Annotated in this window: 50 protein-coding genes and 4 pseudogenes; 16 read left to right on the top strand and 38 right to left on the bottom strand. The window is 64.4% G+C overall.

Features of this window, described 5'->3' with window-relative positions:
- Positions 1-255: 255 nt before the first annotated feature.
- Entirely contained in the window at positions 256-756 is a 501-nt protein-coding gene (locus tag AYJ54_RS19910) for a DUF6622 family protein (RefSeq protein WP_063701391.1), read from the bottom strand.
- 218 nt (positions 757-974) lie between these two features.
- Between AYJ54_RS19910 and AYJ54_RS19905 the strand changes: the two genes are divergently transcribed.
- Positions 975-2,126, top strand: a complete 1,152-nt coding sequence (locus AYJ54_RS19905; protein ID WP_136623813.1) for a hypothetical protein — start codon at positions 975-977, stop codon at positions 2,124-2,126.
- A gap of 64 nt (positions 2,127-2,190) precedes the next feature.
- On the opposite strand, the gene AYJ54_RS19900 is transcribed toward AYJ54_RS19905, so the two are convergent.
- The 6 genes and pseudogenes from AYJ54_RS19900 to AYJ54_RS19880 all read right to left on the bottom strand — a co-directional run bounded on the left by AYJ54_RS19900 (position 2,191) and on the right by AYJ54_RS19880 (position 9,339).
- Positions 2,191-3,003 carry an ABC transporter permease gene (locus tag AYJ54_RS19900; RefSeq protein ID WP_063701483.1) on the bottom strand — a complete coding sequence of 271 codons (813 nt, stop codon included), beginning with the start codon at positions 3,001-3,003 and terminating at the stop codon, positions 2,191-2,193.
- Positions 3,004-3,007: 4 nt separating this feature from the next.
- On the bottom strand, positions 3,008-3,922 hold the full coding sequence (locus AYJ54_RS19895; protein ID WP_063701385.1) for an ABC transporter permease: 915 nt from the start codon (positions 3,920-3,922) through the stop codon (positions 3,008-3,010).
- Positions 3,919-4,206 (bottom strand): annotated as a pseudogene (locus tag AYJ54_RS52515) (TOBE domain-containing protein); the annotation flags it as partial. The gene AYJ54_RS19895 and the pseudogene AYJ54_RS52515, both read right to left, overlap by 4 nt.
- A 1-nt stretch (position 4,207) precedes the next feature.
- The coding region (locus AYJ54_RS19890; protein WP_245329080.1) for an ABC transporter ATP-binding protein at positions 4,208-5,085 on the bottom strand (878 nt) is incomplete at its 3' end.
- Positions 5,086-5,159: 74 nt separating this feature from the next.
- Entirely contained in the window at positions 5,160-6,620 is a 1,461-nt protein-coding gene (locus tag AYJ54_RS19885) for a glycerol-3-phosphate dehydrogenase (RefSeq protein WP_063701378.1), read from the bottom strand.
- A 40-nt stretch (positions 6,621-6,660) separates the two neighbouring features.
- Positions 6,661-9,339: a sensor domain-containing protein gene (locus tag AYJ54_RS19880; protein WP_063701375.1), complete on the bottom strand. Its 2,679-nt coding sequence runs from the start codon at positions 9,337-9,339 to the stop codon at positions 6,661-6,663.
- 211 nt (positions 9,340-9,550) lie between these two features.
- Between AYJ54_RS19880 and AYJ54_RS19875 the strand changes: the two genes are divergently transcribed.
- Positions 9,551-10,654 carry an NAD(P)/FAD-dependent oxidoreductase gene (locus tag AYJ54_RS19875; protein ID WP_063701372.1) on the top strand — a complete coding sequence of 368 codons (1,104 nt, stop codon included), beginning with the start codon at positions 9,551-9,553 and terminating at the stop codon, positions 10,652-10,654.
- A 110-nt stretch (positions 10,655-10,764) separates the two neighbouring features.
- On the opposite strand, the gene AYJ54_RS19870 is transcribed toward AYJ54_RS19875, so the two are convergent.
- Positions 10,765-10,950 (bottom strand): YdcH family protein, encoded by a 186-nt coding sequence (locus AYJ54_RS19870; protein ID WP_063701369.1) that lies wholly within the window; start codon positions 10,948-10,950, stop codon positions 10,765-10,767.
- 332 nt (positions 10,951-11,282) lie between these two features.
- On the opposite strand from AYJ54_RS19870, the gene AYJ54_RS19865 reads away from it, so the two are divergent.
- The 3 genes from AYJ54_RS19865 (at position 11,283) to AYJ54_RS19855 (ending at position 12,126) form a co-directional block, all read left to right on the top strand.
- Entirely contained in the window at positions 11,283-11,489 is a 207-nt protein-coding gene (locus AYJ54_RS19865; RefSeq protein ID WP_063701366.1) for a YdcH family protein, read from the top strand.
- Between the two features lie 144 nt (positions 11,490-11,633).
- Positions 11,634-11,852 carry a hypothetical protein gene (locus AYJ54_RS19860; RefSeq protein ID WP_063701363.1) on the top strand — a complete coding sequence of 73 codons (219 nt, stop codon included), beginning with the start codon at positions 11,634-11,636 and terminating at the stop codon, positions 11,850-11,852.
- 22 nt (positions 11,853-11,874) lie between these two features.
- On the top strand, positions 11,875-12,126 hold the full coding sequence (locus tag AYJ54_RS19855; protein ID WP_063701360.1) for a hypothetical protein: 252 nt from the start codon (positions 11,875-11,877) through the stop codon (positions 12,124-12,126).
- A 1-nt stretch (position 12,127) separates the two neighbouring features.
- On the opposite strand, the gene AYJ54_RS19850 is transcribed toward AYJ54_RS19855, so the two are convergent.
- A complete protein-coding gene (locus AYJ54_RS19850; protein WP_063701357.1) occupies positions 12,128-12,829 on the bottom strand; it encodes a GGDEF domain-containing protein in 702 nt (233 codons plus the stop codon).
- A gap of 142 nt (positions 12,830-12,971) precedes the next feature.
- Here AYJ54_RS19850 and purE point away from each other — a divergent pair, with 142 nt between their 5' ends.
- Entirely contained in the window at positions 12,972-13,460 is a 489-nt protein-coding gene (gene purE / locus AYJ54_RS19845; protein ID WP_063701353.1) for a 5-(carboxyamino)imidazole ribonucleotide mutase, read from the top strand.
- Complete coding sequence (locus AYJ54_RS19840) at positions 13,457-14,563, top strand: 5-(carboxyamino)imidazole ribonucleotide synthase (protein WP_063701350.1); 1,107 nt, start codon at positions 13,457-13,459, stop codon at positions 14,561-14,563. The genes purE and AYJ54_RS19840 overlap by 4 nt, the downstream gene beginning before the upstream one ends.
- Before the next feature lie 37 nt (positions 14,564-14,600).
- On the opposite strand, the gene aqpZ is transcribed toward AYJ54_RS19840, so the two are convergent.
- On the bottom strand, positions 14,601-15,323 hold the full coding sequence (gene aqpZ, locus AYJ54_RS19835) for an aquaporin Z (RefSeq protein WP_063701347.1): 723 nt from the start codon (positions 15,321-15,323) through the stop codon (positions 14,601-14,603).
- A 265-nt stretch (positions 15,324-15,588) separates the two neighbouring features.
- On the opposite strand from aqpZ, the gene rpsU reads away from it, so the two are divergent.
- A complete protein-coding gene (rpsU, locus tag AYJ54_RS19830; protein WP_027545547.1) occupies positions 15,589-15,885 on the top strand; it encodes a 30S ribosomal protein S21 in 297 nt (98 codons plus the stop codon).
- Between the two features lie 125 nt (positions 15,886-16,010).
- On the top strand, positions 16,011-16,658 hold the full coding sequence (locus tag AYJ54_RS19825; protein WP_063701344.1) for a tetratricopeptide repeat protein: 648 nt from the start codon (positions 16,011-16,013) through the stop codon (positions 16,656-16,658).
- Positions 16,659-16,682: 24 nt separating this feature from the next.
- Here AYJ54_RS19825 and AYJ54_RS19820 read toward each other — a convergent pair whose 3' ends face one another.
- The 12 genes and pseudogenes from AYJ54_RS19820 to AYJ54_RS19765 all read right to left on the bottom strand — a co-directional run bounded on the left by AYJ54_RS19820 (position 16,683) and on the right by AYJ54_RS19765 (position 27,720).
- On the bottom strand, positions 16,683-17,636 hold the full coding sequence (locus AYJ54_RS19820) for a hypothetical protein (RefSeq protein ID WP_063701341.1): 954 nt from the start codon (positions 17,634-17,636) through the stop codon (positions 16,683-16,685).
- A 91-nt stretch (positions 17,637-17,727) separates the two neighbouring features.
- Positions 17,728-18,011, bottom strand: a pseudogene (locus tag AYJ54_RS19815) (cupin domain-containing protein).
- A gap of 10 nt (positions 18,012-18,021) precedes the next feature.
- The gene (locus AYJ54_RS19810; RefSeq protein ID WP_063701338.1) at positions 18,022-19,119 is read right to left on the bottom strand and encodes a calcium:cation antiporter; all 1,098 of its coding nucleotides are present in this window, start codon (positions 19,117-19,119) and stop codon (positions 18,022-18,024) included.
- Positions 19,120-19,276: 157 nt separating this feature from the next.
- Positions 19,277-20,719, bottom strand: a complete 1,443-nt coding sequence (locus tag AYJ54_RS19805) for a sodium:proton antiporter (protein ID WP_063701334.1) — start codon at positions 20,717-20,719, stop codon at positions 19,277-19,279.
- The gene (locus AYJ54_RS19800) at positions 20,709-21,506 is read right to left on the bottom strand and encodes an alpha/beta hydrolase (RefSeq protein ID WP_063701332.1); all 798 of its coding nucleotides are present in this window, start codon (positions 21,504-21,506) and stop codon (positions 20,709-20,711) included. The genes AYJ54_RS19805 and AYJ54_RS19800 overlap by 11 nt, the downstream gene beginning before the upstream one ends.
- Positions 21,507-21,780: 274 nt before the next feature.
- A complete protein-coding gene (locus AYJ54_RS19795) occupies positions 21,781-23,178 on the bottom strand; it encodes an NAD(P)(+) transhydrogenase (Re/Si-specific) subunit beta (RefSeq protein ID WP_063701330.1) in 1,398 nt (465 codons plus the stop codon).
- Between the two features lie 39 nt (positions 23,179-23,217).
- Positions 23,218-23,535, bottom strand: a complete 318-nt coding sequence (locus AYJ54_RS19790) for a proton-translocating transhydrogenase family protein (RefSeq protein ID WP_063701327.1) — start codon at positions 23,533-23,535, stop codon at positions 23,218-23,220.
- Between the two features lie 10 nt (positions 23,536-23,545).
- Positions 23,546-24,673 (bottom strand): Re/Si-specific NAD(P)(+) transhydrogenase subunit alpha, encoded by a 1,128-nt coding sequence (locus tag AYJ54_RS19785; RefSeq protein ID WP_063701324.1) that lies wholly within the window; start codon positions 24,671-24,673, stop codon positions 23,546-23,548.
- 142 nt (positions 24,674-24,815) lie between these two features.
- Positions 24,816-24,968 carry an aa3-type cytochrome c oxidase subunit IV gene (locus tag AYJ54_RS19780; protein ID WP_008136857.1) on the bottom strand — a complete coding sequence of 51 codons (153 nt, stop codon included), beginning with the start codon at positions 24,966-24,968 and terminating at the stop codon, positions 24,816-24,818.
- Between the two features lie 96 nt (positions 24,969-25,064).
- Positions 25,065-25,460 carry a type II toxin-antitoxin system death-on-curing family toxin gene (locus AYJ54_RS19775; RefSeq protein WP_082905750.1) on the bottom strand — a complete coding sequence of 132 codons (396 nt, stop codon included), beginning with the start codon at positions 25,458-25,460 and terminating at the stop codon, positions 25,065-25,067.
- 13 nt (positions 25,461-25,473) lie between these two features.
- Positions 25,474-25,698, bottom strand: a complete 225-nt coding sequence (locus AYJ54_RS19770) for an AbrB/MazE/SpoVT family DNA-binding domain-containing protein (RefSeq protein ID WP_063701321.1) — start codon at positions 25,696-25,698, stop codon at positions 25,474-25,476.
- 111 nt (positions 25,699-25,809) lie between these two features.
- Positions 25,810-27,720, bottom strand: a complete 1,911-nt coding sequence (locus tag AYJ54_RS19765; RefSeq protein WP_063701318.1) for a M3 family oligoendopeptidase — start codon at positions 27,718-27,720, stop codon at positions 25,810-25,812.
- Positions 27,721-27,844: 124 nt separating this feature from the next.
- Here AYJ54_RS19765 and AYJ54_RS19760 point away from each other — a divergent pair, with 124 nt between their 5' ends.
- The 3 genes from AYJ54_RS19760 (at position 27,845) to mepK (ending at position 33,826) form a co-directional block, all read left to right on the top strand.
- Positions 27,845-29,353 (top strand): sigma-54-dependent transcriptional regulator, encoded by a 1,509-nt coding sequence (locus AYJ54_RS19760; protein WP_063701315.1) that lies wholly within the window; start codon positions 27,845-27,847, stop codon positions 29,351-29,353.
- Positions 29,354-29,701: 348 nt separating this feature from the next.
- Positions 29,702-31,933 carry a L,D-transpeptidase family protein gene (locus AYJ54_RS19755; RefSeq protein ID WP_063701312.1) on the top strand — a complete coding sequence of 744 codons (2,232 nt, stop codon included), beginning with the start codon at positions 29,702-29,704 and terminating at the stop codon, positions 31,931-31,933.
- A gap of 273 nt (positions 31,934-32,206) precedes the next feature.
- The gene (mepK, locus tag AYJ54_RS19750) at positions 32,207-33,826 is read left to right on the top strand and encodes a peptidoglycan L,D-endopeptidase MepK (protein ID WP_063701310.1); all 1,620 of its coding nucleotides are present in this window, start codon (positions 32,207-32,209) and stop codon (positions 33,824-33,826) included.
- A 59-nt stretch (positions 33,827-33,885) separates the two neighbouring features.
- Here the strand turns inward: mepK and AYJ54_RS19745 are convergent, their stop codons facing one another.
- The 3 genes from AYJ54_RS19745 to AYJ54_RS19735 form a co-directional block, all read right to left on the bottom strand.
- Complete coding sequence (locus AYJ54_RS19745) at positions 33,886-34,305, bottom strand: DUF1801 domain-containing protein (protein WP_063701480.1); 420 nt, start codon at positions 34,303-34,305, stop codon at positions 33,886-33,888.
- Between the two features lie 65 nt (positions 34,306-34,370).
- Entirely contained in the window at positions 34,371-34,643 is a 273-nt protein-coding gene (locus tag AYJ54_RS19740) for a DUF2312 domain-containing protein (protein WP_063701307.1), read from the bottom strand.
- Between the two features lie 218 nt (positions 34,644-34,861).
- Complete coding sequence (locus AYJ54_RS19735) at positions 34,862-35,164, bottom strand: DUF1244 domain-containing protein (protein ID WP_063701305.1); 303 nt, start codon at positions 35,162-35,164, stop codon at positions 34,862-34,864.
- A gap of 170 nt (positions 35,165-35,334) precedes the next feature.
- Between AYJ54_RS19735 and AYJ54_RS19730 the strand changes: the two genes are divergently transcribed.
- Together AYJ54_RS19730 and pyk are read left to right on the top strand one after the other, a co-directional pair.
- Entirely contained in the window at positions 35,335-35,931 is a 597-nt protein-coding gene (locus AYJ54_RS19730) for a DUF1036 domain-containing protein (RefSeq protein WP_063701302.1), read from the top strand.
- Positions 35,928-37,364 (top strand): pyruvate kinase, encoded by a 1,437-nt coding sequence (gene pyk / locus AYJ54_RS19725; protein ID WP_063701299.1) that lies wholly within the window; start codon positions 35,928-35,930, stop codon positions 37,362-37,364. The genes AYJ54_RS19730 and pyk overlap by 4 nt, the downstream gene beginning before the upstream one ends.
- Before the next feature lie 296 nt (positions 37,365-37,660).
- On the opposite strand, the gene AYJ54_RS19720 is transcribed toward pyk, so the two are convergent.
- On the bottom strand, positions 37,661-38,341 hold the full coding sequence (locus tag AYJ54_RS19720; protein ID WP_063701296.1) for a TetR/AcrR family transcriptional regulator: 681 nt from the start codon (positions 38,339-38,341) through the stop codon (positions 37,661-37,663).
- A gap of 248 nt (positions 38,342-38,589) precedes the next feature.
- On the opposite strand from AYJ54_RS19720, the gene AYJ54_RS19715 reads away from it, so the two are divergent.
- Positions 38,590-39,573: a phosphatase PAP2 family protein gene (locus AYJ54_RS19715; protein WP_063701294.1), complete on the top strand. Its 984-nt coding sequence runs from the start codon at positions 38,590-38,592 to the stop codon at positions 39,571-39,573.
- Positions 39,574-39,689: 116 nt separating this feature from the next.
- On the opposite strand, the gene AYJ54_RS19710 is transcribed toward AYJ54_RS19715, so the two are convergent.
- A complete protein-coding gene (locus tag AYJ54_RS19710; RefSeq protein WP_063701291.1) occupies positions 39,690-39,854 on the bottom strand; it encodes a Flp family type IVb pilin in 165 nt (54 codons plus the stop codon).
- Between the two features lie 299 nt (positions 39,855-40,153).
- Between AYJ54_RS19710 and AYJ54_RS19705 the strand changes: the two genes are divergently transcribed.
- Positions 40,154-41,644: a hypothetical protein gene (locus tag AYJ54_RS19705; RefSeq protein WP_063701288.1), complete on the top strand. Its 1,491-nt coding sequence runs from the start codon at positions 40,154-40,156 to the stop codon at positions 41,642-41,644.
- A gap of 15 nt (positions 41,645-41,659) precedes the next feature.
- On the opposite strand, the pseudogene AYJ54_RS19700 reads toward AYJ54_RS19705, so the two are convergent.
- From AYJ54_RS19700 to AYJ54_RS52510, 11 genes and pseudogenes are all read right to left on the bottom strand, one after another.
- Positions 41,660-42,879 (bottom strand): annotated as a pseudogene (locus AYJ54_RS19700) (ABC transporter substrate-binding protein).
- Positions 42,880-43,062: 183 nt separating this feature from the next.
- A complete protein-coding gene (gene ftsH / locus AYJ54_RS19695; RefSeq protein WP_063701477.1) occupies positions 43,063-44,985 on the bottom strand; it encodes an ATP-dependent zinc metalloprotease FtsH in 1,923 nt (640 codons plus the stop codon).
- A 241-nt stretch (positions 44,986-45,226) separates the two neighbouring features.
- On the bottom strand, positions 45,227-46,327 hold the full coding sequence (gene tilS / locus AYJ54_RS19690) for a tRNA lysidine(34) synthetase TilS (protein ID WP_063701285.1): 1,101 nt from the start codon (positions 46,325-46,327) through the stop codon (positions 45,227-45,229).
- Positions 46,328-46,525: 198 nt separating this feature from the next.
- Positions 46,526-47,551, bottom strand: a complete 1,026-nt coding sequence (ybgF, locus tag AYJ54_RS19685) for a tol-pal system protein YbgF (protein WP_063701282.1) — start codon at positions 47,549-47,551, stop codon at positions 46,526-46,528.
- Positions 47,552-47,736: 185 nt separating this feature from the next.
- A complete protein-coding gene (gene pal / locus AYJ54_RS19680) occupies positions 47,737-48,225 on the bottom strand; it encodes a peptidoglycan-associated lipoprotein Pal (RefSeq protein ID WP_027553218.1) in 489 nt (162 codons plus the stop codon).
- Between the two features lie 255 nt (positions 48,226-48,480).
- Positions 48,481-49,242 carry an N-acyl amino acid synthase FeeM domain-containing protein gene (locus AYJ54_RS19675; RefSeq protein ID WP_063701279.1) on the bottom strand — a complete coding sequence of 254 codons (762 nt, stop codon included), beginning with the start codon at positions 49,240-49,242 and terminating at the stop codon, positions 48,481-48,483.
- Between the two features lie 158 nt (positions 49,243-49,400).
- Positions 49,401-51,737, bottom strand: a complete 2,337-nt coding sequence (locus AYJ54_RS19670) for a putative bifunctional diguanylate cyclase/phosphodiesterase (protein ID WP_063701277.1) — start codon at positions 51,735-51,737, stop codon at positions 49,401-49,403.
- 241 nt (positions 51,738-51,978) lie between these two features.
- Entirely contained in the window at positions 51,979-53,358 is a 1,380-nt protein-coding gene (tolB, locus tag AYJ54_RS19665) for a Tol-Pal system beta propeller repeat protein TolB (RefSeq protein WP_082905749.1), read from the bottom strand.
- Positions 53,359-53,379: 21 nt separating this feature from the next.
- A complete protein-coding gene (locus AYJ54_RS19660) occupies positions 53,380-54,336 on the bottom strand; it encodes a cell envelope integrity TolA family protein (protein WP_063701469.1) in 957 nt (318 codons plus the stop codon).
- Positions 54,337-54,346: 10 nt separating this feature from the next.
- Positions 54,347-54,799 (bottom strand): protein TolR, encoded by a 453-nt coding sequence (tolR, locus tag AYJ54_RS19655; protein WP_063701275.1) that lies wholly within the window; start codon positions 54,797-54,799, stop codon positions 54,347-54,349.
- Between the two features lie 43 nt (positions 54,800-54,842).
- Positions 54,843-54,919: pseudogene (locus tag AYJ54_RS52510) on the bottom strand (protein TolQ); the annotation flags it as partial.

The raw sequence follows: 54,919 nt of genomic DNA, 5'->3' as shown, positions 1-54,919 counted from the left end.
TGCGGTGAAGTCGTAGAGCGCAATGATCAAGTCAGTCGGTTGCCTGGGCTCACCTCTCCCCAGCGGGGAGAGGTCGGATTGCGCCTGGCGATGCGGAGCATCGTCCAGTGCAATCCGGGTGAGGGGCCGCAGCGTTCAGTGAGACCGTAACCCCTCACCCGGATCGCATCTTTCGATGCGATCCGACCTCTCCCTACGGGAGAGGTGATCTGCGCCCCTGGCGCTCGTACCGATTCGACCAAGATTGATCCTGCTTTAGGTATCGGCCGCGCGCTTCCTGCGATAGGCAACCGGAAGCGTGATCGTCGAGCCGATGAAATAGCCCGCGGTCGCGCCCGAGACGGCGCGGCCGACGATGATCGCGAGCGCACGGTCGCTCGCATCGATCGCCGAGATCACACTGACGGCATATTGCAAGCCGAACACGATGAGGTTGCGGATCAGGGGGAACGCGCTGCCCGGCCGGATGATCTCGCCGCTCTTGTGATCCACCTCGAACGGGCGCGGCGTCAGGATGCCGAGCGGCATCAGCGCCAGCGCCGCCGCAACCCACGCGACGAGCGGCCACGCGCTATCCTGATGGCCGAAGCCGATCCGCGAAACGCCCCAGACGATGAACACGACCGGCACGATCAATGCGCGCCAGATCGGAGTTTTGCGCGGTCGCATCGCCTGGATGGCCTGCCACATCAGAAAGGCGAGCAGCGCGAACACCCAGACCGGTGTATGGATCAGTATCTGATAGGCGAAGGTCATGATCGCTCCGATTCTCCTTGCAGCCTTCGCGCTGCCGCACCGCTAGTCCGACAAATTTGACGGCCACGACAAGCTAATCGTCAGCATACGATCGACGGGCGCTCGATCTGTCATTGCAACCAAAGAGAGAATATATGATATTCCTCCCTATATCGCTCTATTCATTGACACTCACTTGCGTATTAGTTGCAGCGACAAGCTAAGCTGACGAGAGTCGAATGCTCGATCGAAAACTATTATTGCTGGTCTTCCTCGTCTCACAAAGCACCGGGGCAAGCGGCCAATCGTCCAGTTCGCCTGCGCCAGCAACTACATCAATCTTGATACCAATAGTTGCTGCACTGATCGGATCAGCATTTGCGATAGCGGGAATCCTTCTAAAAGAACTCTTCATTTTTCGGGCTAACGCACAGCTTGCTAGAGCTGAGACTCAAAAGGATATTGTACGAAGCTACATGGCTCCCCTCACTTCAGGGTGCGAGAAACTCATCTGGAGATTCAAGGAACTATTTATCGACAATCGCCATCAATGGCTTATGTCGAATACTTTGCCGATCTCGTACAATGAGCACAAGCGTGTTAGTACGCTATACCGGATAGCTACGCTCCTAGGATGGATCCGCGCCATAAATCTGGAACTGAATAGTCTCGAACAAGGCACATCTCGATTTACGGGACCTCTGGCGAGGGCAATCGGCAGTTTTCAGAGCGCTCTCGCCGATGGGCCGCATACCGAACTACGACGTCTGGAGCAACTCTGCGCCTCTTGGAATATCGACATTAAGGAGCTGTCCTTAGTGCAGAAACAGTCGCTCGCAGTCGACTTGGAGGTTGAATACTACAAGGTCGCCGGTTCACGTCTAAAAGAAGATCCAGACTATCTATTGGATCTGAGTGATTCAAAGAAGCTAGAGTGTTGCACCGCGCTCGCAAACTTTCTTACCGGAAAGTTACGCATCAAGTCGCTCAGTCCTGACTTTATCAAGGAGCGCGTTCAATCTGCCTTAGAAAGTTTAGCCTATGAAGAATCGCTCATCTACAGGGAATGGCAAGAAGCCATTGGAGACGCAATGCTCGTCTCTGAGCAAGGTTCGATCCGAAAATTTCGCATTATCGGCTACGCCGATTTTACCAAGTTGTTGCGCACTAGATCGCCCTGGATAAGCGCATTCAGAACCAGCATTGATGACATCAATTTCGCAGTGATCGATAAGCGCGACGTTCGAAGACAACAGTTAGGAAGACTTGCCAGGGCAGTTGCCGATATGTTGGGCGCAATCGCGGAAACGGATGACAAAGACCTAGTGAACCACGAGGCCCTTACCGTCGCGAAACAACTGCAAGAAGCTTCAGATTTGCATTGCACATAACAGCTAATATGGAATTTTAGCTCTCCAACCCATCCTAGAAGGGAACCGAATTTGTATTGGTCGCTCACAGCGGCGCTGCGCTCTCGCCCTGCGAGCTCGACAGTTTCGAGGCGAGCGAGGCGATCACGATGACCACCGCGATCAGCGCGATCACGAGCGTGCAGATCGCGTTGATCTCGGGCTTCACCCCGAGCCGCACCTCCGAATAGATCCGGATCGGCAGCGTTGCCGAGCCGGGGCCGGTGGTGAAGCTCGCGATCACGAGATCGTCGAGCGACAGCGTGAAAGCCAGCATCCAGCCCGCGACGATCGCGGGCGCGATCAACGGCAGGGTGACGGCCACGAACGCGCGCACCGGATCGCAGCCGAGGTCCATCGCAGCCTCCTCGAGCGAGCGGTCGAGCGAGCCGAGGCGGGACTGCACCACCACCGCGACGAAGCACATCGTCAGCGTGGTGTGGGCGATCGTCACCGTCCAGAAGCCGCGCTCGGCGTTCAGCGCCACGAACAGCAGCAAGAGCGACAATCCCGTGATCACCTCCGGCATCACCAATGGCGCATAGAGCATGCCGGAGAACAGCGTGCGGCCGCGAAAGCGCTCGCCACGCGACAGCGCGACGGCCGCGAGCGTTCCGAGCAGCGTGGCGATGGTTGCGGAACAGACCGCGACCCTGAGGCTCATCCAGGCAGCCTCGATCATGGCACGGTCGTTGAACAACTCGCGGTACCAGCGCAGCGACCAGCCGCCCCACACCGTCACCAGCCGCGAGGCGTTGAAGGAGTAGATCACGAGCATGAGGATCGGCAGGTAGAGGAAGGCCAACCCCAGCGCGAGCGAGGCGATGTTGCATCGGGAAAGGCGAGCGTGCCTGCGCATGATCTCAGCGCCCCTGTTCCAGTTGCCGGCGCTGCAGCCGCTCATAGAGCAAGAGCGGTGCCAACAGCACGACCAGGAGCACGATGGCCGCGGCGGAGGCGACCGGCCAATCCTTGTTGGTGAAGAATTCGAGCCACAGCGTCTGGCCGATCATCAGCGAGTTGGAGCCGGCTAGAAGGTCCGGAATGACGAATTCGCCGACGATCGGGATGAAGCACAAGAGGACGCCGGCGCCGACGCCGGGCAGCGACAGCGGAAAGGTGACGAGCCAGAATACCTTTAGCGGCGGGGCGCCGAGATCGGCGGCGGCCTCCTCCAGAGCCGGCTCCATTTTCGCGAGCGTCGCATAGAGCGGCAGGATCATGAACGGCAGATAGGAATAGACGATGCCGAGATACATCGCGCTGTCGGTGGAGAGCCACACCACGGGCTGGCTGACCAGATGCAGCGCCAGCAGGATCTGATTGAGCAGGCCGTCATGCTGCAGGATGTTGATCCAGGCGTAGATGCGAATCAGGAACGAGGTCCAGAACGGCACGATCACCAGCACCATCGCCACCGCCTGCCAGCGCCGCGGCAGCCGCGCCATGCCGTAGGCGATGGGGTAGCCGATCACGAGCAGGATGGCGGTCGCCGTGACGGCTACGGTGAGGCTGCGCACATAGGCGAAGACGTAGAGCTCGTCGGAGACCAGCAGCTTGAAATTGTCGATCGCCAGCGCGGCGAACGCGGCCTTGATCGCCGTCCACCCGGCGGCCAGGTCGAACACAGGTTCGTAAGGCGGCTGCGCAATCGCCGTCTGCGACAGGCTGATCTTCAGCACGAAGCCGAACGGCACCAGGAAGAACAGCACCATCCAGACATAGGGCGCGATCGCGGCGAACCTCGCCGGTCGCGTGAAGATGCGGCGCGCGCTCATCGTTCCAGCACCATGCAGTCGTCTGGCGTGAACCAGGCGACGACCTGCTGATTCAGGCTGTAGGCGTCGACATCGAGGCGCGCGGAGTTGGTCACTGAGGACTGCACCATGCCGCCGGCGTCGAGCTTCACCTTGTAGGTGGTGGAGCCGCCGAGATAGCAGATGTCCGCGATCACGCCGTCCAGCTGATTGATCGCCGATCCCTCGCCCACCGGGGCGCGGCGCGACAGCTTGACCTTCTCGGGGCGGATTGCGACCGACATTTTGGTCCCCGCGACCGGCTCNTCGCGCGGCTCGCCCGCCACCAGCGTGCCCGCCCCGTTGGTGGCAATGACCAGGCGATGGCCGTCGCGCAGTTTGAACTCGCCGTCGAACAAATTGATGTCGCCGACGAACTCCGCGATCCAGCGCGAGCGCGGCGCCTCGTAGAGTTCGCGCGGAGTTGCGACCTGATCGAGCCGGCCGGCATTCATCACCCCGATCCGGCTCGCCATCGTCATCGCCTCCTCTTGGTCGTGGGTGACGATGATGAAGGTCACGCCGAGCCGGCGCTGGAGATCCATCAGCTCCACTTGCGTGCTCTCGCGCAGCTTCTTGTCGAGCGCGGCGAGCGGCTCATCGAGCAACAGAAGCTGCGGTCGCCGCGCCAGCGCGCGCGCCAGCGCCACGCGCTGGCGCTGGCCGCCGGAAAGCTGGTCGGGCTTGCGCTTCTCCAGCCCTCCGAGCTTCACCAGCGCCACCATCTCCGCCACGCGGGTGGCGATGTCGGCACGCGCCAGGCCGGCGCGCTTCAGGCCGAAGGCGATGTTATCGTGCACGGACAGATGCGGAAACAGCGCGTAGCTCTGGAACATCATGTTGACCGGGCGCTCATGCGGCAGCGCCTGCGCGATGTCCTTGTCGCCGAGCAGGATGCGTCCCTCGTCCGGCGCCTCGAACCCGGCGAGCATGCGCAGCAGCGTGGTCTTGCCGCAGCCGCTGGGGCCAAGAAGCGCAAAGAACTCGCCGGCCTTGATGTCGAGCGACACGCCATCCACGGCCCGGAACGTGCCAAACGTCTTGGCGATGCCCTCGATGCGCAGCAGCGGCTGACCGGCCGCCGGACGCACGTCTCCCCCGGCGGCATGCGCCACGACTTCCGTTCCAGGCAATTCTTCCGCCATGTTCCCTGCCAACCCGATGCCGCCGCACGCTAGCGGCGGATCGGCCTTTGCTCAACCGGTTCGAACCGGGTCATTCACGTCGCGTTGGCCATGAAGGCTGCGAGCGCGTCCCGGTCCGCCGCGGGCATGGTCAGGCCGAGCTTGGAACGGCGCCACAGGACGTCTTCGGGGAAGCGCGCCCATTCGTGGTCCATCAGATAACGCACCTCCGTGCCGGTCAGCTCGGTGCCGAAGGCTGGACCAAGCTCGGAGCGGGTCTTCGCCTCGCCGAGCACCGCCGGCAATCGCGTGCCATAGGCCGCGACCAGCCGCCGCGCCTCTGGCTCCGAGAGAAACCGCCAGCGGTCGCGCGCGATGTCGACCTCGGTATCGAAGCGATGCCAGGCAAAGTCTCCGCCCGGTAGGGCCGCGCCGGCCGTCCAGCGCGGCGACATTGGATAGAATGGCGTCAGCTTCGTCACCGCCCGCTCCGCGCGCAGGCGCGAGGTGGTGACGTCGCCGCCGAACATCGTGATCAGCGGCGCCTTGCGACGGCGCGCGTGGAACAGCATCGCCCCATCCCGCCCGCGCACTGAGGCCAGCGTCAGGTTGACGCCGGAGATCGTCCGTACCACGTCGGTCGGCGCGACGCGCTCGCGGAAATAGCGGCTGGCCGCCTCGCACAGATAGGTGACGTCGGCACCACCCATCGCCACGATGGCCGGATCGCCCGTGAAGGCGTGCGTGGTCGTGCCGATCAGCGTGAACTCGCGCTCGAAGGGGCTCACGAAGATCAGCCGCCCGTCGCTGTTCTGGAAGACATAGACGTTATCGCATTCGAACAGCCGCGGCACGATGATCTGGCTCATCTGCATTGCCGCCATCGGCGGCGTCGGCTGGCGCAGCACGGTCTCCGCGACTATCGACGTCCAGCCGCCGGTGGCATTGGCCAGCGCGCGGGCGGTGATCACCCGGCGATGGCCGCGATCGATCACCGCGAGCCGCCAGATATCGGTCCTGTCAGCGCGCACGCAACGAGCCCCGGTCCGAATCGCGGCGCCGCGCTCCGCTGCATCCAGCGCCGTGAGCACGACCAGCCTGGAATCATCGACCACGCAGTCGGAATAGTCGAAGGCGGTGCCGAACAGACGCTTGAGCGCGTTGCCAACGGGATGGTGGGTGATGTCGAGTGTCGTCGATGGCGGCAGGCCACTGCGATCGGCGAGGCGGTCATAAAGAAACAAACCGGCGCGCAGCAGCCATGGCGGGCGCTCGTCGGAATGCGCGGGGATCACGAAGCGCATCGGCCGGACCAGATGCGGCGCAATGGACAGCCAGGTCCTGCGCTCGGCCAGCGCCCGGCGCACGCGCCGGAAGCCGCGACGTTCCAGCACCGACAGATCGCCATGGATCAGCCGTGGCGTCGCCGACGACGCGGCGCCACCCAGGTCGCCCTGTTCGAACAGGATGACGCGCAGGCCGCGGCCGGCAGCATCGCGCGCGATGCTGACACCGTTCAGGCCGCCGCCGATGATCGCGAGGTCGTAATCCGCCATGAAGCCGTCGAGAGGGAGCGAAGCAAGCGTCCGCCCACCACTAGCCGGTCTTGAGCGCAAGCTCCATTGTCTCGGCGCGGCCGACGAGGCCGGCATACTGCCCGATCGGCAGCGGCTTGCCGAGCAGATAGCCCTGCACGCCGTCGCATCCCTCTCGGGCGAGGAAGGCGAGCTGGTCGAGCGTCTCGACGCCTTCGGCGATGATCGACATTTCGAGGCCGTGGCCGAGATCGATCACGGCGCGGACGATCGCCGCCGATTGCGGGTTGCGGCCGAGATTGATGACGAAGGCGCGGTCGATCTTGATCTTGTCGAACGGGAACGCCTGGAGATAGCTCAGCGAGGAGTAGCCGCTGCCGAAATCGTCCATGGAGATGCGCACGCCGAGCGCCTTCAGCCGGCGAAGCAGTGCCAAGCCGCGATCAAAGTCCTCGATCAGCACGCCCTCGGTGATTTCGAGCTCCAGCCGTCCGGGCGCAAGGCCCGTCTCGAGCAGGATCGAATGGACGAGCCCGACCACGTCGCCGTGCATGAACTGCGCCGGCGACAGGTTGACCGCGACCTGGAGCGGCTTCGGCCATGACGCCGCCTCGCGGCAGGCCTCGCGCAGGATCCATTCCCCCATCTCGACGATCAGGCCGCTCTCCTCGGCGATCGGGATGAATTCGGCCGGCGAGACCTGGCCGCGCACCGGATGCTGCCATCGCGCCAACGCCTCGAACCCGATGATCTCGCTCTCGGCGACACTGTGTCCCGCGATGCCCTGCGGCTGGAAGGCGAGCGACAGTTCGCCGTTCTTGATCGCCTTCGACAGGTCCTGGTGCAGCACGCGGCGGTCGCGGATCTGCTGGTCCATCTCGGGCTGGTAGAGGCTGATCGAGCCGCGCGACTTCTGCTTGGCGCGGAACAGCGCCGCGCCGGCATTGGCGAGCAGCGAGGCGCCGTCCGCGCCGTTGTGCGGGAAGATGGACATGCCGGTGGTGACGCCGGCGCGGACCGCACGGCCGTCGATCTGGAATTCCTGGGCGAGGGCGTCGCCGAGCTGCTGCGCTAGCGCAAGGCCGGCGTCCGGCTGCTTGCCGTCGATGATCAGGCCGAACTCGTCGCCGGACAGGCGCGCCACCACGCCGCCGCGCGCGGCGTCCTGGAGCCGCTGGGCCACCTCGATCAGGAGCTTGTCGCCCAGCGCATGGCCGAAGACGTCGTTGACCTCCTTCAACCCGTCGAGGTCGACGCAGAGCACGGCGAACTCTTCGCTGGTGCCCTCGCAGGCCTCGATCATCTGGGTCAACGCCTGAAGGAAGGCGGCGCGGTTCGGCAGGTCGGTGAGGCCGTCGTGATATGCCATGTGCGCCATCCGCGACTCGGTCTGGCGGCGGTCGGTGACGTCTTCGTGGGTCTTGATCAGGTATTGCGGTTCGCCGGCATCATTGAGCACGGTGGCGCGGCGGGTGAGGAACAGCCGCAGGCCGTCCTTGGTGGAGATCGGGTGCTCCTCGGTGATCATCCCCCGCTTCTTGATCGCAGCCTCGTCGCGCGCGATGATCAGCTTCGCCTCTTTGGCGTTGAAGATGTCAGAGGCGGTCAGGCCCGTGGCTTCCTCGCGCTTGCGGTTGAGGATCGTCTCCGCGCTGCGATTGGCGAGCAGGTAGCGGCCGTCCTTGACCTGCTCGACGATCAGCGCCACCGGAATGTTGTCGACCACGAGCTCGAGGAATTTCTTGGTGCTCTCCAGCTCCTGCGACAACGAGCGCCGGTCGGTGATGTCCTCGAACACCACCAGCAGGAATTCCGGCTGGTTGCTCTCGTTGCGGACCACGATCCGGATCGACGCAACCATGCGTCGCGCGGATCCGTGCTCGACCTCGAACTGGTTGCGGTACTGCCGGTCGGCCGCCTCGAGCGCTGCCCGGTCGGTCGCCTCGATGGTGGCGGCCGAGGCAGGCGCGAACAGCTCCCGCGCGTTCTTGCCGACGACGTAATCCCGCGAGAAGCCCCAGAACCGCTCATAGGCGCTGTTCGCGAAGATGTAGCGGCCGTCCTCGATGTTCTTTGCGGCGACGCAGGCCGGCACGTTGTCCAGCACCGATTCCAGGAACTGCTTGGTGGAGGCGAGCTGCCGCGACAGCCTGCGCTGCTCGCTGACGTCGAGATGAGTGGCCACCGAGCCGCCGTTCGGCAGCACGAAATATTTGACAAGGATGGCGCCCCCGTCCGGCAGCTCGGTGATCAGGCCGTTAGGGCTTGCCGCCTTCTCGTAGAACTCGTCGTCGGAGACGCCGAGGACCCCGCGGTCACGCCGGAGCCTGAGGATATCGTGGCCGGTCATGTCGGCCCAGAGATCAGACCGCGACAGCCCGTAGAGCTCGAGGTAGCGGTCGTTGCAGAAGATGATGCGCCGCTGCGCATCCGTCATCACCACGCCCTGGTTGAGATTGTTCATGGCGGAAGAGACGAAGGCGTTGCGCCGCAACTGCGTCCGCTTGGCCCGGCGCAGCGCGGAGTGAATCCACAGCGCAATCGCGGCCAGGAACGAGCAGACGACAATGCCCCCGATCAGGGCTTCCCAGATCACGTTGGGATCAAGCCTGCCGATATAGCCCGGCGGGGCGAACTGGTCCGACAGCGCAAAGGCGCGCGCAGGGGCAGCCGCCAGACACACAACAGCCTGCACAGGAATCAGAATCGTGCTGCCCGCGTGCCAGTTCTTCTCAGCCATCAGCCACCCGCGATTTCAACTGCGGATTGTCTGGCTTCACGGGTTTGGATCGGGTAAACGCCTGTAAGCGCGGCAGAAAAATGTGACGTGAAACACGGCAATTGCCCTGACATGATAAATGCTTCCTTAATGGAAGGCGGCCCTGAGGCACGTTTTCCAGGCAAACAAGTCCCCGCGCCCTCGGCACCTCCAGCAGAAACTCCGCACAATCATGGATAAGGTCGACTGCGTCGTGATCGGAGCGGGCGTCATCGGGCTCGCGGTCGCCCGGCGGCTCGCGCAGGCCGGGCGCGAGGTGATCGTGCTGGAGGAGGCTGAGGCCATCGGCACCGTCACATCCTCGCGCAACAGCGAGGTGATCCACGCCGGGATCTACTATCGCGCCGGGAGCTGGATGGCGCGCATGTGCGTCAGCGGCAAGCATGCGCTCTACCAATACTGCGCCGAGCGCGGCATCCCGCACAAGAACTGCGGCAAGCTGATCGTCGCGACCACTCCGAAGGAAACCGACAAGCTGCAATCGATCAAGGCGCATGCCGAGGCCAATGGCGTGCTCGACATGCAGTTGCTCTCGGGTGGGGCCGCGCGCGCGCTGGAGCCGGCGCTCGCCTGCGACGCTGCGCTGCTCTCGCCTTCGACGGGCATCATCGACAGCCACGCCTACATGCTCTCGCTGCTCGGCGAGGCCGAGGCGGCCGGCGCGGCCTTTGCGTTTCACACCCCGCTCATCCGCGCCAAGGCATCGGGCGGCATCATCGAGGTCGACGCCGGCGGCGAGGCGCCGATGACGCTGCAGTGCGACCTCCTGGTCAACGCCGCCGGGCTCTCGGCGACGACCGTGGCGCGCCACATCGACGGCATGCCGCTGGACCGGATTCCGCCGGCTTACCTCGCCAAGGGAAACTACTTCAGTTGCAGCGCAAGGGCGCCGTTCTCGCACCTGATCTATCCGGTGCCCGAGCCCGGCGGGCTCGGCGTACATCTGACGCTGGACATGGCAGGGCAGGCGCGGTTCGGTCCGGACGTCGAATGGATCGAGATGCTCGACTATGCCGTCGATCCATCGCGCGCAGAGCGCTTTTATCCGGCCATCCGCAAATATTGGCCGACGCTGCCTGATGGCGCGTTGATGCCGAGCTATTCAGGCATCCGCCCGAAGATCGTGCCGCCGGCAGTCGCCACGCAGGACTTCCTGATGCAGGGCCCGCGCGACCATGGCGTCGAGGGCCTGATCAATCTGTTCGGCATCGAATCGCCGGGCCTGACATCATCGCTCGCGATCGCGGACCACGTCGCCGAGCTCGCAGGACTCTAGATCCCGCACAACGATGATTGCGCGGTGCGACCCAAATGAAGGGATGTGCGCAATAGCACTCACCCCTTCATGAAAGGGTACGATCAACTCTACGCTGTATTTGGGGGTTACTAGTGGAGCGTGTCGTCCGAGTTATGCTTCAACCGCTCGATTTGGTCCTTGACCATCAGCTTCCGGCGCTTCAACTCAACAATTTGCAGGTCGTCTGTTGAAAGGTGCACGAGTGCTTCGTGCAATTCGTTTTCGAGAAGTTTGTGCTTCCGCTCCAATTCAACCAGATGTGCCTGAATTGTCATTCGAAACCTCCTCGGTAGGGTTGAACCTCAGGATTCGATCCGGACGGCGAAGTGTACATCAGCGATTCGTTCTGTCGACGATTATCCGTCGTCGCAGCGTCATTTTTGAAAATTCATATGTAATGAAGCGTGAGTAAGGAACCGCTCGAGAAAAACCCGTGATATCAATGTGCTCGCTCGGCACCGCGACGACTCGCTGAAATATCTTGCGAGAGAACGGTGAGCGACGATCGGAGATCGCTTGCGATCATGCCGCGCAAGGACGATAATTTCCACAGGGCGTCCACAGCCTTTGTTTTAGAGCTCATCGGGTTTTTCGGCCACCGCAGATCATGACCAAGGAAGACGCGCGCGAACTCGAAGCCGAGCTCGCCCGGTTGCAGCAGGAACACCGAGATCTCGACGCGGCGATCGATGCACTGCATCAGTCGCCTGCCCCCGACCTATTGCGCCTGCAACGCCTGAAGAAGCGCAAGCTGTTGTTGCGCGACCGTATCGCATTCATCGAAGACCAGATCACGCCCGACATCATCGCCTGATCGCGACAAGTTGGCCGTAGCGGCCGACCTTGGGACTTCGCGTGTCGGTCCTGTCTCCGAACATTGGACGGCATCCGATTGCGCTTGACTCGCCAAGAACAAAAGAAGAACATTTACGAGCCAACCGCCCCCAGGAAAACGCCCATGTCAGCAACCGTGCCCTTCGACAACAGTCACTATGAACAAGCCTGCGATCAGGCGATCGCGATGTGCGACGGCAATCTGCGCAGCACCATCAAGGCGCTGATCATGGCCAACGAATATCTGGAGGCGGAGCTCGAGGAATTGCAGGCGGCGATCACGGCCGGCTGCATCCCGGAGACCTCGCGCAACAAGATGCGGAGCAAAAGCAGCGCCGCCTGACCTCCCTACCCGGAGCAACGCCATGTCGGATGTCACCTACTACGTTGCAATGCCCTTCCTGATCGATGCCGACGGATCGCCGGTCGCAGGCACCGCGGAGGAATGCCAGAACTCGGCCGCCGCCCTGCGGCGCGCCGAGATCCTGGCGCGCGGCGCCGGCCACATCGGCGCGGTCGCGTTCAGCCGCAGCGGCGATCCCATGACCGGCGAGTTTGGTGACGCCAAGCTGCTTCGCAAATTCGGCAGCGTGCCGGAAGACCTTGGCGCGCTTTAGATCAGCCACCGACCTGCCTGATCCGCGGCTCATGCCGCCGGTGCGCCTTGCGCACATACATCGCAGCGTCGGCCTCTTCCAGCGCGCGGCCTGCATCGGACTGCGGACCGAGCAGCGCCACACCGGCGGAAGCGCCCGCGTTCGCGTGCTGGCCGCGAAAGACGAAGGACAATTCGTCGATCGCCTGCTCGAAGGCAGCAGCCTTCGCCTTGGCATCGGTCTCGCTGAGATTCCACAACAGCAGCGCAAATTCGTCGCCGCCGAGCCGGCCGACCACGTCCGACGCGCGCACCTGCCGCGTCAGCGTGCCGGCGATCGCCTTGAGGACCTCGTCGCCGGCGGCATGGCCGAAGGTGTCGTTGATCGGCTTCAGCCGATCGACATCGAGCACGATCAATGCACCGCTGGCGCGGTAGCGCTTCATGTAGGCAATGGCGCGCTGGAGCTCGCGCTCGAAACCGCGCCGGTTGGGAATGCCGAGCAGGAAATCGGTGTCGGCCGCCGCCTCGAGTTCCGCCACCCGCCCCAGCGCCTCCTTGAGCTTGGCCCGCAAGCTGCGGATGGTTGCCTTGGCGCCGACGTCGGCCGCCGCACGGCGTCGCGCCCGTCCGGCCGAACGCTTGGGCGGGGTCCTGGATCGGCTCCCGCTGGTCTTTCGGGCCATTTTGGCCTTCGCAGCGGTCGCCCTTTTTCGTTTCTTCATGGGCATCCTGCTCAATGAAGGCTTGCGGGGATTCACCAAGACAGGATAGTGCATTCCCTTCTCCTTGCCACCGCCTTGCGAGCCGCCGGCCGGAACCGATAATCTGGCCTATGTTTCTGTATTCCCGAGCACAATTGACGTCATGACCGCGCCGATCGCCATCATCATGGGAAGCCAGTCGGACTGGGACACCATGCGGCATGCCGCCGATACGCTGGCAGCACTTGGCGTTGCCTGCGAAAGCCACATCGTCTCGGCGCACCGGACGCCGGATCGACTGTTCGCCTTCGCCAAGGGCGCCAAGGCGGCAGGCTTCAAGGTCATCATCGCCGGCGCCGGTGGCGCGGCCCATCTGCCCGGCATGGCGGCGGCGCTGACGGAACTCCCCGTCTTCGGCGTCCCCGTCGAATCCAAGACGCTCAAGGGCATCGATTCGCTCTATTCGATCGTCCAGATGCCGGCGGGCATCCCGGTCGGCACCCTGGCCATCGGCAAGGCGGGCGCAATCAACGCGGCGCTGCTCGCGGCAGCCGTGCTGGCATTGTCCGATCCGGCGCTGTCCGATCGCCTAGCCGCCTGGCGCAAGGCGCAGACCGAGGCGGTTGCCGAGCGCCCGGAGGACAAGGCGTGACTGACACCAATCGGGTGAAGCTGAAGCCCGGCGACACCATCGGAATCCTCGGCGGCGGACAACTCGGCCGGATGCTGGCCATGGCCGCGGCGCGGCTCGGCCTGCGCTGCCAGGTGTTCTCGCCCGATCCGGATTCGCCGGCCTTCGACGTCGTGCTGAACGCGACCTGCGCCGAATATGCCGATGTCGAGGCGCTGGAGCTGTTCGCCAACGACGTCGACGTGATCACCTACGAATTCGAGAACGTGCCGGCCGCAGCCGCGATGGTGCTGGACGCGCGCCGCCCCGTGCTGCCCAATCGAAAGATCCTCGAGACCACCCAGGACCGGCTCGCCGAGAAGGATTTTGTGGCCCGACTCGGGATCGGCACCGCCGTCTATGCCGACGTCACCTCGGTCACCTCCTTGCGGGAGGCGATCTTCAGGATCGGACTTCCGGCGGTGCTGAAGACCCGCCGCTTCGGCTATGACGGCAAGGGCCAGGCCATCATCCGCGAGGGCGACGACATCGCCAAGGTATGGACGAGCCTCGGCACCAAGCAGGCGATCCTCGAAGCCTTCGTGCCGTTCGAACGAGAGATCTCCGTGATCGCCGCGCGCTCGGCTGCGGGCCAGGTCGAATGCTTCGACGTCACCGAGAACGAGCACCGCGATCACATCCTGAAACTGTCCCGCGCGCCGGCGCCGATTCCGGATTCGCTCGCGGATGAGGCGCGCAGCGTCGCGAGCAGGATCGCGAGCGCACTCGACTATGTCGGCGTGCTGGCGGTCGAGATGTTCGTGCTCGCCAACGGCACCGGACCGAAGGTGCTGGTCAACGAGATCGCCCCGCGCGTGCACAATTCCGGGCACTGGACGCTCGACGGCGCGTCTGTCTCCCAGTTCGAGCAGCATATCCGTGCGATTGCCGGCTGGCCGCTCGGCAAGCCCGTGCGTCACGGCGAGGTCGTCACCATGACCAACCTGATCGGCGACGAGATCAACAGCTACGAGGAGTGGCTGACCGTCCAGGGTGCCACCATCCACATCTACGGCAAGGGCGCGCCGCGCCCCGGCCGCAAGATGGGCCACGTCACCGAAGTCAGGCCGCCGAAAGGCAAGTGACGGGACCGCGGCGACTGCCTGCGATCCCGCTTGCCGATCACGCCGTCTTCACGCCTGCGACGACGCCTGTGGGCTCCTCGCTGAGCCAGCGATAGATCACCCCGCCCAGTGCGCCGCCGATCAGTGGTGCGACCCAGAACATCCAAAGCTGTGCCAGCGCCCAGCCCCCGACGAACAGCGCAGGGCCCGTGCTGCGCGCCGGGTTCACCGACGTGTTGGTGACGGGAATGCTGACAAGATGGATCATCACCAGCGTAAGCCCGATCGCGAGCGGCGCGAAGCCCGCGGGCGCGCGGCCATGGGTGGCCCCCATGATGATGAACAGGAACATCATGGTCATCACCACCTCGGTAATGAAGCACACGACCATGCCGTACTGGCCGGGCGAATGCGCACCATAGCCGTTCGATGCAAAGCCCTTGGTGACGTCGAAGCCTGGAGCGCCGCTTGCGATGACATAGAGCAGTGTGGCCGCGACGATCGCGCCGACGACCTGCGCGACGATATACGGCAGGATCTGCCCCGTCGGGAACCGGCCACCCGCGGCAAGGCCGACCGTGACGGCCGGATTGAGATGGCAACCCGAAATGTGGCCGATCGCGTAGGCCATGGTGACCACGCTCAGGCCGAACGCCAGGGACACGCCGACCAGGCCGATCCCGACCTGCGGAAAGCCGGCAGCGATCACCGCGCTGCCGCACCCCGCGAATGTGAGCCAAAAGGTGCCGATGGCCTCGGCGGCATACTTCTTCATTTCCATGTGGGGTCTCCCCTGATTTCCAAGATTTCCGGAGCAAAGCTCCGGCTACGGCCTCGTCCTTGGCGCCAAATCACCCAAATCGCGGCCGCACAAGGGCATTTTTGCCTCATTTAATGGCTTATCTTGGCCCGAAACGCCGCTTGGCAGGTGGACATCTCTGCTTTTGTCTGATACATCCGCGCGCTCAAGGTTAAGGGCTTGCGCTTTTTCGCCATCCCCTTGGACTTACCAGAATTCAAATCCGATCCACTGAAGAGGATGCCGCGTGCAGGTTCTCGTTCGCGATAACAATGTCGATCAAGCCCTCAAGGCGCTGAAGAAGAAGATGCAGCGCGAGGGAATTTTCCGCGAGATGAAGCTCCGCGGTCATTACGAAAAGCCCTCCGAGAAGAAGGCCCGCGAAAAGGCCGAGGCCGTGCGCCGCGCGCGCAAGCTCGCCCGCAAGAAGCTGCAGCGTGAAGGCTTGCTGCCGATGAAGCCGAAGCCGGTGTTCGGCGCAGGTCCCGGTGGCGAGCGCGGCGGCCGTGGCGGCCCGGGTGCAGGTCCGCGCGGACCGCGTTGATTTCGCCGGATTTGCAAGACTGAGTTTTCGATGACGCGGGCCCTTGGCCCGCGTTATTGTTTTGCAGCGGTGCCTTTTCTGGGACGGGGCACTACCGATGCGGCACCAGCGCGAGCGAACCGTAGATGGCCCCCCCTTTCCCTGGACGCAGCTTTGCACGATCACGTCAAGGCTGGCAGCAACCGCTTGCGCTCGCCTTGATGGCGATCGCGCTCTCGGGCTGCTCCTTCGACCTGGGATCGCTGATGCCGGAGAAGGAAAAGCCGCAGGAGGCCCCCAAGGCTGCGGCCACCGAGAGCGCCGTCAGCGCCGGCAATGTCAGCGAGGCCCAGGCCCACACCGCGAAAGGCCAGGCGCTGGCCAAGTCGGGAGAAACGGCGGCCGCGCTGGACGAGTTCAATCGCGCGGTCGCGCTCGATCCCTATAATGCGCAGGCGCTCTACGGCCGCGCGCTGATCTACCAGGGCAACAACGAGCACGACTTCGCGATCGCCGATTTCAGCGCTGCGAGCGGGCTCAACCCGCAGAAGGCCGAGCCGCTGCTCGGCCGTGCCATCAGTTATCTCGCCGTCGGCAAGGTCAGGGAAGCGGCGGCCGATCTCGACGAGGCGTCCGAGGCCGATCCGCACAATGCCCAGGTCTGGACGACGCGGGGAATCGCCTATGAGCGGCTGGGTGACAGGGCCAAGGCGGCGGCGTCCTACACCAAGGCGGTCGCCCTTCGTCCGCGTGACGACGCCGCGCGCAGCGGCCTTGCCCGTGTCGGCGGCTGACGGGCCTGGGGCGACGCAGGCGCCTTAGTCCGGCGTAATGTTCTTCGGCAGGACGGCGTGGAACATCGACTTGACGCCCGACAGCATGTCGTCGGCGACATTCGCCTTCGGCCGCGGCACGGATCCGGGCATGGACCCGCCGGCGTCGGCGCGCAAATCCAGCGGCGGTGCGATCAACGGGACAGGAATATCAGCCGGCGGCGTCAACCGATTGGGATCGTCGTTGCCGACTGACGCCGTGTAGGGCGGGTTCGCCGGCGACGATGCGCCGTTGCCATAGGCTTCGGCAGGCGGCGTCGACACCGTGATCGGCGGCGGCAGCGGCCGCACAGCCGACGGGGCCGCCGTCACGACCCGCGGGGCTTCCTGCTGGCCACGGGGCGCGGCTTCCGGCGCGTGGGCCGTCTCATGTGCCGCAGGCTCAGACGACTTCTCGGGCGACTTGCTCTCGGGAAACTTGCGCAGGCGCTCGATCGCGGCGCGCGCGAGATCGTTGGCATCGGGGGTCGCAGCCGTCGGGGCGCCGGCCGGAGCCGAACTGGCCTCCACCACCGGAGTGGCGGCGGGAGCAGTGGCGGCCGGGGTAGACTTTGCGACGGCCTTCTCACGCGCCGGCGGCCGGCCGCGAGGAGCGGTCTCGGCGGGGGCAACGTCTGCGGCCTTGGTGTCCGCGGCCTTGGTCTCAGCCGGCTGATCGGCGGATTTCTCGGCCGGCTTTTCGGCTGCAGGCTTTTCGGGCGCCGCCTTGTCCATCACCGTCTTCTCGGAAATGCCCTTGGCCTTGACCCCCGGCGCCGGCAGGTTAGCGACGTTGGCGGGCTTGGCATCCTTGGTGGGCTGGGCGGGTGCGACGGCGGCTACGGGGGCGTCGGGCGCGGGCTTGGCGTTGATGTAATGATTAACGATGTACGCCCCGATGATCGTCGCGAGCACCGAGGGGAAAATATCCATCGAAATTTTAGCGAGGTATTTCAGCATTCCGGCCACTCCCCACACGATCTGATGCGGGAACTTTGGGGCATAGTAAGGGATCAACTGCGACGGATCGATGGCAATTGGTGAACGGGATTTACGGTTTCAGCTCGATCTCAAGGAACACGATCTCGGTTGCGGTTTCGTTAAGGACGTCGTGCTCGACGCCGGCTTTGCGAAATAGGATTTTCCGGCGGTAAGCTGCGCCTTGGAGCGCTCTCCATTGGGCGCCACGATGGTCATTTCCCCGGCGACGACGGGCACGATCACGTAATCCATCCCGTGGGTGTGATGCCCCGTCGCACTGCCCGGCGCCAGTCGCCACTCCGTCACCCGGACCTCCTCGTTGTCGATCTGGACGTCGGACTTGGCGGCAAGCATCGGCACTCTCCTAGGGCACGAAAACCATGAATACGTAGACCGCAAATACCACCAGATGGACCAGTCCGAACAGGACGTTGGTCCTGCCGGTTCCGAAGGTCAGCATGCTCAGCAAGAATGTCAGGAACAAGAGCGCCGTGTTCTGCGGGTTCAGGCCCAGCACGAGCGGCTGATCGAACGCATAGGTGGCAATCCCGACCGCCGGAATGGTCAGCCCGATGGTTGCAAGCGAGGAACCGAGCGCCAGGTTGATGCTCTTCTGGAGGTCGTTCTTGCGCGCGGCCGCGATCGCGGAGACGCCTTCCGGCATCAGGATCAGGAGCGCGACCAAGAGGCCTGCAAACGCGGGTGGAGCGCCGATCAAGGCGGCCACGGCGTCGACGACGAGCGAGAATTTCTTGGCGAGGAGAACGACGGTCAAGAGCGAGATCAGCAGCAACACGATGCTGAGGGCCAGCATCTTGCCGGACAGATGGCTCCCGCCGCCCTCCTCGTCCCCCGTCTGATTGATGAAGTAGTCGCGGTGCAGGACGGTCTGCGTATAGAGAAACACGCCATAGAGCACGATCGTCACCAGGTCGACGAAGCCGAGCTGAAGCGTCGAGTAAAACGGGCCCGGTGCGGTCAGCGTATAGTTGGGCATGATCAGCGTGATGGTCGCGAGCGCAATCAACCCGCTGAGATAGACGTTGGCGCCGGAGACCTGAAAGCCCTGCTCGCGGTAGCGCAGGCCGCCGATGAAGATACAGAGGCCGACCAGGCCGTTGCAGACGATCATCACGACCGCGAAGACCGTATCGCGCGCGAGCTCCGGCGCCGGCTTGTCACCCAGCATGATCGTCGTGATCAGCGCGACCTCGATGATCGTCACCGAGAGCGTGAGCAGCAGTGTGCCGAACGGCTCGCCGATCCGCTCCGCGATCACCTCGGAGTGATGGACGGCCGCGAACACCGTGCCGAACAGGATCACCAGCAGGACGATCGCAAAGACAAGCCCGCCCAGCGAGAGCGTGAAGACGTAGCCCGTCGCGCTGACGGCTGCGAACAGCAGTACGGCCAGCGCCGGAAACATCCAGGCCGACCGGGGCATCGGGCTATGCGCGCTCATCCATCGGCTCCAACTGCTCACGGCATGATCCGGACTCGAAGTGCCGCGTTGGCGCAAAGTGGTCGCGGTTTTCCGAAAGGATGATGCTCAAAACGAAAGGCCCAAGGCGCGAAGTTCATCGCGCCTTGGTTGAGCAGTAGCAAATCGGCCGGCAGATTCAATGCCAGTGCAAGATCGGCGCGATCGGCAGGATGGTTAGGAGGAGGAACAGCGGCATCAGCACGGCGCCTGCGCGCAGGAGATAGCCGAAGAAGCTCGGCATTTCGATGCCGCTCTCCTTGGCGATGCTGCTCACCATGAAGTTGGGCGCGTTGCCGATATAGGTCAGCGCGCCCATGTAGACCGCGCCCATGGAGATGGACGCGAGCGTGCCCGAGAGCTCGTTCATCAGCACCAGCGGGTCGCCCCCGGCGAGCTCGAAGAACAGCAGATAGGTCGGCGCATTGTCGAGGAACGCCGACATCAGGCCCGTGAACCAGAAATACGCGACCTCGCGCGGCGTGCCGTCCGGCGCCGTCACCGCCGACAACAGCCAGGCGAACGCGCCGTGATGGCCGGCATCGAGCATGGCGATGACCGGAATGATCGCGACAAAGATAGCGGCGAACAGCTTTGCGACCTCGCGGATCGGCTCCCAGGTGAAGCCATTGGCCTGCCTGTGCTCATCCGGCGTCAGCCAGACCGAGAGGGCTGCGATCGCCAGAAGGACGATGTTGCGGACGACGTCCTCGAGCTCCAGCTTCGTGCCGAGAATGCCGAAGGCGATCCCGGGCTTCCACATCGCCGACACAAGCAGGCTCGCGACGATGGCGGCGATCAGCAGGAGATTAATGAGCCCGCGGATCCGGACTGGCTTTGCGGAGCCTGCGTCGCTGAACGAGGGCTCGCTGCGGAAGCGCCAGACGTCGACGGCGGCAAAGATGACCAGCAGCACTCCCGCAACGATCGCCGTCTGCAGCCAGAGGTTCCGCGTGGTCCAGAAGAAGTCGACACCATGCAGAAATCCGACGAACAGCGGGGGATCGCCGAGCGGGCTAAGCGCGCCGCCAACATTGGCGACGAGGATGATGAAGAAGATGACGACATGGACGTTATGGCGACGCGGCCGGTTGGCGCGGATCAGCGGCCGGATCAGGATCATTGCGGCTCCAGTGGTGCCGACGAGGCTCGCCATCAACGTCCCGAGCGCGAGGATGCCGGTGTTGGCCGCCGGCGTCCCCTTGATGTCGCCGCTGATGAGGATGCCGCCGGCAACGACATAGAGCGAGAACAGGAGCACGATGAAGCCGAGATATTCGGCGAGCATGGCGTGAACCAGCGCTGCCAGCGCCGCCATGCCGCCGGCGCGCCAGACCAGCGCGCCGAGCGCCAGCAGCGCCCAGGCCGCGGCGATCTTGCCGTAGTGGTGATGCCAGAACTTGTGAAACGACAGCGGACCGAGCGCGATCGACAGCAGCAGGCCGGCAAAGGGCAGCGCATAGGGCCAGCCCATCGACGCGCCATCGAGCTCGGCTGCCGCCCATGCGTGCAGCGGCGACAGCGCGACGATCAACGCGACGAGCGCGCCCGCCCACCTCACGACGAAACGCCTAGGATGCAATGAAATTCCTCACCGTTTCGATCGCACCGAAAGAATCGAGATCGTTGTGTCCGCCGCCCGCAAACCGCACGAACTGCTTCGGCTCGTGCGCGAGCGCAAACAGACGCTCTCCGAAGACGATGGAAATGACAAGATCATTACTGCCATGCATGACCAATAGCGGCGCAGTGACGCGGGCTATGCGCTGGTCGGAGCGAAACTGATCGCGCATCAAAAAGCGGACCGGGACGAACCGGTGGAGCGAGGCGGCGACGTCGACCATCGAGGTGTAAGGTGCCTCCAGGATCAATTTGCCGACCGGATGCTCGGATGCGATCGCGATCGCCACGCCGGTCCCGAGCGAGAAGCCCCAGGCGACAATGCGTTCCGCAGCGTAGCGCTCGCTCGTGAAGGCGTAAGCGGCCGCGGCATCGCGCAGCAGGCCCTGCTCACTCGGCGCGCCGCTCGAGCCGGCATAGCCGCGATAGGACAGCGCGACGAGACCGGTGCCGTCGGACGTCATGGCCTTGAAGTGTCCAACAAGGCCGGCGAGAAAATCACCATTGCCGTGGAAATAGAGGATCACGGGACGGCCGAGCTTGGCGGGCACATGCCAGACGATCACCTTCTCGCCATCGGAGGTGGTCAGGAGGTGCTCCTCGGCCGCCGGAAAGCCTGCAGCGGTCGGCGCCGTCCGTTCGGCGGTCGGGATCGGAAACAGCATGTCGCGCTGCTTCACATAAAGCAGGACGAGACCGGTGCCATAGCCGGCCGCAAGGAGGATGGCGATCCACTTGACGATAGTCATGCAGGCGACACGCGGCTGAGGCCCAATCCTTCGGCAGGGCATCGCGAACGACGTGTGGTCGTCCGAAAAGGGCCCGCCGCAGGCCTCAAGGCTTGCGCCGACTTCGCAGCAATTTCAGGACATCCGGCCGGATGCCCGCCGGAATATCGCGGCAACCGCACGCCGCCCTGTGGGCCGCGTGCCATTCATTCGATGCGCTGCGCCCGCGTCAACCTGGGCGGCATCCGATAAGACCGGTGCCATTCCTTGTTGGCCCCGGTCCGCGCGCCTCGCGCTACATCGCCTTGACGATGTTCTCGGTGACCTTCTTGGCGTCGCCGAGCAGCATCATGGTGTTGTCGCGATAGAACAGCGGATTGTCGATGCCGGCATAGCCGGACGCGAGCGAGCGCTTGATGAACATCACGGTGCCGGCCTTCCAGACCTGGAGCACCGGCATGCCGTAGATCGGCGAGGTCTTGTCCTCTTCGGCCGCCGGGTTGGTGACGTCGTTGGCGCCGATCACGAAGGCGATGTCGGCCTGGGCGAACTCGGAGTTGATGTCCTCGAGCTCGAACACCTCGTCATAGGGCACGTTGGCCTCAGCCAGCAGCACGTTCATGTGGCCGGGCATCCGGCCGGCGACCGGGTGAATCGCGTACTTCACCTCGACGCCTTCCTTCTTCAGGATGTCGGCCATTTCGCGCAGCGCGTGCTGGGCCTGCGCCACCGCCATGCCGTAGCCGGGCACGATGATGACCTTGGAGGCGTTCTTCATGATGAAGGCGGCGTCGTCGGCCGAACCGAGCTTGGCCGGCTTCTGCTCACCCGTGCCGCCGCCGGCCGCCGCGGTCTCACCGCCGAAGCCGCCGAGGATGACCGAGATGAACGAGCGGTTCATCGCGTGGCACATGATGTAGGACAGGATCGCACCCGACGAGCCAACCAGCGCGCCGGTGATGATCAGCGCGGAGTTGCCGAGCGTGAAGCCGATGCCGGCAGCGGCCCATCCCGAATAGGAGTTCAGCATCGAGATCACGACCGGCATGTCGGCGCCGCCGATCGGGATGATCATGAGCACGCCGAGCGCCAGCGCGAGGATGACGTTGAGCCAGAAGAACACGGCGCTGCCGGTGACCACGAGCCCGATGATGCAGGCGACCAGCGCGACCGCGAGCGCGATGTTGATGAGGTGCCGCGCCGGCAGGATGATCGGGGCGCCGCTCATGCGCGCGGACAGCTTCAGGAACGCGATCACCGAGCCGGTGAAGGTCAGCGCGCCGATGGCGACGCCGAGCGACATCTCGACCAGGCTCTGGGTGTGGATGTTGCCGGGCGTGCCGATGTCGAAGGCTTCAGGCGCATAGAACGCGCCGGCGGCGACCAGCACCGCGGCCATGCCGACCAGCGAGTGGAAGGCGGCGACCAGTTCCGGCATCGACGTCATTGGCACGCGCCGGGCGATCACCGCGCCGATCGCAGCGCCAATGGCGATGCCGACGATGACGAGCAGCCAGGCGAGGCCATCCGCCGGCGGGTGGTTGGCAAGCGTCGTGGCAACCGCGATCGCCATGCCGATCATGCCGAGCAGGTTGCCTCGGCGCGACGTGGCCGGGCTCGACAATCCCCGTAGCGACAGGATGAACAGCACCCCCGCCACGAGATACAACAATGCAGAGAGATTAGCGTTCATCCCAGGTCCCCATCTGTCCCATCAGCCCGAGGTGGCCGCTTACTTGGCCTTCTTCTTGTACATCGCCAGCATGCGCTGGGTGACAAGGAAGCCGCCGAAGATATTGATGCAGGCAAACACTAGCGCCACGAAGCCGAAGCCGCGGGCCCAGCCCGAGCCACTCGACACGTTCGCGACGCCGCCGGCGAGCAGCGCACCGACGACGATCACCGAAGAGATCGCGTTGGTCACGCTCATCAGCGGCGTATGCAGCGCGGGGGTCACCGACCACACCACGAAATAACCGACGAAGACGGCGAGGACGAAAATCGACAGCCGGAAGATGAAGGGATCGACGACCTGTGCAACATGCTCCATGGCTTCTCTCCTACGCCTTCGGCTGGAAGTTCGGGTGGACGACGGCGCCGTCCTTGGTGAGCGCAGTGGCCTTGACGAGCTCGTCGTCCCAGTTCACGGCCAGCTTCTTCTCTTTCTTGTCGACCATGGTCTCGATGAAGGAGAACAGGTTGCGCGCGTAGAGGCTGGAAGCCGAGGCAGCGACGCGGCCGGCGACGTTGGTGTAGCCGACGATCTTGATACCATCGAGCTCGACGACCTCGCCGGGCTTGGCACCCTCGACATTGCCGCCGCGCTCGACCGCGAGATCGACCAGCACCGAGCCCGGCTTCATCGACTTGACCATCTCGCCCGAGATGAGCTTCGGCGCCGGCCGGCCCGGAATCAGCGCCGTCGTGATCACGATGTCCTGCTTCTTGATGTGCTCGGCGGTGAGCGCGGCCTGCTTGGCCTGGTATTCCTTGGACATTTCCTTGGCGTAGCCGCCGGCGGTCTGCGCGTTCTTGAACTCCTCGTCCTCGACCGCAAGGAACTTTGCGCCGAGCGATTCGACCTGCTCCTTGGTCGCGGGCCGCACGTCGGTGGCGGTGACGACGGCGCCGAGGCGGCGCGCGGTCGCGATCGCCTGGAGGCCGGCGACGCCGACGCCCATCACGAACACCTTGGCCGCGGGAACCGTGCCGGCGGCCGTCATCATCATCGGGAAGGCGCGGCCGAAGGCTTCGGCGCCCTCGATCACGGCGCGGTAGCCGGCGAGGTTCGCCTGCGAGGACAGCACGTCCATCACCTGCGCGCGCGTGATGCGCGGCATGAGTTCCATCGCGAAGGCGGCGATGCCGGCATCCGCCATCGCCTTCAGCGCGGCGTCATTGCCGTAGGGATCCATGATGGCGATGACGAGCGCGCCGCGCTTGTACTGCGCGAGCTCGGACGCCTCGGGACGCTTCACCTTGATGATGATGTCGGCATCTTTCAACGCGTCGGCGCTGACGGTGGCGCCCACTGCGGTGAATTCGGAATCCGGCAGGCCCGACTTGACGCCGGCGCCCGGCTCGACGGCGACCTCGGCGCCCAGCGCCTTGAACTTCTTCACCGTATCAGGCGAAGCGGCGACCCGCGGCTCGGACGGATCGATTTCCTTGGCAACGGCGATCTTCATAGGTCCTCCGGCGGCGCGGGACAGCGCACGCACAAAAAAGTAGCGTTACTCCCGCAACGTTCGATACCGGTTTTGGAACCGGCTTGGATGCAAATATTGTGGGCAGCTGCCGCCGCTGGCGTAGGCAGCCGCCAAAGACAGATCAGGTGAGGAAGATCGCCATCAGGATCACGATGAGCGCGACCGAAGCCGTGCCGTACTTCACCAGCTTGATGAAGCCCTCATAGGTTTGCTCGTGCGCAACATAGTCGTTGCCGTCGGCGGTGGTGTACGCCACTTCGCTATGGTCAGCCATGGATGTCCCCAGTCGAAAGTCGAATTCTTTGCTGGCAATACCGCAATAAGCCGGACAGGGCAACGGCACGAAGGCGCGGTTTTCCCGCAAATGGGCTCATTTGGAATCCCAATTATCGCGGATCCAACGCGTGAGGCTCTGCTCACTGACTTCGCCGGCGGCGAGCGAGAGGATGATGATTGCAGCTTCCGCGGGATCGGGACTGAATGTCATGCTGTTCTTATGCAGGAAAACCATCGTCGCGATGAAAGCGATGCGCGTGTTTCCATCAACAAAAGCAGGGTTTTTCGCGAGGCCGAATGCATATGCCGCGGCCAGCTCATCCAGTGGCGACTGCTCGTCGCGCCATTTGTTGATCGGCCGCGCCAACGCCGAGCGCAGGATACCTTCGTCGCGCAATCCCGGCGCGCCGCCGAAACGCCGAAGCTGCCGACTATGAATTGCGACAGCCTGCTCGTACGTGATCCAAAGCGGTTCCTGAGGCTCGCTCATGCGAGTGAGCCAACTACTTTGCCAGCGCCGCGAGCGTGTCGCGATATTTGTCCATGATCTCGTCGGCGATTTCCATCGTCCGCTCGAAATCGGGATCGTAGGGCAGTGCCTGGAAGCCACCACCGGGCAATTCCATGATGTGCAGTTGCTGCCCGCGCTTGAGGTCGAGCCGCTGCATCAGTTCGCGCGGCAGCAGCAGCCCGTCAGAATTGCCGATCTTCTTGATCTCGATCTTCACGATCGTCCCGTCATTGAAGCGCCTGCGTTATACACATGTATAACGCAGTTTCAGCGACAGTTCAACAAATGTTTTACGCTCCTTCTGCCTACAAATGAGGCACCCTCGCCCTCAGCCCATGGACTCCAGCTCGTCGATCATGCCGGCAATGACCGAGAGCCCGCCGTCCCAGAATTTCGGGTCCTTGGCGTCCAGCCCGAACGGGCGCAGCAGCTCGGAATAGTGCTTGGTGCCGCCGGCGGCTAGCATCTCGAGATAGCGCTCGGCAAAGCCCTCGGTGGCGTTCTCGTAGACGGCGTAGAGCGAGTTCACGAGACAATCGCCGAAGGCATAGGCGTAGACGTAGAACGGCGAGTGGATGAAGTGCGGAATGTACATCCAGTAGTTCTCGTACCCCGCCTTGATCTCGATCGCGGGCCCCAGGCTCTCGCCCTGCACCGACAGCCAGATCTCGCCGAGCCGCGTCGCGGTGAGCTCGCCATTCTTGCGCTCGGTGTGCACGGCACGCTCGAACGAATAGAACGCGATCTGGCGCACCACGGTGTTGATCATGTCCTCGACCTTGCCGGCGAGCAGCGCCTGGCGCTGCTTTGAGCTCTTGGTCTGCGCGAGCAGCCGCTTGAAGGTCAGCATCTCGCCGAACACGCTTGCGGTCTCCGCCAGCGTCAGCGGCGTCGGTGCCATCAGCGCGCCGTTCCTGGCCGCCAGCACCTGGTGCACGCCGTGGCCGAGTTCGTGGGCGAGCGTCATCACGTCCCGCGGCTTGCCCTGGTAATTCATCAGCACGTAAGGATGCGCCGACGGCGTCGTCGGATGCGAGAACGCGCCCGGCGCCTTGCCCGGACGTACCGGCGCATCGATCCAGCGGTCGCTGAAGAAACGCTCGGCGATATCGGCCATTTTCGGCGAGAAGCCGCGGTAGGCGGTCAGCACCATGTTGCGGGCGTCAGGCCAGGCGATGGTGTCGGTCGCGGCAAAGGGCAGCGGCGCGTTGCGGTCCCAATAGGCCAGTCGCTTCTTCTTGAACCAGCGCGCCTTCAGCGCGTAGTAGCGATGCGACAGCTTTGGATAGGCCGCGCGCACCGAGGCGACCAGGGCATCCACCACCTCACGCTCGACCCGGTTGTTCAGATGCCGGGAATCCGCGACGTCCTTGAAGCCGCGCCAGCGATCGGAGATGTCCTTGTCCTTGGCGAGCGTATTGGTGATCAGCGCAAAAGTGCGCTCATTGGCCTTGAAGGTTTTTGCCAGCGCTTCCGCCGCGGTCTTGCGCTTGGCGCCATCGCGGTCCTGCAACAGGTTCAGCGTCGGCTCGATCGCGAGCTCCTTGGACCCGACCTTGAAGCGCAGGCCCGAGATGGTCTGGTCGAACAGCCTGTTCCAGGCGGAGTAGCCGGTCTGCGCCTTTTCCAGGAACAGCTGCTCGAGCTTGTCCTCGAGCTGATACGGCTTCTCCTTGCGCAGGTCCTCGATCCAGGGACGATAATGCGCGAGCTCCGATGCCTGCATCGCGCTGGTCAAAAGATCGTCATCGATCCGGTTGAGCTCGAGCGCGAAAAACAAAAGATGCGTGGACGCCGCCGTCAGCCGTTCGGAGACGTCGCCGTAAAACTTTGAAATCTTGGGATCAACGCTGTCGCCGGCGTGGACGAGGCCGGCGTAGGAGCCAAGACGCCCGGCGAGATCGTCGATCGCCTCATAGCGTCGCACGGCCTCGGCGAGCCATTTTCCGCCATCTTCGTTTGCTGTCCCTGTGGCGAGCTTGCCCTTGTAGTCCGTCTCGAACGCGACGCAATCGGCATCCATCTTTTCGAGATCGCGCGCCACTTCCGGCGCATCGATCCCGGAATAGAGATCGGTGAGGTTCCACTCGGGAAGCTTGCCGGTCTTGCTTGCAGACTTGCCGGAGGACTTTGCTTTGGCAACGGCTTTTTTGGTGTTCGGCTTGCGGAGAGCGGACGTGCTGAGAGCGGACTTGCTAAGAGCAGACTTGCTAAGAGTAGACTTGGAGCGCGAAGTCATTGTGCTGGAAACCTGTGTTCAACGATCGCAACGAGCGGGGGCATCAAGGTTTAAGAGTGCGTTAATCGGCTTCGGCCAGAGTGACCCGATTCGAGACAGATAGTTGTAGCGTGCGGGGAACACCATGGCTGCCAGTATTTTGATCGCCGACGACGACGCCGTGGCGCGCCGTCTGGTCGAGAACATGGTGCAGAAATGCGGCTATGAAACGATCGTCGTGGACTCCGGCGATGCCGCGATTGCCGCGCTCACCGCACCCGATGCACCGGCCATTGACGCCGTTATCCTCGATCTCGTGATGCCCGGCCTCGACGGCATGGGCGTGCTGGCGAAAATCCGCGAGGCAGGTCTCAGCGTGCCCGTGATCGTGCAGACAGCCCATGGCGGCATCGACAACGTGATCTCGGCGATGCGCGCGGGCGCGGCCGATTTCGTGGTCAAGCCCGTCGGCATGGAGCGGCTTCAGGTCTCCTTGCGCAACGCGCTCAACACTTCCGCGCTCAAGGGCGAATTGCAGCGCATCCGCCACAGCCGCGAAGGCCGGCTGACGTTCTCCGACATCATCACACGCGCCGAGGCGATGACGCCGGTGATGCGTGCCGCGCAGAAGGCGGCCAATTCCGCGATTCCCGTGCTGATCGAAGGCGAGTCCGGCGTCGGCAAGGAGATGTTCGCGCGCGCCATCCATGGCAGCGGCGAACGCAAGGCCAAGCCTTTCGTCGCGGTCAATTGCGGCGCGATCCCCGACAATCTCGTCGAGTCGATCCTGTTCGGCCACGAGAAGGGCGCCTTCACCGGCGCGACCGAACGGCATATGGGCAAGTTCGTCGAGGCCCATGGCGGCACGCTGTTTCTGGACGAGGTCAGCGAGCTGCCGCTGACCGCACAGGTCAAGCTGCTACGCGCGCTCCAGGAAGGCGCAGTGGAGGCGGTCGGTGGCCGCAAGCCCGTCAAGGTCGACGTCCGCATCATCTCCGCGACCAACCGCAAGCTCCTGGAGCGGGTGAAGCAGGGCCACTTCCGTGAGGACCTGTTCTATCGCCTGCATGTGCTGCCGCTGACGATCCCCGCCTTGCGCGCGCGGCGCGAGGACATCCCGCATCTGCTTCGGCACTTCCTGGCGCGGTTTGCCGCCGAGGAGAATCGCGCCATTACCGGTATCAGCGGCGAGGCAGTGGCACATCTGTCGCAGCTCGACTGGCCCGGCAACATCCGCCAGCTTGAGAACGCGGTCTACCGCGGGGTGGTGATGAGCGACGGCGACCAGCTCGGTCCCGGCGATTTCCCGCTGCTCACCTCGCATCCACATCCCGCAACCGATCCCGCAACCGACATTCCGACCGCGCCGCTGATGCTCGAGCCGATCGCGGCGCCCTCGCTGGTCTCGGGTAATGAAATACCGATCGCGCCTCTGCCGCTGGCGGGAACACTGGCCATGCTGACCGCGACCGGCGACGTGCGACCGCTGGAGGACCTGGAGAACGAGATCATCCGTTTCGCGATCTCGCACTATCGCGGGCAGATGTCGGAGGTTGCCCGTCGCCTCAAAATCGGCCGCTCCACGCTCTACCGCAAAATCGACGAAGCCGGCGTGCCCGGACATGGCGGCAAAAGCGGTGAGGAGACGCACTGAACAGCACGCGTGAACGGCGGCTTGCCTGATAATCCGAAGCCGCCGCAAGGCCTTCGGTTTACGAAAGAATTCGACTGCGGCGTGAACCGTGACTTGGAAGTGACAGACAAAGGGAAATGCGAGTGGCAAAAGCGCACAATCCGTTGCCAAGAGGCTCCCTTGAAGTCAGTTTGTCGTGAGTTGTCCCGGGTAGCGCTGGCTGCAGAAACGGGGCCTGTATACCGTCTGCGTATGAATCGTTGCGTGCAGGCGTGCAGCTTTCGAGAGGCCGGCACGGTTAGCCGAAGCTCATCAAGACGATAACGAAGCTGTTCCACGAGGGACAGTTCACCCGAGGGGTGTGACACAATGCTTGACTGTACGAACCACCGTCGAGGCTTTGACCGGGTGCTGATGACGGTCGCGGCGACCTTCCTCACGGTGTCGGCCACTGCGGCGCTGGCGCAGGACCAGGCGCGCAGCAGCGCCGCAGAACTTGCGATCGAGGCCGCGATCCCGCGCCCCGAACCCGCAAATGTCCCGCCCCCGACCGCCGCCGATATCAAGCTCGACACCACGGCCGCTGTGCCGGACCCGGCCAAGGACGCTGCCAAGGAGCCTGTGAAGGCCGAAGCTGTCCCGGCACCTGACAAGGTCGAGACCAAGCCTTCCGACGTCGCCACGACGCCCGCAGCCGACACGCCGAAGAGCGAGACGGCCAAGACTGAACCTGCCAAGACCGAACCCGCTGCGACCGAGCCAGCCAAGGCTGACACTGCTCCGGCCGCCGCCGCTGCAGCCCCGGCCGAACCGCCGAAGGACGTCGCCAAGGAGCCGGCCGCCGAGCCGGTGAAGGCCGCGAGCAACGTTCCGGCCGCGGACCAGCCGGTCGCCGACAAGCTCAAGGACATGATCGGCGCCAAGAGCACGCGCTACTTCGATCGCAAGAACGAGCGCGCCGCCGTCGAGAAATTTTATGGCGCGCGTGAGTTCGCGCCGGTCTGGACGCAAGGCGGCAGCCTGATCGCTGCGGGCAAGGGCGTCATCGCGCGGCTGAAGAATGCGGCCTCCGACGGCCTCAATCCCGCCGATTACCCGGTGCCGGATTTCGCTGCTGCCACGACGCCCGATGCGCTGGCCGAGGCCGAGCTGAAGCTCACCGCCAGCATGCTTGACTATGCGCGCCAGGCGCAGAGCGGCCGGATGCACTGGTCGCAGGTCAGCGCGGACATCCTCTATCCCGAACACCCGACCGATCCGAACGAGGTGCTGACCAAGGTCACGACCGCGGCCGACGCGTCCGCGGCGCTCGACAGCTACAACCCGCCGCAGAAGCCCTACAAGGATTTGAAGGCGAAGCTCGCGCAGCTCCGCGGCCAGGGCGACGGCCCTGTGATCGAGATCGCCGACGGCCCCGCGCTGAAATACACCCCTGCCCGCGGCAAGAAGCAGGCTGAGGTCGTGGTGGAAGATCCGCGCGTGCCGCAGCTCCGCGCCAAGCTCGGCATCACCGAGAACGCCAGCGACACCCGCTATGACGCCACGGTTGCCGAAGCGGTGCGGAAATTCCAGGACGGCGCCGACATCAAGGCGACCGGTATCCTCGACGACCGGACGGTCAAGGCGCTGAACAGCCCGAAGCGCGACAAGCAGATCGACACGGTGCTGGTGAACATGGAGCGCTGGCGCTGGCTGCCGCGCGACCTCGGCGTTCCTTCGCTGGGCGATGCCTATGTCATCCTCAACATTCCCGACTATACGCTGAAGGTGATGCAGCGCGGCCGGCAGCTCTGGACCACGCGCGTCGTCACCGGCAAGCCGGGCACGCATGCGACGCCGCTGCTCAGCGAGACGATGAAGTACATCACGGTCAACCCGACCTGGAACGTGCCGCCGTCGATCGTCTACAACGAGTATCTGCCCGCGCTTCAGCAGGATCCGACCGTGCTTCAGCGCATGGGCCTGCGCCTCGAGCAGAACCGCGACGGCTCCGTGCACATTTCGCAGCCGCCGGGTGAAGCCAATGCGCTCGGCCGCATCCGCTTCAACTTCCCGAACAAGTTCCTGGTCTATCAGCACGACACGCCGGACAAGTACCTGTTTGCCAAGGAAGACCGCGCCTTCAGCCATGGCTGCATGCGCGTGCAGAATCCGGATCAGTACGCCTCCGTGTTGCTCAACATCACGATGCCGAACGAGCACTACACGCCGGAGCGGATCCGCAGCATGTACGGCTCGAGCGAGGTCGACCTGAAATTCCCGACCCCGATCCCGGTCAACATCACCTACCAGACCGCGTTCGTGGACGATGGCGGCAAACTGCAATTCCGCAGGGACGTCTATGGCCGCGACGCCACCATGATCAACATTCTGAAGAACAACCGCGGCAAGGATCTCGAGAACGTCGTCGCCCATTCCCAGCCGAGCTATTCGCGCCCGGCGACGACGCTGCCGAGCGGCGTGGCGGTCGCCAACAATGGCGGCGGCTTCGGCGGTGGCTTCAACTCGTCCGGCCCCTCGTTCTTCGAGCGGCTGTTCGGAGCGCCGACCCCGCCGCCGGCTCCGATCGGTCGTCGGCCGCAGCGGGTGTTTACCCGCTGAGGCCGTCCTCGGCCTATTGTCTCCTGAAATTCTTCAACAAATCAGCGATCCCATCCCTCCGATAGGTTCGCTTAACGTTAACCATTCCCGCACCCGGGGCCGGGCAGCGGGCGTTTTTTCGCCACACTCAACCGTTTAGGTTCGTATTCTGACTTGGTTTGGGGGCGGGAAGGTAAACCTCGAATTAACCTTCTTGCTTTAAGAAAGCGTTCATCCTCTTTCGCGCGCTAGCGGGGTTGGCGGGAGAGTCCATTTTGAACGCTGGTCGACTGGGTGGGCTCGTACGTGCTGACTGGTTTCGCACGCAAAATTTCTGCGGTGTCGTTGTCCCATGCGGGAGTGAAGGTCGGATCCAGGATCGGCCTCGCTGCGCTGGTGCTGCTTGCCGCTGCGGGTGTGGTTCATGATGCGACCGCGTCAAACGAGACCCGCACGCTCTCCTTCCACCACACTCATTCCGGCGAGGATCTCAGCGTCACCTTCAAGCGCGACGGGCGCTACGACGAAGCTGCGCTGAAACAGCTCAATCACTTCCTGCGCGACTGGCGCACCCAGGACGAGACGGTCATGGACCGTCACCTCTTCGACATCCTCTGGGAAGTGTATCGCGACGTCGACGCCAAGCAGCCGATCCAGATCATCTCCTCCTACCGTTCCCCCGCCACCAACGCCATGCTCCGCCGCCGCTCCTCGGGCGTCGCGCGCTTCAGCCAGCACATGCTGGGACATGCGATGGACTTCTACATTCCGGGCGTGCCGCTGGAGCAGATCCGGTTTGCCGGCCTGCGCCTCCAGCGCGGCGGCGTCGGCTTCTACCCGACTTCCGGCTCGCCCTTCGTGCATCTCGACACCGGCAGCATCCGGCACTGGCCGCGCATGACGCATGACCAGCTCGCCAAGGTTTTCCCGGACGGCCGCACGGTGCATCTGCCGACCGATGGCGTGCCACTGAAGGGCTATGAGCTCGCCAGGGCCGACATCGAGCGGCGTGGCACCGGCGATGACGCCGTGAGCAAGCCGAATTTCTTCGCAGCCCTGTTCAAGGGCAAGTCGGTTTCGACCAGCGAGGAGGATGACGAGGGCGCGCCCGCCGCGAGCGAGAAGCCGGCAGCCCCGACCGTGGTCGCAGCCGCAGCGAAGCCGGCCGATCCGGTGCCGACGCCGCGCGCCAAGCCGCAAGTTGCCGCCGCGCTCCAGCTCGCCTCGGCCGATGCGCAGCTCGTTGCGCCGGCGAAGCCGAAGCCTGCGCCCGTCGCCGACAAGCCGGCTGACGCCAAGCCGGAGACGCCGGCCGACATCATCAATGCCCGCGGCTTCTGGGATACGCCGGCGACACCGCAGCAGGCGACGCCGGCCCAGATCGCAGCGCTGAAGGCGCGTCAGGCACTCGCCGCCGCCACTGATCCGCAGCCGACCGCGAGCGTCTCGTCCTCCGCCTATGAGGCGCTGGCCTATGCGCCGGCTGCCGCCTCCCCGGTTGACCGGGCCAAAGTTATCGCCGCCTCGGCGCCGATCCCGCGGACGGGCCGCCCGGCCTCGCGCAGCCTCGCACAGGCCACCGAGATCAACACGGTGGTCGCCAAGAGCACCGGCGCCAAGAGCACCGACGGCGCAATCGCGACCTCGGCCCGGCTGTCTGCAGCCAAGGGCGAGAGCATCTGGCTCAAGATCGTGATGCTGTCGCCGAGCGCGAGCCGGGCGATGTCGGTCACGCTGATGGGCGAGATCGACATGGCCGCGATGCGCGCCTATTTCGTCAAGCCGCAGGCCGTGATCGCGATGGGCTTCACCGACGATCCGATGCAGGGCATGTCCTGCGACAGTTTTTCGGGCAGTGCGAGCACGAAGCTCGAGATGACGTCGTTCCTGATGCACACCGCCGCGCTGCGCTGAACTTATCGTAATCTCTAGGAATTCAGCTCTTAGCCCGGACTTTGCGGCGCTTAGCTTCGCTAGCGCTTCCACCGCTGATCCAGATGATACGTCAACGCCAACGATGGGCAGACGGACAGCGGCCGCTTCGCCAGCGCGCCCGAGGCGGGCAACAACAGCGCCCTGGTCTGCCGATATTCGAACTGATCCGGAAAGCGCTCGCGGAACGTCTCGATCAGCGTCGTCTTGCAGTTGAACAGGATGGCGGCGTGCTCCGAGTCGTTGACCCGGCCGAGCCGGATCGTGCTGCCGCTGCCCGTCTCCTCCGTCAGGTAGGCGGGCTCGCCCCATTTCAGGGTTTCGGTCAGCCGACCGACCTCCTCATGCGACGCGGCGGTCGCGAAGATGAGCGCGCGCACCTGCAGAAGCCGCTTGCGGATCGGCGCCGGAAGGGCGTCGAAGGCACGGCTCACCTCGCGCGGCAGCGGCGGCGCGGTCACCACGGCCCTCCATGGCCCAGAATTCAGGCGTCGTCCTGGCTTTCGCCAGGACGACCGTAATAGCCTCAGAGCATCCCCAGCGCCTGCATGTAGGTCTCGAGGATCGTCTCGGCTTCGGCGCGCTCGTTCGGGTCCTGCTTGCGCAGGCGCACGATGGTGCGCAGCGCCTTCACGTCGTAGCCGTTGCCTTTGCTCTCGGCATAGACGTCGCGGATGTCGTCCGAGATCGCCTTCTTCTCTTCCTCCAGCCGCTCGATGCGCTCGATGATGGATTTGAGCTGGTCTTTTGCAAATTTCGTCGCGGGCTCGTCGTCGCGGACGGCGGCGGGGGTGGCCATCTTGTACTCCCAATGGAACTGGCAAAACGAGGTGACGCCGGCATCCTCACCGCGCGTGCTGCTTGACCCTTAGGGTTGGCGGCCCTCGCATTCAAGGCGGCAACGCGCTCGTCCACAGCGCGCCCACATCTTCCTGCGAGAGAATCAAGAAAGCTGTTGTGCTCCGCGCGACTCAGGTCGCACGGCCGAGAGGGGCAAAGCGCTGAAGCCCGGACGGCTCAATGCCCGGGATGAACCTTCTTCATCGCCTCGAGCTGCTCCGGCGTGGCCGTGCCCTGGTGCTTCGACTTCCAGGTCTCGTAGGGCATGCCGTAGACGGCCTCGCGGCTCTCGTCCTTGCTCAGCGGCACGCCTTGGGCGTCGGCCGCGTCCTTGAGCCAGTTGGACAGGCAGTTGCGGCAGAAGCCCGCGAGGTTCATCAGGTCGATGTTCTGGACGTCGGTCCGCGTCCGCAGATGCTCGACCAGGCGCCGGAAGGCGGCCGCCTCGAGCTCCGTTCTGGTTTTGTCGTCGATCGCCATAGCTGGATTCCTTGGCCCTGCCCCCGCTGGTTGGGCACCCCTACGGGATTAGGTGGGTCCTGTCACAGATTTTGCCATATCGCGGCGCAAACGGGCCGCCCGACGGGCGTCCGGGCAGTTCCGGCGCCTCTACGCGAAATCGTCAACGATCTGATATAGCTTCCGCGACAATGATCGCCGAATCTCCCCGTTCCCCCCTCGGCCTGCTCGCCCGGTTGGTCCCGGCGCTGGTGGTTGCCCTGCTGTGCCTCTGGAGCAGCCCGGCATCGGCCGATTTCCGCCTGTGCAACAACACCGCGAGCCGGGTCGGTATTGCCTTGGGCTACAAGGACGCCGAAGGCTGGACCACCGAGGGCTGGTGGAACATCTCGTCCCGCTCCTGCGAGACGCTGCTGCGGGGCACGCTGGTTGCCCGCTACTATTATATCTATGCCATCGACTACGACCGCGGCGGCGAATGGTCCGGCCAGGCCTTCATGTGCTCGCGCGACAAGGAATTCACCATCCGCGGCACCGAGGACTGTCTGGCGCGCGGCTACGACCGGACCGGCTTCTTCGAGGTCGATACCGGCGAGCAGCGGGCCTGGACGGTGCAGCTCACCGACGCCAACGAGCAGCCCTCGCAGCAGCGGGTACCTGGCCTGCCCGGTCCGGTTGGCCCGGGCGGCGGCGTTCCGGGTTTGCCCAATAGCCCGCCGGGTGCTACGCCCCCGGGCTCGCCTGGCCTTCCGCCAACTGCTCCGCCCCCGCCTGGAAATAAGCCATGAGGCGTCTTCGCCGTATCAAGATTCTCGCGACCCTGGGACCCGCCTCTTCAGATCTCGCGATGATTCGCCGCCTGTTCGAGGCTGGCGCCGACCTTTTCCGCATCAACATGAGCCACACCCCGCACGACAAGATGCGGGAGCTGGTGGCGACCATCCGCAACGTCGAAAGCAGCTACGGCCGGCCGATCGGCATCCTGGTCGACCTCCAGGGCCCGAAGCTCAGGCTCGGCGCATTCGCCGAGGGCGCGGTCCAGCTCCAGAACGGCCAGACCTTTACCCTCGATTCCGACAAGACGCCGGGTGACGCCACACGCGTCCAGCTCCCGCATCCGGAGATCCTGGCCGCGCTGCGGCCGGGCCATTCGCTCCTGCTCGACGACGGCAAGGTGCGGCTGATCGCGGAGGATACCTCCAGGGAGTACGCGGTGACCCGTGTCGTGGTCGGCGGCAGGATGTCCGATCGCAAAGGCGTCAGCCTGCCCGACACGGATCTGCCGGTCTCGGCGATGACGCAGAAGGACCGCGCCGATCTCGAGGCGGCGCTGACCACCGGCGTCGACTGGATCGCGCTGTCCTTCGTGCAGCGCGCCGACGACGTGATCGAGGCCAAGAAGATGATCCGCGGCCGCGCCGCGGTGATGGCCAAGATCGAGAAGCCGCAGGCGATCGACCGCCTCGCCGACATCATCGAGGCCTCCGACGCGCTGATGGTGGCGCGCGGCGACCTCGGCGTCGAGCTGCCGCTGGAGCGCGTGCCGAGCCTGCAGAAGCAGATGACGCGCATGGCGCGCCGCGCCGGCAAACCGGTCGTGATCGCAACGCAGATGCTGGAATCGATGATCCAGGCGCCGGTGCCGACCCGCGCCGAGGTCTCGGACGTCGCCACCGCCGTCTATGAAGGCGCCGACGCCATCATGCTTTCGGCGGAATCGGCCGCCGGCAAATTCCCGGTCGAGGCGGTCTCGACCATGAACCGCATCGGCGAGGAGGTCGAGCGCGACCCGACCTATCTTTCGGTGGTCGCGGCACAGCGCCCGGCGCCCGAAGCGACCGCTGGCGATGCCATTGCAGATGCCGCACGGCAGATCGCCGAAACGCTCGACCTGCCGGCCCTGATCTGCTGGACCAGCTCGGGCTCGACCGCCGTGCGTGTCGCGCGCGAGCGGCCGAAGCCGCCGATCGTGGCGATCACGCCGAACATCACGGCAGGACGCCGGCTCGCGGTCGTCTGGGGCGTGCATTGCGTGGTCGCGGAGGATGCGCGGGACCAGGATGACATGGTGAGCCGCGCCGGCTCGATCGCCTTCCGCGACGGGTTTGTCCGCGCCGGCCAGCGCGTGATCATCGTCGCCGGCGTACCGCTCGGCATCCCCGGCACCACCAACATGGTCCGCATCGCCTCAGTCGGCCCCGAGGGCGACGCGAATATGTAAGGCTTCTGTCATTCCGGAGCGCCTGCGCAAGGCGCAGGCATCCGGAATCTGGAGATTACGGCGCATCGCGAAAGCGCCGGCGGCTTGGGCCGCCACCAGCGCGAGGCAAAAATATCGAAAACAACCCCATGCAAAGTAGCCGAAGGCTGCTGGCGCGAGGTCTTGTGCGTCTCACGACAGAGGCACGGTGCCATCCTCGCAGCACGCGGGACGGCGCTGCGGTTTTTCGAAAAGTCACGCTCAAACAACGCCCTAAGCGCGACGAGGTCTCATCCCGCTTCGATCACGCGTTGGCTTTAAGCCCCCACCAGCGCCTTCGTGGTCGGCAGCAGCGTCTGCTGCACCACGAGGCCACGGGCGCGGGCGTCCATGACGCCGACCGCGCGCAGCGCGAGCAGGGTCACGGTCTGCACGGCGTCGCGCATCTTTGCGGGGTCTTCGAGATTGTCGGGCGCAAGCGGCCCGACCAGGGCTTCGTGCAGTGCGCCGAGCAGCGCGGTCGCGGCGAGCGCGGTGTCCTGCGCCGGCAGGTGACCGGCCCGCACGGCGGCGTCGATCCGGGCGGCAATCTCGCCCGCGATCTCGCGCCGGCTGGCAAGCCTGGAGGCGCTGACATCGACGTCGACCGGCTCGGCCAGGATGCCCCAGGCCAGCCGGCGCTGGGACAGGGTGTGGACGGCCACCGTCGTGACGGCAGCCGCCAGCGCCGAGGACGGGCCCGGCGCGGCATCGGCCGCCCGGCGGATCGCCGCGAGCTCGTCGCGGGAGACCTCGGCAATCAATTCGGAGATCAGATCGGCCTTGGAGGGGAAGTAGCGATAGACCGTGCCGGCCGCGACATTGGCCCTGACGGCGACCGGCGCGATCTGCACCGCTGTCATCCCGCCTTCCGCCGCCGCCTCGCGCGCCGCCGCGAGAATGGCGCTGCGCCGGGCCGCAAGGCGCTTAACCACTTGATGCGTCCGCCGATAAACCATGGCGCGCTTCCTGTCCCACCCACGCCGACCGCACGCCCTGCGCCCGAACGCTTCGTCGCCGAATTCGCTGCAAATCGCCCCCAAGAACTGAACAACTATTCAGAGCGAATGACAAGACGCAAATGCGTCAGGCGGCAGGACCGTGAACGTCTAAAGGTGCAGCGTATCGATTGGCGATTGGCTAACCACGATCCTTACCGCCATCTTAAAGCGGGCTCGCGACTGTACGGCACCAACCTCGGTGCAGCATGGTCGACACGGAAGCCAGGACTGCCTGGCAGCTCTTTCACCTGAACTGGTTTCCCATCGCAGCCATGGGCAGCCTGCTCGCGCTCGGCCTGGCCTTCACCGGCCTTCGGCTAGAGCCGGTCGCTTTCGAAGTGACGCTGGCGATCGCGGCCTTGCTGCTCGCAATCGCCTATTACCACCGGATCGCCAAGGACGAACTCGCCGATCCTAAGCTGGTGTTTTCGCTCGGCACGATCGGACAGGCCATTCTCACCTGCGCCATCGTGGGACCGCTCAGCTATGTCGCGGGCAAGATCGCTTTCCCGCTGCAAGACCATGCGCTGCTTGCAATCGATCGCGCGCTCGGCATGGATCCCGAACCGATCGCGCGATACGTCAACGATCATCCCTGGCTCGCGGACGGCCTGTCACGCGCCTACGGACTGATCAAATGGCCGCTGCTCGGCGTGCCCATCGTGCTGGCTCTCACGGCACGCTACGTGCGCCTGCAACTGTTCATGCTCGCGATGAGCCTCGCGCTCGCGATCACCATCGCGATCTCGGCTGTCGTCCCGGCGATCGGCACCTATTACGGGCTGCAACTGCCGGCTGCCCACTTCCCCGACATCAACACGGCGGTCTATGCCGGGCAGCTGCGCGACATCCTTGCGCTTCGCGACGGAAGCCTGCGCGAGCTCGAACTGTACAGGCTCGCCGGCATCGTCTCGTTCCCGAGCTTTCACGCCGCGTCCGCAGTGCTCTACATGTGGGCACTGTGGCCGGTCCGCGGCATCGGCGGCATTGCGGCCGCGCTCAACCTGCTGATGATTGCCGCAACGCCGGTGATCGGCGCGCACTACATGATCGACGTCATCGGCGGCGTTGCGCTCGCCGCAGCATCGATTCTAGCCGCGAAGTTCTATCTCGGATGGCTCGGCCGCGCATCGCGCCATTCCGCAACATCCTCTCCATCGCCGGTCTGGCAGCCGAGTCTCGCGGAATAGAGCCGCGATAGATCGTTCCATCGCCGCCGGCAGCGGCGTGTTTCTTCTGATATCATCGACCAAAAGAAAAGAGCCCCGTCCAGGACGGGGCTCTTTCGATTCCAGTTCGTCTTGCCTTACTTGAGGCTGGACGAGATCGAGGTGAACTTGGCGTTCAGCGTGGTGCCGAGGCTGTTGACGACGGTGATGATCGCCAGCGCGATGCCGGCGGCGATCAGGCCGTATTCAATAGCGGTGGCGCCGGATTCATCCTTCACGAAGCGCGCAACGAGGTTCTTCATAGACAGCTCCAAAGAGTACACAAGGCTACAACTAGTCTGGTCATCTCGGCTTCCCAGCGCCGCCTGACCATGGAACCGACCGTAATGGCAAAGAATTGCACCGCAGTTAATTCGAGCGAGTAAACACAGTGCGGTCTGCGGGTATTCGCCGATGGTAAATCGAAATTGAAAACAATCAGTTAAATCGTCGAGACACGAAGCGGAGCCACGTGCGCCGATTTACCCGAAGTTATGACCGCCATGGTCCAATGCCGCCCGCTCGGTCAACCGGACAAGAACAAGCAGGACGACGAGGCGGCATGTCCCTCTCCTTTACCAACAGCATCGCGGTGCAGAGCCGCGCGCGAGCGCTGGTGCCGCTGTGCGTCGGCGCCGGCGCCTTTCTCTTCTTCCTCTATGTCGGCGACACGCTGCTGCAGGACTCCGACACGTTCTGGCAGATCAAGATCGGGCAGTGGATCCTCGATCACCACGCGCTGCCCTACACCGATTTCTATTCCTTCACACGGCCCGGCGCGTCCTGGATATCGACGTCATGGCTGTCGCAGGTGCTGTTCGCGCTGTCCTACGCGCATTGGGACTGGGCCGGCCCGGTGATCCTCACCACGCTCGCGATTGCGTTGTCGGCGGCGATCTTCGTCTATCTGCTCGACGCGCATCTCGAGCTCCCGCGCTCCGTGCTGTTCGCGATGCTGGCAGTGCTCCTGTCGATGCATCACATTCTGGCGCGGCCGCATATCCTGGCGCTGCCTGTCATGATCGCGTGGGTCGGCATGCTGATGGCAGCGGCTGATCGCAAGGGCACGCCGTCCTGGTACTGGCTGCCCCTGATGTCGCTGTGGTCGAACCTGCATGGCGGCTTCGTGCTGGGCCTCGCGCTGATCGGCCCGATGGCGCTCGAGGCGATCTGGACTCTCGACTCCGGCAAGCAGGTCCGGCTGTTGCTGCGCTGGTTCCTGTTCGGCGTCGCCGCGCTTGCGGCAAGCTGCGTCACGCCCTATGGCTGGCGAACGCTGCTCGGCGCCACGAACATCCTCAATCTCGGCGAGTTGCTGTCGGTCATCTCCGAATGGATGCCGGCGAGTTTCGCCTCATTCAATCCGTTCGAAGGCGCCGTGCTCGGCCTCATCGGGCTGGGTCTGTTCTGTGGCCTCACGCTGTCGCTGCCGCGCATTCTCCTGGTCCTCTTGCTGACCTGCATGGCGCTGACCCATGTCAGGAGTATCGAAGCCTTCGCCTTCCTGGTGCCGCTGGTGCTGGCCAAGCCGCTTGGCAGCCTGTCCGCGTCAGCCCAGACGGATGCGCAAGGCGCCGAGAGTTGGCCGGCCCGCTACGTCAACGCGCTCGGCGCGCTGATGATCGTGGGTGCGGCCTGGACCTCGACATCGATCTACATGTCGCATCATCGCTTCACCTTCACGATGACGCAGACGCCGGTCGCCGCCGTCGATCTGCTCGAGCAGCGCAAGGCACAGCGCATCTTCAACGCCTACCAATTCGGCGGCTACCTGATCTCGCGTGACATCCCGGTGTTCGTCGACGGTCGCGCCGAGCTCTATGGCGAGAAATTCGTGATGGACTTCTTCAAGGCGGTGGAGGTCAAGAAACTCGACAACCTGACGCGGCTGCTCGACCAGTACAAGATCGATGCTACGCTCATGGTTGCGGACGCACCGGCGGCCCAGGTGCTGGATCACATCAGGGGCTGGAAGCGGCTCTATGCGGACGACATCGCCGTCATTCACGTGCGCGACGATCAACAGGCCGCAGCCGTCGCGCCGTCGAAGTGAGCCCTCGACGGGCCGTCAATTCCCCGTCTGCAATTCCCCAAAGCGCTCCCAGCTCTTGCCGTTGAAGCGCATGAACTGCATCTGGTCGACCGGCACGTGATCGGTCGGACTGGTGTTGACCTTGATGCCGGGCAGCAGCATCGGCAATTCGAGATCACGGATCGCGAACGCCTGCTTCAGGATGTTCTCGGTCGAGAGATCGTCGCCGCATGCTTTCAAGACCGCTTCCAGCGCCATCGCACTATTGTAGGAATTGACGTAGTTGGTGTCGTGCTGGTCGGCCTCCGGCACGTATTTCGTCATGAACTCGCGCCAGCCCTTCACACCCGGATCGTCCTTCCAGGCGGGATCGTCGGGATCCTTCACGTAAGCCGTCGAGAGAATGCCGGTGCCCGCTTCCAATCCCGCCGGCTCCATCACGGTCGAGACCCACACCGCGACGTTGGAGAGGAAGGTCATCGGGCGCCAGCCGATCTCGAAGGATTTGCGGATCGCCTGCGCCGCGAATTTCGGCGTCGCCGCGATCACGAACACGTCCGCACCTGACGCCTTCAGCTTCACGATCTGGGAATCAATGGTCGGATCCTGGATCTCGTAGGTCGCATTGGTGACCACGGCCTCGTATTTCTCGCCGAGCACGTCCTTCAGGCCGGCGAGGTAGTCGCGGCCGTAGTCGTCGTTCTGCGAGATGACTGCGAATTTCGCGTTCGGATTCTTCGCCAGCGCGTAGCGTGCATAGAGCCGCGCCTCGTAGCGGAACGGCGCCTGCACACCCATCGTCGCCTGCGGATATTGCGCGATGTCGGCGAATTCGAGGCACCGGAGCCGATGAAGAGCTGCGGCACGTTCTTGGCCTGGAGATATTTGGCGATCGCCGTGTTGTGGGCGGTGCCAATCGAGGAGAAGATCAGCGCGACCTCATCGCTCTCCACCAGCCTGCGCGTCTGCTCGACCGATTTCGGCGGCGCGTAGCTGTCGTCGAGCGAGATCAGATTGACCTTGCGGCCATTGATGCCGCCCCTCTCGTTCAGCATCCTGAAGTAGCCGACCTCGCCCTTGCCGAGCGCGCCGAAGGCCGACACCGGCCCGCTATAGGGCATGGTCTGGCCGATCTTGATCTCGGTTGAGGTGACGCCGCGCATCTCGGCGGCGATGGATGGCGCGGTCCATGTCAGGAACGAAAATGTCAGGAACGAAACGGCGCCAAGCGCGCCCCATGCCGTCGCAAAACGCATCGGCTTCCCCTCCCCTTTGTGAGGCGCGGTCCAGCCGCACCTTTTATTTGAGGGAAGCATGCCATGGCGGCAGCGACGGCGCCAAGGCCAATTCCGTCCGCCGCACGGCAACAAAACATGCTGCCAGCCAACAAAAAACGCGGCGTTGCCGCCGCGTTTTTCAATTCACTCTGCCGCTCGCGCTTAGGCCTGCGGCTGCGGCTCCAGGCCGGGATCCGGATCGGGCCGCGGACGCGACTTGCCGGCCGGCGGCACGGCGGAGGCGCGCGGCGTGGTCGGCTCGAGCACGGACTCACGGTTGGGCTTCTTGCCCTTGAGGAGGTCGACGATCTCCTCGCCGGTCAGCGTCTCGAACTCGAGCAGGCCCTTGGCCAGCATCTCGAGGTCGGCGTGCTTTTCGGTGAGGATGCGGGTCGCTTCCTTGTAACCCTCTTCGACCAGGCGCTTGATCTCGGAGTCGATCTTCTGGACGGTCGCCTCGGAAGCGTTCTGCGTCCGCGACACCGACATGCCGAGGAAGACCTCGTCCTGGTTCTCGCCATACGAGACCGTGCCGAGCTCCTCCGAGAGGCCCCAGCGCGTCACCATCATTCGGGCAAGACGCGTGGCCTGCTCGATGTCGGAGGCGGCACCCGAAGTCACCTTCTCGCGGCCGAAGATCAGCTCTTCCGCGACGCGGCCACCCATCATGATGGCGAGGCGCGAGGTCATCTGCTCCAGCGACATCGACAGCTTGTCGCGCTCCGGCAGCTGCATGACCATGCCGAGCGCACGGCCGCGCGGGATGATGGTCGCTTTGTGGATCGGATCGGTCGCCGGCACGTTCAGGCCTACGATGGCGTGGCCGCCCTCGTGGTAGGCCGTGAGCAGCTTCTCTTCCTCGGTCATGACGAGCGACTTGCGCTCGGCGCCCATCATCACCTTGTCCTTGGCTTCCTCGAACTCGGCCTGGGTGACCATCCGCTTGTTGCGGCGGGCCGCGGTCAGGGCAGCCTCGTTGACGAGATTCATCAGGTCGGCGCCGGAGAACCCGGGCGTGCCGCGCGCGATGGTCTTGAGGTTGATATCGGGCGCGAGCGGCACCTTGCGGACGTGAACCTTGAGGATCTGCTCGCGGCCGACGACGTCCGGATTGGGCACCACGACCTGGCGGTCGAAGCGGCCGGGACGCAGCAGTGCGGGATCGAGCACGTCGGGACGGTTGGTCGCAGCGATCAGGATCACGCCCTCGTTAGCCTCGAAGCCGTCCATCTCGACCAGCAACTGGTTCAGCGTCTGCTCACGCTCGTCATTGCCGCCGCCCAGGCCGGCACCACGGTGACGACCGACCGCATCGATTTCGTCGATGAAGATGATGCAGGGCGCGTTCTTCTTCGCCTGCTCGAACATGTCGCGCACGCGGGATGCGCCGACGCCGACGAACATCTCGACGAAGTCGGAGCCGGAAATGGTGAAGAACGGCACGTTGGCTTCGCCCGCGACCGCGCGCGCGATCAGCGTCTTGCCGGTACCGGGAGGCCCGACCAGCAGCACGCCGCGCGGGATGCGGCCGCCGAGCCGCTGGAATTTGCCGGGGTCACGCAGGAATTCGACGATCTCCTGGAGGTCCTGCTTGGCCTCGTCGACGCCGGCGACGTCCTCGAAGGTGACGCGGCCATGCGCCTCGGTCAGCATCTTCGCGCGCGACTTGCCAAAGCCCATCGCCTTGCCGGCGCCGCCCTGCATCTGGCGCGACAGGAAGATCCACACGCCGATCAGCGCGATGAACGGCAGCCAGGAGACCAGCAGCGAGACGAACCACGGCACGTTGTCGCCCGGCGGCTTCGCCGTGATCTGGACCTTGCTGTCATAGAGGCGCTTGACCAGCGTCGGATCGTTCGGCGCATAGGTCTGGAAGCTCGAGCCGTTGGTGAAGGTGCCGTGAATCTCCGGACCCTGGATCACGACGTCGCGCACATTGCCCCGATCGACCTCACTCAGGAGCTGCGAGAAGGCGATATCCTGGGAAGCCGCGCGCTGGCCCGGATTCTGGAAGAGCGTGAACAATGCCAATAGCAGCAAGACAATGATGACCCAGAGGGCGAAATTGCGCAGATTGGCGTTCATCGATCTTCCTTCGTGGTCGCGCGGATCGCGGCCCTGATCCTTGGGCAATGCGAGGAAATCCCCAAGGAATCCTCTTGGTTAGACGCATACAATTTAGGTGCCGCCCCGGTCGCTGCCAAGGGAACGATATGGGACTATTTATCCCATCTTAGCGCGATTCCCGCTGAAATAATGGCGGCAAATACGGGGTTTTTCCTGCCTGGTTAAGGTGGCCTGACGGTGGTACCTCGATCAGCCGGTGTCATGATCCGCCCTTTGGTCCACCGCTTGATCCACCTCTTGATCCAGCCTTTGGGCGCCGGGCCGGTGCCGGCGCGATGTGGATTCGCCCCCCGGCAAGGCTGATCAGGGCTCCCGCAAGCGTTTGCTTCAGGAGAGCCCGGCCATTTGTGGGTGCACGCGCACTCCCGGCGATGGATTGATCGAGCGCGACCATGAGGGTTTCGACCTTGCCGAGTTCCGCCGGCCCCTCGTGCCCGAGCGCGTTGATGGCCCGCAGCAGGAGCCGCAGCCGGACCTCCTCCGGCAGGGCGGCGAAGGCTGAAGCCTCGAAGCTTCGCGCGCCCGCACCATGCGGCGCATCGTCGCGATCCCTGAGCCTGAGATAGCGCTCGGCACCGTCGGTCAGCACCTCCACTGCCGCATTGGCCCGGGCCAGTCGCGCCGCGAGCCGCGCCAGACCCCTGGCGTCGCCGCCTTCGGCCGCGAGCTGCGGCAGCAGCGCGCGCAGCCGCGGCCGTGTGAAGGCGGTGTCGCGGTTGGTCGGATCGTCGGCAAACCCGACCTTTGCCCGCTTCAGCGTCGCGACGAGCTGCGATTTCGGAACGTCGAGCAACGGTCGCGCCAGGATGATGCCCTCGCGCTCGGTGACGCGCGCCATCGCCGACAGCCCGGCAATTCCACTCCCGCGCAACAGACGCATCAGCAGCGTCTCGGCCTGATCATCGCGGGTGTGCGCGGTCAGCACATGGGTCGCGCCGGCTGCGCGCGCGGCCTGCGCAAGAAGGCGGTAGCGTGCTTGTCGTGCCGCGGCGGGCAGACCCGTCTTCGGCTTCGGACCTGTCCAGCGCATGGTCCGGTGCGTCAGCTCAAGCGCTGTCGCAAGCCGCTTGACGTCGCGCGCCTCGCGCGCCGCCTCCGGCCGCAAACCATGGTCGACGGTGACGGCGACGAGGCGCGGGCCATGCGCAAGACTGCGCTGCCAGCGTGCGGCAAGCCACATCAGCGCGACCGAATCCGGCCCGCCCGAGACCGCGAGCACCAGCGCGGGCGCGTGCTTCAGGTCGGCGAAGAGCTGCTTCGCCACACGGGCCGAGATCGGCGAGTTGTCGTCGTCTGACATGACGTTGCCCAGCAATCGTCAACGGATGGCAGAGACTGTCTAGCGCAGCACCATCCGCCTTGTCAGCGATCAACGCTGCGCGCTAGCGCGATTCTATTTTTTGAGCAATATCTCCGCGCAAACGCGTTCCGCGTTTGTCGCGAGGGAAAACCGCAGCGCGCTTTGCGCTAGCGCGGACCTTCGGCTCCGGATCATGCTCTAGCACTTCACCCGCTTCTGCTCGCGGTCGACGGCGGCTTTGACGCCGGCCGAGGCGCGCGGATATTTGCGGCCGACCTCGCCGAAGGCGGCGCAGGCGGCCTCCTTCTCCTTCAGCGCCGCAAGCGACTGGCCGAGCCGAAGTAGAGCATCCGGGGCCTTGCCCGACTTGTCGTATTTGGTGGTGACGGCGAGGAAAGCCTCCGCCGCGTCGCGATACTGCTGGCGCTGGAAGTAGCTCTCGCCGAGCCAGTACTGGGCATCCCCGAGCAGCGGGTCGCTCGGATATTTCTGCGCGAAGTTCTTCATGGTCTGCTCGGCGAGCGCATAGTCCTTGCGCTGCATGTAGCCGATGCCGAGGTCGAACTCGTCGCGCGGCGATTGCGAGGGCGGCTGGGTGGCGAGGCCGCCGCCGGCCGGCGCCGGATAGCCCTGCTGCGCCGGGGCCGGTGCCGCCGGCTGCTGGTAGCGGCCGCCGGTATTGGCGAGGTCCAGCGGCTCGCCCGCGCCGCGGCCACCGGGCGCACCGACCGGAGGCGCCGCCATCGGCTGAGGCCCGCCGCCGAGCGCGCGCGGCGCGCCCGGCGCATTCGGGTTCTGATTCGGGTCAAACGCATCGCCGCGGCGGCGGACGCCAGGCGCTCCGGGGGGAGGCGCTTCCTGAACGATCGGAGCCGGCGCCGCGACCTGCGGCTCGTAGCCCGGCTGGGTGGACTGAACAGCCTGCTGCTGGCGGTAGACCGGCGCGGACTGGGCCGGAGGAACGGCCGCGACATTGGGCTGGACCGGCGCCTGTCCGGGCGCACCTTGCGCACCGCCCTCGAGCTGCCGGATGCGCTCTTCGAGCTGGCGGTTGCGATACTGCAGTTCTTCGTTCTGGCCGGTCAGCTGGCGGAGCTGGTTTTCCAGCCGCTCGATCCGCATCTCGGGATCGACATCGTCCGACTGCGCGAAGACGGGCGAGCACAGAGAGAGCAGCGCGGCGATCGCCACGGCGCCGGTAATTACCTGAAATCTGGATGACATTTTGCCCTGACGACGAAAGCGACGTGGCGCGCGGCGGATCACTCGCCGCGCCACACATTGAGAGAGGGAGTACGCCAAAAATGTGACTGATACCAAGGGGTTTGTGTGTCAGGCGGCCAAACGAAACCGGCGCCCGAGAGGGCGCCGGCAGATGACGTTAACGTAGCCGACCGGCGCGCGGGGCGTCAGGAGCTCGCGTTCAGCACGGTGACGGCGCGGCGGTTCTGCGACCAGCAGGAGATGTCGTTGCAGACCGCGACCGGACGCTCCTTGCCGTAGGAGATGGTGCGCATGCGGTTCGGATCGATGCCGCGCGAGGCCAGGAACGAGCGCACCGACTGGGCGCGGCGGGCGCCGAGCGCGATATTGTACTCGCGGGTACCGCGTTCGTCGGCATGACCTTCGATGGTGAAGGTGTAGCGCGGATAGGTCTGGAGCCACTGCGCCTGCTTCTCCAGGGTCACGATCGCCTGCGGGGTCAGATCGGTCTGGTCGCTTTCGAAGAACACGCGGTCGCCCACGTTGACGACGAAATCCTGCTGGCTGCCAGGCGTCGCCGCGCTGGCCATCGCATCAGCACCCAGGTTCTTGTTGGCGCAAGCGCCCATCGACAGCGCGACCGCGAGCACCGCAGCCAGCTTCAATCCCTGGAGGATACGCATAGGATGTTTCATTCCGGAGCCTCCACGCTCACGTTAGTCCACTGCTGTCCGGTCTACAGGGGGTTGGTTAAGCGAACGTTCCGTCAACCTTGATAGGACGTTGCCACGGCCGTTCAAATGCCCCCAATCGGCGAAAAGCAACCGCGATGGTTAATGGGTTGTAAATGTGGCGCGATGGTGAAGGCAAGCCGCGTCAGCCGGCAGAAGCGCTGGTTTTACCGGGACTTTGGCCCTTAGGCCACAGTTGGGAACCCCCGGGGCCAGCGTCTAGCGAGCGGAACTGACCACCGACGCTGCTGCGTCGGCATTCCGCGCGGCGGCCAGCAGCACCGGCCGCGGGGCAGCCTGGCGCGGGCTGGTGCGCTCGAACAGCATGCGCCGCTCGAAGGCGCTGGAGCGCATGATGGGAAAGCGAGCCAGGACCTTTTCCCGGAGCCTCGGGAAATCGGACGCCATCAAGGTCACCTTCTTTGAATGCCAGCCCGGAAACGCACGCGGCTCGGTGATCGGCTCGTGCAGAAAGACACGACGATAGAATGCCTGATGATCGGTGCGCACCATCGCGAGTCCGGTGTCGGCATTGAAATGATCGCATGCCAGATAAGCCAGCCGCAGCGTCAGATAGGGGAGTTCCTGAAACCTCTGACTTTTTTCCGGGTCCGCAGCAAAACGGGCCGGATCGACCAAAACCTCGCCGCGGTCGAGGCGCGGATGCAGGACATCGCCGAACACTTCGGTCGTGTAGGACATCCGCCATTCCGAGGTGAGGACGTGAATGCGGACGGAGCTGCAAAGCTCTCCGTCGACATAGATCCCGAAATTCCAGGTGTTGGGCGCTTCGTCGAAGCGATCAGTAACGCGCCGCGACTCCGACGGCGCGATCAGCCCGGCATGCAGATAGGCCCGGTACCGCATCAAGTAGAGGTTGTCTTTATCTTCCGCAGTTTCGATGAGCCGGTAATCGATGCGGTCAAACAGCGCGGCTCCGCGCGGAAGATGGGCCGCGTGCGGTTCGGCTCCGGACTTCATTTGATACCTCTACACTCCAAGCAACTTCCACGAGTATAGAAGATTAATAGTTCCTTAATCAAATTGCAAAGGCTTCGAAATGTTAGGGTTAACCTTCGCGGCCCCGTAAAAGCGCGGGAAGCAAGAGCTGAAGACGCTGGAGTCCTATCGAAGAAGGATCAGGCGATGGATCGCGATGAGACGATGGCGATCTGATCCTCGGGCATGCGGCGGCCGTACGAGGCGTTGAGCAACTGGCGGATGCGCACTGACGGGACCGGCCGGCTGAACAGGTAACCCTGCCCTTCGGCCACGGTACCGTCGGCGCTGATCAATTCGAGTTGCTCGTTGGTTTCGATGCCCTCGACCACGACTGACATGCCGAGATCGGCGGACAGGCGCGCCACGCCGCGCAGCAGCGTCAGCGGCCGGTCGGTATCGATGCCCTCGAGGAAGGAGCGGTCGATCTTCACCTTCTGCATCGGGAAATTGTGCAGATAGCTGAGGCTCGAATAGCCGGTGCCGAAATCGTCCAGCGAGATGCGCACGCCGAGTGCATGCAGCTGCGACAGGATATCGTGGGTCAGCTGCGTATTGCGCAACAGCGAGGATTCGGTGATCTCGATTTCCAGGCGATGGGCGGGAAGGCCCGAGACCTCGAACGCGTAGCGGATTTCGCTCAGCACGTCGCGCTGGTGGAATTGCTGCGGCGAGAAGTTGACCGCGACGCTGACGCCGTCGGGCCACTTCATGCATTCCATGCAGGCGCGGCGCAGTATCCAGCGGCCGAGATCGACGATCAGCCCCATGTCCTCGGCGACCGGGATGATGTCGACAGGCGCGACCGTGCCGCGGACCGGATGATTCCAGCGCAGCAGCGCTTCGCAGGTGGCGATCTTGCCGGACTTCAGGTTGACGAGCGGCTGGTAGAACAGCTCGAACTCCTCGTTGGCAAGCGCCTTGCGCAGGTCGAGCTCGAGGATGCGGCGGGCTTCGACGGTCGCCGCCATCTCGTCGCGGAAGAAGCAGTAGGTGCCGCGGCCGTCGGCCTTGGCGCGGTAGAGCGCCATGTCGGCATTCTTCAGGAGCGTATCGGCACTGATGCCCTCCGGCGAGGTCAGCGCGATGCCGACGCTGGCGCCGATCTCGACCAGGTGATTGTCGATGCGGTAGCGCTCGCTCAGCCGCTCGACGATGCGGCGGGCGAGCGCTGCGGCATCCTCGGGCGCGTTGATGTTCTGCTGGAATACGACGAACTCGTCGCCGCCGAAGCGGGCGACGAAGTCCTCCGGCCGCAGCATCTCGCGCAGACGGCCGGCGACCGCGCACAAGAGCTGATCGCCGCAGGGATGGCCGAGCGTGTCGTTGACCTGCTTGAACTGGTCGAGATCGACGAACAGGAGCGCCGACAGGCGCTCCGCGTTGTGCGAGATCGCCAGCAGGTGCTCGATTTCGTCGCGGAAATTGACGCGGTTGGGCAGCGCCGTGAGATCGTCGTAGCGCGCCAGATGCGTGATCTTGGCTTCAGCGTTGCGCCGCTCGGTAATGTCCTCGAGCAGCACCACCGCGCCGCCATCGGCCATCGGCTGGACCGTCCACGACAGCGACCGGCTCCTCTGCGCGTCGGGATCTGCGGTAATGATCTCCTTCGCCTGCGAACTCTCGATGTCCGCGATGATCAGCTCGCCGCTCGCGGCCGAGATGGATCCGGCGCCGACGCATGCCGCGACGATGTCGCGCGCACTCGTGCCGCCCTGCGCGAGATTGTCCGGCAGATTCATCATCTCGCTGAAGCGATGATTCATCACCGCGAGTTGCCCGTCGTCGCGGAACATGCAGAGCCCGTGCGGCATGTTGTTCAGGGCCGTGTCGAACTGGCCCGCGAGCGCAGCTTCGCGTTCGCGTGCTACAACCGCCCGCATGAATATTCTGTGCAAGTTGGCCGAGAGCTGCATGATCGCCAGAAGAAATGCGGCGCTCACGACTGACATCGCTATGTAATATGGTGTGCGATGCCACGCCAACGCAATCACGGCTGGACCGAACATGAGCATCGCCTGCAGATGGTATATCGATGGCCGTCCGTAAGCCCTTCCCGCGCCTCCCCCCACGATCCCGGTGGTGACGGATAGACAGATCATGTGGACGACAGCGTCGTCACTGCTCACCAGAGTGACGGAGCACCATATTCCGATTGCAGCGGCCTGGATCAGGGCCCCGATCTGATAGCGCTTCTGCCACTGCGCAGCTTCTTCGGCGGTCAGGTTCGATTTGCGGGGCAGGAATCGCCGTAAATCGAATAGCCGGAAAGCCCCGGCCGCGATGAGAAGCGCGACACATGCCCAGGTTAGATTTTGTCCCGTCTTCAGCGCGGTGATGGCTGCCCCGATCGCCACGAAGACGATACCCGCAAGTAGCGGACCGGGAGCCTCGAAGAGCGAATCAATCAGCGCAGCCGAAATCGTCGGCGACGTCTGCCGCTGGTCTGGCTCTCCGCTCTGGCTTGCGAGCTGCATTTTGGCTGTACGCATCCTGTTCGGCGCGTACTTTTACCGATCCGGTATGAAGTCTTTCTGAGGGAACATCGTTAAAGTCGAGTGTTTCTGAACCTCAGACGATTGAAATACATCAATCAAATCAGCGAACTGGGAAAATTTTACCGAGCACAACCTAAAGGAATGGTTGCCGCGGGCAAACATCTCGCAAAGTTTGTCGAAAAAGGCGCGCGTTCAAGTGATCGCGCGCCTCCGCCTGCCGCTACTGGCCCGACGTCGAGGAGAGCAGCGGCGACCAGGCCGGGTCGGAGGCGAAGCCCGGTGTCGGCACCTTCAGCTCGTTGCGCCCGGAGATGTCGACGCTGAACAGCGACGGCCCGGAATTGCCGCCGGGATCGCGGAAGAACATCAGGACGCGGCCATTGGGCGCGAAGGTCGGCCCCTCATTGTGATAGCCGGAGGTGAGGATGCGCTCGCCGCTGCCGTCCGGCTTGATGATGCCGATCGCGAACTGCCCACCGCCCTGCTTGGTGAAGGCGATATAGTCGCCGCGCGGTGACCACACCGGCGTCGAATAGCTGGCGTTGGTGTCATCCTTGGAGAAGGAGATCCGCTGCGCCGGTCCACCGCCGGCGGCCATCACGTAGATCTGCGGCCTGCCGCCGCGATCGGACTCGAAGCAGATGCGCGTGCCGTCCGGCGAATAGGACGGCGAGGTGTCGATCGCCGGCGTGTCGGTGAGCCGCGTGGTCGAGCGCGAGCGAAGATCCATCACGAACAGGTTGGAGTTGCCGCCCTGCTGCAGGCTCATGATGACGCGCTGGCCGTCCGGCGAGAATCTTGGAGCAAAGGTCATGCCGGGGAAGTTGCCGACGATTTCGCGCTGCCCGGTCTCGATGTTGAAGAGATAGACCTTCGGATCGCCCTGGCCGAATTCCATGTAGGTGATCTCTTGCGAGTTCGGCGAGAAGCGCGGCGTCAGCACGAGGTCGGAGCCGCGGGTCAGATAGCGCACATTGGCGCCGTCCTGGTCCATCATCGCGAGCCGCTTGACGCGGCGCTCCTTCGAACCGGTTTCATCGACGAACACCACGCGGCTGTCGAAATAGCCCTTGTCGCCGGTGAGACGCTCGTAGATCTGGTCGGAGATGATGTGGGCGATACGGCGCCAATATTCCGGTGAGGTGAAATATTGCTGCCCGGTGAGCTGCTGGCCCGAGGCCACGTCCCATAGGCGGAATTCGGCCTTGAGCCGGCCGTCCGGCTGCCGCGTCATGCGGCCAGTGACGAGGGCCTGCGCGTTGATCGTCTTCCAGTTCTGGAACTGGGGTGCGACGTCGATATTGCTGATGCGCTCGATGAAAGCGGCCTGGTCGATCGGGGCAAACAGGCCCGAGCGCTTCAGGTTGTTGGTGATGACCTGAGTGACGCCATTGCCGACCTCACCATCGGACGGAGAGCCCGCCACGAAGTTGGTGATCGCGATCGGCATCGCCGCGACGTTGCCTTCGGGGATGATGAGCTTCGTCTGCGCCTGCGCCATCGTGGGCAGAAGCAATCCAGCGGCTGCGCCGACACCGCCCAGGAGAACCTGACGCCGGTCGAGTGACAAAGGCGGGAGAGGAAATGATTTCACGGACATCGCGGGCTCGTCTTTCAACTATCAACTACGGAACATGGATTTGGGATCGAAGTCGATATCCATAAACTTCCACTGATCGAATGTTTCATCGCGCAGCATGGTGTAGGGCTGGCCCTGCAACACGGCGCGTACGGCGGCTTCTGCCGCGGCCTGATAGCGCGGCGAGGAGCCGGTCGAGACCACTTGCGGCGGCTGCGTCAATCGTCGATCCGGCCCGAGATGAATGCGCACCGTCACGTACAGCTCTTCCGGATGCTCGATGCCGGGCTGCACGTTCCACAAGCTGGCGAGCCGCGCGCGCATCGCGTCAAGCTCGGACTGCGACAGCGTCGCGGCCGTGCCGCGCGTCGTGCCGAGCGAGGCCGAGGCGTTCAGCGACGCGCCGGTGATTGCCTGCCGGGTCGGATCGCGCTTGTCGAGCAGGGCCGCGATCTTGGTCTGGTCGAAGGTGCGCTCCTGCTTCGGCTTCGGGGGCTGCGGCTGAGCCTGCGCCTGCGCAGGCTTGGTCTCCTGCTTCGGTGTCGGCTTCTTGGCTTCCTGCTTCTTGATGGCTTCGGCGATCGGATCTTCCTTGGCCGGATCCGGCTTCTTCTCGGCCGGCTTCTGCTCTTCCTTCGGCTTGTTCTCGGCGACCGGCTTCGGCGGATCCGGCTTCTTCTCGACCGGCTTCTCCACCGGCTTCGGCGGCGGCTCGGGCGCGGACGAGGTGATGATCTCTTTCTTCTCGGTCACCTTGCCGACGGCATCCTCGACGGGCTTGGCCTCGGCGACCTTCTCGACCATCGGCTTCGGCTTGTTCTTGTCACCGGTCTTGATGCCCTGCGTGATCTTGGACAATTGATCAGCGGAGATGATGTCGACCGGCAGCGATTCCGGCGGCGGCGCCTCCATCGAGCGCGACGAAAAGGTGAGCATCCCCCATCCCAGCACGAGGACATGGAGGGCAATCGACGCAACAAGTGTCTTGTCGACCTTCACCTTCACGAGCTTACGACCCCTGATCCACTTCCGTGACGAGCGCCAGCTTCTTGAAGCCCGCGCCGGACAACAGCCCCATCACCTTGGCCACCGTTCCGTAATCCGCCTTCTTGTCGGCCCGCATATAGATGCGCTCCTCCAGGCCACCGCGCGCATCCGTGATCGCCTTCAATTTCGCCACCAGCTCGTTGATGTCGATCTCGGTGTCGTTGATGAACACCTTGCCCTTGATGTCGACCGAGAGCTGGATCGGCTTCTGGTCGTTCGTCTCGAGGCTCTTGGCCTGGGTCTGCGGCAGGTCGAGCGGCACCCCGACGGTCAGAAGCGGCGCCGACACCATGAAGATGATGAGCAGCACCAGCATCACGTCGACCATCGGCGTGACGTTGATCTCGGCCATGACCGGCTTGCGCCGGCTGCGGCGTCCACCGCCTCCGGACGAACTGGCTATGTTCATCGCCATGATCGGGTGCCCAAATTAGCCTTCTCGCTACACATACCGTCCGTCAGCCCCGCTCGTCGATCTGACGCGACAGGATGGCTGAAAATTCATCAGCGAAGCCCTCGAGCCGCTGGGCCTGCC

The sequence above is a fragment of the Bradyrhizobium centrolobii genome (genome assembly GCF_001641635.1).
GTDB lineage: Bacteria > Pseudomonadota > Alphaproteobacteria > Rhizobiales > Xanthobacteraceae > Bradyrhizobium > Bradyrhizobium centrolobii.
This window is presented reverse-complemented; position numbering and strand designations above follow the sequence as displayed.

What these genes read in the sequence shown, in the direction of transcription:
- AYJ54_RS19795 (WP_063701330.1), bottom strand. Translation starts at nt 23,178, where the DNA reads ATGAACGCTAATCTCTCTGCATTGTTGTATCTCGTGGCGGGGGTGCTG.
- pal (WP_027553218.1), bottom strand. Translation starts at nt 48,225, where the DNA reads ATGAAACATCCTATGCGTATCCTCCAGGGATTGAAGCTGGCTGCGGTG.
- AYJ54_RS19810 (WP_063701338.1), bottom strand. Translation starts at nt 19,119, where the DNA reads ATGAGCGCGCATAGCCCGATGCCCCGGTCGGCCTGGATGTTTCCGGCG.
- AYJ54_RS19855 (WP_063701360.1), top strand. Translation starts at nt 11,875, where the DNA reads ATGTCGGATGTCACCTACTACGTTGCAATGCCCTTCCTGATCGATGCC.
- AYJ54_RS19765 (WP_063701318.1), bottom strand. Translation starts at nt 27,720, where the DNA reads ATGACTTCGCGCTCCAAGTCTACTCTTAGCAAGTCTGCTCTTAGCAAG.
- tolB (WP_082905749.1), bottom strand. Translation starts at nt 53,358, where the DNA reads ATGTCCGTGAAATCATTTCCTCTCCCGCCTTTGTCACTCGACCGGCGT.
- AYJ54_RS19785 (WP_063701324.1), bottom strand. Translation starts at nt 24,673, where the DNA reads ATGAAGATCGCCGTTGCCAAGGAAATCGATCCGTCCGAGCCGCGGGTC.
- tilS (WP_063701285.1), bottom strand. Translation starts at nt 46,327, where the DNA reads ATGTCAGACGACGACAACTCGCCGATCTCGGCCCGTGTGGCGAAGCAG.
- AYJ54_RS19710 (WP_063701291.1), bottom strand. Translation starts at nt 39,854, where the DNA reads ATGAAGAACCTCGTTGCGCGCTTCGTGAAGGATGAATCCGGCGCCACC.
- aqpZ (WP_063701347.1), bottom strand. Translation starts at nt 15,323, where the DNA reads ATGGAAATGAAGAAGTATGCCGCCGAGGCCATCGGCACCTTTTGGCTC.
- AYJ54_RS19820 (WP_063701341.1), bottom strand. Translation starts at nt 17,636, where the DNA reads ATGCTGAAATACCTCGCTAAAATTTCGATGGATATTTTCCCCTCGGTG.
- AYJ54_RS19910 (WP_063701391.1), bottom strand. Translation starts at nt 756, where the DNA reads ATGACCTTCGCCTATCAGATACTGATCCATACACCGGTCTGGGTGTTC.
- purE (WP_063701353.1), top strand. Translation starts at nt 12,972, where the DNA reads ATGACCGCGCCGATCGCCATCATCATGGGAAGCCAGTCGGACTGGGAC.
- AYJ54_RS19760 (WP_063701315.1), top strand. Translation starts at nt 27,845, where the DNA reads ATGGCTGCCAGTATTTTGATCGCCGACGACGACGCCGTGGCGCGCCGT.
- AYJ54_RS19865 (WP_063701366.1), top strand. Translation starts at nt 11,283, where the DNA reads ATGACCAAGGAAGACGCGCGCGAACTCGAAGCCGAGCTCGCCCGGTTG.
- AYJ54_RS19730 (WP_063701302.1), top strand. Translation starts at nt 35,335, where the DNA reads ATGATCGCCGAATCTCCCCGTTCCCCCCTCGGCCTGCTCGCCCGGTTG.
- AYJ54_RS19880 (WP_063701375.1), bottom strand. Translation starts at nt 9,339, where the DNA reads ATGGCTGAGAAGAACTGGCACGCGGGCAGCACGATTCTGATTCCTGTG.
- AYJ54_RS19875 (WP_063701372.1), top strand. Translation starts at nt 9,551, where the DNA reads ATGGATAAGGTCGACTGCGTCGTGATCGGAGCGGGCGTCATCGGGCTC.
- AYJ54_RS19870 (WP_063701369.1), bottom strand. Translation starts at nt 10,950, where the DNA reads ATGACAATTCAGGCACATCTGGTTGAATTGGAGCGGAAGCACAAACTT.
- AYJ54_RS19720 (WP_063701296.1), bottom strand. Translation starts at nt 38,341, where the DNA reads ATGGTTTATCGGCGGACGCATCAAGTGGTTAAGCGCCTTGCGGCCCGG.
- tolR (WP_063701275.1), bottom strand. Translation starts at nt 54,799, where the DNA reads ATGGCGATGAACATAGCCAGTTCGTCCGGAGGCGGTGGACGCCGCAGC.
- AYJ54_RS19775 (WP_082905750.1), bottom strand. Translation starts at nt 25,460, where the DNA reads ATGAGCGAGCCTCAGGAACCGCTTTGGATCACGTACGAGCAGGCTGTC.
- AYJ54_RS19715 (WP_063701294.1), top strand. Translation starts at nt 38,590, where the DNA reads ATGGTCGACACGGAAGCCAGGACTGCCTGGCAGCTCTTTCACCTGAAC.
- ybgF (WP_063701282.1), bottom strand. Translation starts at nt 47,551, where the DNA reads ATGTCATCCAGATTTCAGGTAATTACCGGCGCCGTGGCGATCGCCGCG.
- AYJ54_RS19860 (WP_063701363.1), top strand. Translation starts at nt 11,634, where the DNA reads ATGTCAGCAACCGTGCCCTTCGACAACAGTCACTATGAACAAGCCTGC.
- AYJ54_RS19670 (WP_063701277.1), bottom strand. Translation starts at nt 51,737, where the DNA reads ATGCAGCTCGCAAGCCAGAGCGGAGAGCCAGACCAGCGGCAGACGTCG.
- AYJ54_RS19735 (WP_063701305.1), bottom strand. Translation starts at nt 35,164, where the DNA reads ATGGCGATCGACGACAAAACCAGAACGGAGCTCGAGGCGGCCGCCTTC.
- ftsH (WP_063701477.1), bottom strand. Translation starts at nt 44,985, where the DNA reads ATGAACGCCAATCTGCGCAATTTCGCCCTCTGGGTCATCATTGTCTTG.
- AYJ54_RS19850 (WP_063701357.1), bottom strand. Translation starts at nt 12,829, where the DNA reads ATGAAGAAACGAAAAAGGGCGACCGCTGCGAAGGCCAAAATGGCCCGA.
- AYJ54_RS19755 (WP_063701312.1), top strand. Translation starts at nt 29,702, where the DNA reads ATGCTTGACTGTACGAACCACCGTCGAGGCTTTGACCGGGTGCTGATG.
- AYJ54_RS19825 (WP_063701344.1), top strand. Translation starts at nt 16,011, where the DNA reads ATGGCCCCCCCTTTCCCTGGACGCAGCTTTGCACGATCACGTCAAGGC.
- AYJ54_RS19900 (WP_063701483.1), bottom strand. Translation starts at nt 3,003, where the DNA reads ATGCGCAGGCACGCTCGCCTTTCCCGATGCAACATCGCCTCGCTCGCG.
- AYJ54_RS19905 (WP_136623813.1), top strand. Translation starts at nt 975, where the DNA reads ATGCTCGATCGAAAACTATTATTGCTGGTCTTCCTCGTCTCACAAAGC.
- AYJ54_RS19800 (WP_063701332.1), bottom strand. Translation starts at nt 21,506, where the DNA reads ATGACTATCGTCAAGTGGATCGCCATCCTCCTTGCGGCCGGCTATGGC.
- AYJ54_RS19895 (WP_063701385.1), bottom strand. Translation starts at nt 3,922, where the DNA reads ATGAGCGCGCGCCGCATCTTCACGCGACCGGCGAGGTTCGCCGCGATC.
- AYJ54_RS19675 (WP_063701279.1), bottom strand. Translation starts at nt 49,242, where the DNA reads ATGAAGTCCGGAGCCGAACCGCACGCGGCCCATCTTCCGCGCGGAGCC.
- AYJ54_RS19790 (WP_063701327.1), bottom strand. Translation starts at nt 23,535, where the DNA reads ATGGAGCATGTTGCACAGGTCGTCGATCCCTTCATCTTCCGGCTGTCG.
- AYJ54_RS19885 (WP_063701378.1), bottom strand. Translation starts at nt 6,620, where the DNA reads ATGGCGGATTACGACCTCGCGATCATCGGCGGCGGCCTGAACGGTGTC.
- AYJ54_RS19705 (WP_063701288.1), top strand. Translation starts at nt 40,154, where the DNA reads ATGTCCCTCTCCTTTACCAACAGCATCGCGGTGCAGAGCCGCGCGCGA.
- pyk (WP_063701299.1), top strand. Translation starts at nt 35,928, where the DNA reads ATGAGGCGTCTTCGCCGTATCAAGATTCTCGCGACCCTGGGACCCGCC.
- AYJ54_RS19740 (WP_063701307.1), bottom strand. Translation starts at nt 34,643, where the DNA reads ATGGCCACCCCCGCCGCCGTCCGCGACGACGAGCCCGCGACGAAATTT.
- AYJ54_RS19780 (WP_008136857.1), bottom strand. Translation starts at nt 24,968, where the DNA reads ATGGCTGACCATAGCGAAGTGGCGTACACCACCGCCGACGGCAACGAC.